This is a genomic window from Microcoleus sp. AS-A8 (assembly GCA_039962225.1).
In the GTDB taxonomy this organism is placed as follows: Bacteria; Cyanobacteriota; Cyanobacteriia; order Cyanobacteriales; family Coleofasciculaceae; genus Allocoleopsis.
In genome coordinates, this window is the sequence record JAMPKV010000019.1 from 1 (window position 1) to 57,671 (window position 57,671).

39 protein-coding genes (1 of these 39 running past the window's edge) are annotated in these 57,671 nt (G+C 47.8%); 18 read left to right on the forward strand and 21 right to left on the reverse strand.

Going from position 1 to position 57,671, the window contains the following annotated elements; all coding sequences use genetic code 11:
• Positions 1-172: 172 nt before the first annotated feature.
• The 3 genes from NDI48_24025 to NDI48_24035 form a co-directional block, all read right to left on the reverse strand.
• On the reverse strand, positions 173-1,204 hold the full coding sequence (locus NDI48_24025) for a J domain-containing protein (GenBank protein ID MEP0834238.1): 1,032 nt from the start codon (positions 1,202-1,204) through the stop codon (positions 173-175).
• A gap of 154 nt (positions 1,205-1,358) precedes the next feature.
• Entirely contained in the window at positions 1,359-3,413 is a 2,055-nt protein-coding gene (gene dnaK / locus NDI48_24030; GenBank protein MEP0834239.1) for a molecular chaperone DnaK, read from the reverse strand.
• 169 nt (positions 3,414-3,582) lie between these two features.
• Positions 3,583-3,813, reverse strand: a complete 231-nt coding sequence (locus NDI48_24035; protein MEP0834240.1) for a hypothetical protein — start codon at positions 3,811-3,813, stop codon at positions 3,583-3,585.
• A 485-nt stretch (positions 3,814-4,298) separates the two neighbouring features.
• Between NDI48_24035 and fghA the strand changes: the two genes are divergently transcribed.
• On the forward strand, positions 4,299-5,147 hold the full coding sequence (gene fghA, locus NDI48_24040; protein MEP0834241.1) for an S-formylglutathione hydrolase: 849 nt from the start codon (positions 4,299-4,301) through the stop codon (positions 5,145-5,147).
• A 285-nt stretch (positions 5,148-5,432) separates the two neighbouring features.
• Positions 5,433-6,290, forward strand: a complete 858-nt coding sequence (locus NDI48_24045) for a metal-dependent phosphohydrolase (GenBank protein ID MEP0834242.1) — start codon at positions 5,433-5,435, stop codon at positions 6,288-6,290.
• Between the two features lie 251 nt (positions 6,291-6,541).
• Here NDI48_24045 and NDI48_24050 read toward each other — a convergent pair whose 3' ends face one another.
• Entirely contained in the window at positions 6,542-7,036 is a 495-nt protein-coding gene (locus NDI48_24050) for a pentapeptide repeat-containing protein (GenBank protein ID MEP0834243.1), read from the reverse strand.
• Positions 7,037-7,159: 123 nt separating this feature from the next.
• Positions 7,160-8,089, reverse strand: a complete 930-nt coding sequence (glsA, locus tag NDI48_24055; protein ID MEP0834244.1) for a glutaminase A — start codon at positions 8,087-8,089, stop codon at positions 7,160-7,162.
• A gap of 609 nt (positions 8,090-8,698) precedes the next feature.
• On the opposite strand from glsA, the gene NDI48_24060 reads away from it, so the two are divergent.
• Together NDI48_24060 and NDI48_24065 are read left to right on the forward strand one after the other, a co-directional pair.
• Positions 8,699-9,460, forward strand: a complete 762-nt coding sequence (locus NDI48_24060; protein ID MEP0834245.1) for a C1 family peptidase — start codon at positions 8,699-8,701, stop codon at positions 9,458-9,460.
• Between the two features lie 698 nt (positions 9,461-10,158).
• Positions 10,159-11,211 (forward strand): tellurite resistance TerB family protein, encoded by a 1,053-nt coding sequence (locus NDI48_24065; protein MEP0834246.1) that lies wholly within the window; start codon positions 10,159-10,161, stop codon positions 11,209-11,211.
• A 144-nt stretch (positions 11,212-11,355) separates the two neighbouring features.
• Here the strand turns inward: NDI48_24065 and NDI48_24070 are convergent, their stop codons facing one another.
• Complete coding sequence (locus NDI48_24070) at positions 11,356-12,189, reverse strand: zinc-dependent peptidase (GenBank protein ID MEP0834247.1); 834 nt, start codon at positions 12,187-12,189, stop codon at positions 11,356-11,358.
• Positions 12,190-12,320: 131 nt separating this feature from the next.
• The gene (locus NDI48_24075; GenBank protein ID MEP0834248.1) at positions 12,321-14,252 is read right to left on the reverse strand and encodes an ABC-F family ATP-binding cassette domain-containing protein; all 1,932 of its coding nucleotides are present in this window, start codon (positions 14,250-14,252) and stop codon (positions 12,321-12,323) included.
• Between the two features lie 243 nt (positions 14,253-14,495).
• On the opposite strand from NDI48_24075, the gene NDI48_24080 reads away from it, so the two are divergent.
• From NDI48_24080 to NDI48_24100, 5 genes are all read left to right on the forward strand, one after another.
• Positions 14,496-16,703 (forward strand): thioredoxin family protein, encoded by a 2,208-nt coding sequence (locus NDI48_24080; protein ID MEP0834249.1) that lies wholly within the window; start codon positions 14,496-14,498, stop codon positions 16,701-16,703.
• 55 nt (positions 16,704-16,758) lie between these two features.
• Positions 16,759-17,487 carry a thioredoxin family protein gene (locus tag NDI48_24085; GenBank protein ID MEP0834250.1) on the forward strand — a complete coding sequence of 243 codons (729 nt, stop codon included), beginning with the start codon at positions 16,759-16,761 and terminating at the stop codon, positions 17,485-17,487.
• Between the two features lie 196 nt (positions 17,488-17,683).
• On the forward strand, positions 17,684-18,808 hold the full coding sequence (locus NDI48_24090) for a transposase (GenBank protein ID MEP0834251.1): 1,125 nt from the start codon (positions 17,684-17,686) through the stop codon (positions 18,806-18,808).
• A 59-nt stretch (positions 18,809-18,867) separates the two neighbouring features.
• Positions 18,868-20,241 carry a GH1 family beta-glucosidase gene (locus tag NDI48_24095; protein MEP0834252.1) on the forward strand — a complete coding sequence of 458 codons (1,374 nt, stop codon included), beginning with the start codon at positions 18,868-18,870 and terminating at the stop codon, positions 20,239-20,241.
• A 112-nt stretch (positions 20,242-20,353) separates the two neighbouring features.
• Entirely contained in the window at positions 20,354-20,956 is a 603-nt protein-coding gene (locus tag NDI48_24100; protein ID MEP0834253.1) for a hypothetical protein, read from the forward strand.
• 372 nt (positions 20,957-21,328) lie between these two features.
• Here NDI48_24100 and NDI48_24105 read toward each other — a convergent pair whose 3' ends face one another.
• Complete coding sequence (locus NDI48_24105) at positions 21,329-21,826, reverse strand: DUF29 domain-containing protein (GenBank protein MEP0834254.1); 498 nt, start codon at positions 21,824-21,826, stop codon at positions 21,329-21,331.
• 67 nt (positions 21,827-21,893) lie between these two features.
• On the reverse strand, positions 21,894-23,591 hold the full coding sequence (ribBA, locus tag NDI48_24110; protein ID MEP0834255.1) for a bifunctional 3,4-dihydroxy-2-butanone-4-phosphate synthase/GTP cyclohydrolase II: 1,698 nt from the start codon (positions 23,589-23,591) through the stop codon (positions 21,894-21,896).
• Positions 23,592-23,801: 210 nt separating this feature from the next.
• Here ribBA and argC point away from each other — a divergent pair, with 210 nt between their 5' ends.
• Entirely contained in the window at positions 23,802-24,860 is a 1,059-nt protein-coding gene (gene argC, locus NDI48_24115) for an N-acetyl-gamma-glutamyl-phosphate reductase (protein MEP0834256.1), read from the forward strand.
• Positions 24,861-25,089: 229 nt separating this feature from the next.
• Here the strand turns inward: argC and NDI48_24120 are convergent, their stop codons facing one another.
• Both NDI48_24120 and NDI48_24125 read right to left on the reverse strand, forming a co-directional pair.
• On the reverse strand, positions 25,090-28,272 hold the full coding sequence (locus NDI48_24120) for an efflux RND transporter permease subunit (protein ID MEP0834257.1): 3,183 nt from the start codon (positions 28,270-28,272) through the stop codon (positions 25,090-25,092).
• Positions 28,273-28,366: 94 nt separating this feature from the next.
• Positions 28,367-29,923, reverse strand: a complete 1,557-nt coding sequence (locus NDI48_24125; GenBank protein ID MEP0834258.1) for an efflux RND transporter periplasmic adaptor subunit — start codon at positions 29,921-29,923, stop codon at positions 28,367-28,369.
• 332 nt (positions 29,924-30,255) lie between these two features.
• Between NDI48_24125 and NDI48_24130 the strand changes: the two genes are divergently transcribed.
• From NDI48_24130 to psbM, 4 genes are all read left to right on the forward strand, one after another.
• Positions 30,256-30,789 carry a PadR family transcriptional regulator gene (locus NDI48_24130; GenBank protein ID MEP0834259.1) on the forward strand — a complete coding sequence of 178 codons (534 nt, stop codon included), beginning with the start codon at positions 30,256-30,258 and terminating at the stop codon, positions 30,787-30,789.
• A gap of 236 nt (positions 30,790-31,025) precedes the next feature.
• Entirely contained in the window at positions 31,026-32,969 is a 1,944-nt protein-coding gene (locus NDI48_24135) for a TolC family protein (GenBank protein ID MEP0834260.1), read from the forward strand.
• 107 nt (positions 32,970-33,076) lie between these two features.
• Positions 33,077-33,379 (forward strand): (2Fe-2S)-binding protein, encoded by a 303-nt coding sequence (locus NDI48_24140; protein ID MEP0834261.1) that lies wholly within the window; start codon positions 33,077-33,079, stop codon positions 33,377-33,379.
• An 80-nt stretch (positions 33,380-33,459) separates the two neighbouring features.
• Positions 33,460-33,576, forward strand: a complete 117-nt coding sequence (gene psbM, locus NDI48_24145; GenBank protein MEP0834262.1) for a photosystem II reaction center protein PsbM — start codon at positions 33,460-33,462, stop codon at positions 33,574-33,576.
• A gap of 239 nt (positions 33,577-33,815) precedes the next feature.
• On the opposite strand, the gene NDI48_24150 is transcribed toward psbM, so the two are convergent.
• The 7 genes from NDI48_24150 to NDI48_24180 form a co-directional block, all read right to left on the reverse strand.
• The gene (locus tag NDI48_24150; protein ID MEP0834263.1) at positions 33,816-34,661 is read right to left on the reverse strand and encodes a universal stress protein; all 846 of its coding nucleotides are present in this window, start codon (positions 34,659-34,661) and stop codon (positions 33,816-33,818) included.
• A gap of 449 nt (positions 34,662-35,110) precedes the next feature.
• Positions 35,111-35,680 (reverse strand): pentapeptide repeat-containing protein, encoded by a 570-nt coding sequence (locus tag NDI48_24155; GenBank protein ID MEP0834264.1) that lies wholly within the window; start codon positions 35,678-35,680, stop codon positions 35,111-35,113.
• A gap of 126 nt (positions 35,681-35,806) precedes the next feature.
• Positions 35,807-37,009: a transposase gene (locus NDI48_24160; GenBank protein MEP0834265.1), complete on the reverse strand. Its 1,203-nt coding sequence runs from the start codon at positions 37,007-37,009 to the stop codon at positions 35,807-35,809.
• Between the two features lie 106 nt (positions 37,010-37,115).
• Positions 37,116-39,833 (reverse strand): CHAT domain-containing protein, encoded by a 2,718-nt coding sequence (locus NDI48_24165; GenBank protein ID MEP0834266.1) that lies wholly within the window; start codon positions 39,831-39,833, stop codon positions 37,116-37,118.
• A 4-nt stretch (positions 39,834-39,837) separates the two neighbouring features.
• Positions 39,838-45,069 (reverse strand): filamentous hemagglutinin N-terminal domain-containing protein, encoded by a 5,232-nt coding sequence (locus tag NDI48_24170; protein MEP0834267.1) that lies wholly within the window; start codon positions 45,067-45,069, stop codon positions 39,838-39,840.
• Between the two features lie 463 nt (positions 45,070-45,532).
• Positions 45,533-47,518: an adenylate/guanylate cyclase domain-containing protein gene (locus NDI48_24175; GenBank protein ID MEP0834268.1), complete on the reverse strand. Its 1,986-nt coding sequence runs from the start codon at positions 47,516-47,518 to the stop codon at positions 45,533-45,535.
• A 52-nt stretch (positions 47,519-47,570) separates the two neighbouring features.
• Complete coding sequence (locus NDI48_24180) at positions 47,571-47,822, reverse strand: hypothetical protein (GenBank protein ID MEP0834269.1); 252 nt, start codon at positions 47,820-47,822, stop codon at positions 47,571-47,573.
• 329 nt (positions 47,823-48,151) lie between these two features.
• On the opposite strand from NDI48_24180, the gene NDI48_24185 reads away from it, so the two are divergent.
• Complete coding sequence (locus tag NDI48_24185) at positions 48,152-49,645, forward strand: folate/biopterin family MFS transporter (GenBank protein ID MEP0834270.1); 1,494 nt, start codon at positions 48,152-48,154, stop codon at positions 49,643-49,645.
• A 244-nt stretch (positions 49,646-49,889) separates the two neighbouring features.
• Entirely contained in the window at positions 49,890-51,380 is a 1,491-nt protein-coding gene (locus NDI48_24190; protein ID MEP0834271.1) for a carotenoid oxygenase family protein, read from the forward strand.
• A 5-nt stretch (positions 51,381-51,385) separates the two neighbouring features.
• On the opposite strand, the gene NDI48_24195 is transcribed toward NDI48_24190, so the two are convergent.
• Positions 51,386-54,247, reverse strand: coding sequence for an S-layer family protein (locus tag NDI48_24195; GenBank protein ID MEP0834272.1), 2,862 nt, complete (start codon positions 54,245-54,247; stop codon positions 51,386-51,388).
• A 229-nt stretch (positions 54,248-54,476) separates the two neighbouring features.
• Between NDI48_24195 and NDI48_24200 the strand changes: the two genes are divergently transcribed.
• Positions 54,477-55,442 carry a glycosyltransferase gene (locus NDI48_24200; protein ID MEP0834273.1) on the forward strand — a complete coding sequence of 322 codons (966 nt, stop codon included), beginning with the start codon at positions 54,477-54,479 and terminating at the stop codon, positions 55,440-55,442.
• A gap of 365 nt (positions 55,443-55,807) precedes the next feature.
• Positions 55,808-56,353 carry a phycobiliprotein lyase gene (locus NDI48_24205; protein MEP0834274.1) on the forward strand — a complete coding sequence of 182 codons (546 nt, stop codon included), beginning with the start codon at positions 55,808-55,810 and terminating at the stop codon, positions 56,351-56,353.
• Between the two features lie 58 nt (positions 56,354-56,411).
• Here NDI48_24205 and prfA read toward each other — a convergent pair whose 3' ends face one another.
• Both prfA and rpmE read right to left on the reverse strand, forming a co-directional pair.
• Positions 56,412-57,524, reverse strand: coding sequence for a peptide chain release factor 1 (gene prfA / locus NDI48_24210; protein MEP0834275.1), 1,113 nt, complete (start codon positions 57,522-57,524; stop codon positions 56,412-56,414).
• 102 nt (positions 57,525-57,626) lie between these two features.
• Positions 57,627-57,671 carry the 3' portion of a 50S ribosomal protein L31 gene (gene rpmE / locus NDI48_24215; protein MEP0834276.1) on the reverse strand. The gene runs 204 nt beyond the window's last position, so the window shows 45 of its 249 coding nt (coding positions 205-249); the start codon falls outside the window, past its right edge; its stop codon occupies positions 57,627-57,629.

The window sequence follows — 57,671 nt, forward strand, 5'->3', positions numbered from 1 at the left end:
TGGAACCACACCGACTCCATCCCGAACTCGGAGGTGAAACGTTGCAGCGGCCAAGATACTTTGGGGGTCACCCCACGGGACAATAGCTCGATGCCAGGTCATTCATCACACAAAAGCCTCTTTCTCCATAGGGAGAAAGAGGCTTTTGTTTTTTAGGAATTTTTAATCTGAACTAAACTGGTAAATCTAGACGAGGATTAAATCTTTCAATCTGCCGTAGCTTTTCGTAGAGCGCTCTTTCTTGAGGATTGGGATTGATGGGAACAGTAATTTGAATTTCGACTAACTGATCACCTCGAACACCGTCGCTATTAGGATAACCCTTCCCAGCTAAGCGTAATCTTTGTCCAGCTCGAACACCGTTAGGAACCGTCATTTTCACTCTGCCATCAAGGGTAGGCACTTCTACCGCCCCACCCAGTACGGCTTCACTGGGTGTAACAGGTAATTGACAAAGAATATCTGAGCCTTCGACTTTAAAGAAAGGATGGGGGGCTACTGTAATTTTCAAGTAGAGGTCGCCACCAGCCATTCCCTGGCCTTTAAGTCTCACACGCTGACCTGTAACCATACCCGTAGGCATATCGATTTCCAAGGAACGCCCATCTTCCAGACGAATTCGCTCTCGGCCCCCTTCATAAGCCTTTTCTAAAGGTAGTGTCAGGTGAGCTTCGACATCTTTGCGATTGGGGCGAGTACTAACGGTATAAGTGGTTTTTGTCGTTCCTGGGCGAAAGGCGCTAGATGAGTTGTTAATTCGGACACTGGAACGCTCCTGTGCTGTTGCACTAGCTTTGCTTGCCTGACGGCGACTTAGAAGTTGATCGACAAAACTGTTAAAGTCTGGAAACTGGCTATAATCGACTTCCTGGGAACCATTTCGACCCGTAGCGTTGCGATTTGGCCTCGTTCCATTAGAAGTATCCCCTGCGGTTCTAAAACTTGATGCGGTGGCAGCTTTCCGATTAAATCCTTTTTTCTTCCAGAAACGGCCAAGTTGGTCGTACTGCGCTCGCTTGTCCGAATTGTAGAGAACTTCATAAGCTTCGCTGATATCCTTAAACTTTTCTTCCGCTGATTTGTCTCCCGGATTCCGATCAGGGTGATATTGCAGAGCGAGTCGTCGAAAAGCCTTCTTGATCTCCTCGCTGGATGCCTCTGGGGACACTCCCAAAATCTCGTAGTAATTCCGAAAGTTCTGCATAGAAAATAGAAATTAGCGAGTCGCTATTGGCTTGAATAGTTAAGCTTGGGCTGAGTTGGAAAGGCGATTTTTACTCCAGGTGGAAATCAAGGGTATACCTGTTCCTTTACAGAAAAACTGGGCTGTTGAGAGAGCCAACAGCTAATTGCTCACCTTAAAACCAATCATCATCGTCATCATCCCAATCATTCTGTAAAGGAGCAGGCCGCGATTCCCGTCGAGGTATGTTCGGTGAACTCCGTTCGGTAACGCTTTCACGCTCCCGACCATATCGACCTCCCCCAACCTCATAGGAGTCACGTCGGGTACTGCGTTCCCAATACCGATCCTTATCACTTTCTCCGGAGAAGGCGCGACGAATTCCGCCAAAAAAGTCATCCTCATCCTCATCTGAATATTGCAGTTGCACTTCTCGCTTCAGCTCATATAGTGCATCCTGAAGATCGGAATAGGCTCGGTCTATGGCACGCTCGTCATGACGTGTGATCGCCTGACGCATTTCTTGAACCAAGGCTTCAATGCGACGCCGATGTATACCAGCAAACTGGTTGCCAAAATCGAGGGTCACCTCTTTGAGTTGCCGTTCCGCCTCATTCGCCAAGCTTTCTGCCCGATTGCGCTTTTCCACCCGCTCCCGCCGTTCTCGGTCAGTTTGGGCAAATTGCTCGGCCTCACGAATCATCTGAGTGACTTCTGACTCACTCAGAGTAGAAGCGCCTTGAATAGTCACGCTTTGTTCTCGACCTGTGGTTTTGTCTAACGCTGTGACCTGCAAAATTCCATTCGCATCAATATCGAAAGACACTTGGATTTGAGGAACGCCTCGCGGAGCGGGGGGAATCCCTGTTAACTTAAACCGACCCAGCGACTTATTATCCGCCGCCATTTCCCGTTCGCCTTGGAGGACGTGAATTTCCACCAACGTTTGATTGTTGTCCGCCGTGGAGAAGATATCCGATTTCCGGGTGGGGATAGTAGTGTTGCGGGGAATCAGCTTTTTCATGACACCCCCAATGGTTTCTAACCCCATCGATAAAGGGGTCACATCTAATAAGAGGATATCCTTGACTTCATTGGTGAGAATTCCCGCCTGAATCGCGGCTCCCACGGCTACCACTTCGTCGGGGTTAACGTTCTGATTCGGTTCTTGATCAATAAAACTCCGCACGAGTTGTTGCACCAGTGGGATACGTGTCGAGCCACCCACCAAAACCACTTCATCAATTTGGCTGGGACTTAAGGCCGCGTCTTGTAGAGCGCGTTTCAAGGGGCGGCGTAATCGACCGATCAAATCTGCACATAGAGTCTCAAACTGTGCACGGGTGAGCCGGGTCTCCAAATGCTTCGGCCCATCTTCTGTCGCCGTGATAAACGGTAAATTGATATCTGTAACACTCACCCCTGAAAGCTCAATTTTGGCTTTTTCCGCTGCCTCACTTAAGCGTTGCAGGGCTTGGCGATCGCGTCTTAAATCCACCCCTTCGGTTTCCAAAAACTGCTCCGCCAACCAGTCAACAATTTTGCGATCAAAATCATTCCCACCCAGTTGAGTATCACCACTGGTGGCCTTGACTTCAAACACTCCATCCCCTACATCTAGGATGGAGACATCAAACGTACCCCCTCCCAAGTCAAACACCAGGATAGTCTGGCTCTGTTTGCGATCCATCCCATAGGCCAAAGAGGCTGCCGTTGGCTCATTGAGAATACGCAAAACTTCTAAACCCGCAATTCGTCCCGCATCTCGCGTCGCTTGCCGCTGAGAATCATTGAAGTAAGCGGGAACTGTAATCACTGCACCCGTCACCGGCTGTCCCAGATAGCGACCGGCCTCGTCTGCCAACTTCTGTAGCACCATTGCCGAAATTTCTTCGGGGGCAAATTCCTTCTTCAAACGGGGGCACCTGATTTTTATGCTGCCAGTTTCATCGCGGCGAATCGTGTAGGAAACGCGTCTGGACTCTGGACTGACTTCGTCATATTTGCGTCCAATGAACCGCTTGACGGCATAAAACGTATTCTGGGGATTGAGCACGGTTTGGCGACGTGCCATTTGTCCGACCAAACGCTCCCCATCCTTACTGAAGCCAACGACCGAAGGTGTTGTCCGCATCCCTTCTGCATTGGCAATTACAACCGGCTTGCCACCCTCCATGACCGCTACCACGGAGTTTGTTGTACCCAGGTCAATGCCGACTACCTTGCCCATGCGTGCTTTTATCTCCTCTCGGTTTCGGTGCCAAATCGCTCAACGACTTTACTTATCCTATATACTGCTGACAAGAGAGTCTCCTGGATAGATATTGGTATATAAGGATTGCATCACACAAGACTCTTCATTTTCAGCTACGTTTAAGCTGTGTCCTGAAGTGCTGAAACTATTCTATCGTGCTGAAGTTGCGTGTCTGGTAAGGGCGATTGCCAAATGGACAGCTACTGACCTCAACAAACCGTTGTTCATCTGTATCATCGCCTAGTTTAAGGCTTCTGAAATATTCTCCGATCGCTTGTGGAGCTTTTTGAGTAACCCTACTTGCCATTGCCCAAGCCGGAGAGCCGACGGGGACACCACCAACGGCGATCGCGCAACAGCCAGCGATAACATCCAATCGCTGTCGTTCATGAATTCACAAAACTTCCTCTTTATCAACTCCGACCACTTGACCGACGCTATAGAACTCGGACACTTTAGCAGAGCTTTGATCAGGGGTAATAGCCTATATAACTTTCTTACTTAATTGTGTTACGCGCTCATTTATGTATTACGCTGTATAACGTTAGTGTTGCGACTGTGTCCAATAGGTTTGATCACCTCAGGCAATTATGAACTGGTACCTCCTCGTTGCCTGAGGTTTTCTCTTTGAAGCCTGGAATCGCTTCGGATGGATTCTAGACCCCAACTTTAACCTCACCTGAATAGCTTGGAACGAAAATGGAAATCAACAGATTCTAGTCGTATTCGCCAAGAACCTATTCGTCAGTTTTGTATTAAATTTAACAATGCTAGTACGCTAATTACGATAAATGCTACTGGGAAGATAAAAAGCTATATCACCCAATCGGCTTTCACCGTTAATCTCTAGAAACCAAATATATGACCCCAGCCCCTTATCTAATTTCCAAAAATAAATGCTTCGGCGGCACAGTGAACTTTTACCAACACCAATCTCAGACTTGTAATGGCGAAATGCGATTTGCCATTTACCAACCCCCTCAAGCCAAATCGGAACGGGTGCCAGTTCTCTATTTCCTCTCTGGCTTAACCTGCACCGAAGAAAACTTTATGGTCAAAGCGGGTGCACAACAATTAGCGGCTGAATATGGATTGATGCTGGTTGCACCCGATACCAGCCCGCGTAATACAGGAATAGCCGGTGAAGAAGATGACTGGGATTTTGGCACGGGTGCGGGTTTTTATGTGGATGCGACGGTGGAACCTTGGGCGTCGCACTACCGAATGTATAGCTATGTCGTCCACGAGTTACCGGATTTGATTGCTGAACATTTCCCGGTGCAACCCGATAAACAGGGCATCTGTGGGCATTCCATGGGGGGACATGGAGCACTCATTTGTGCCCTGAGAAACCCTGAACAGTACAAGTCGGTTTCGGCCTTGGCTCCCATCGCAGCACCCATGCGCTGTCCGTGGGGACAAAAAGCCTTTACAAATTACTTGGGTTCCGATAGAGAAAGCTGGCGTCTCTACGATGCCAGTGAACTGGTACTCATCGCTGGCTATAACCGTCCCATTCTGATTGATCAAGGTACCGCAGACCCCTTTTTAGAAGAGCAGTTACTGCCTGAGGTGTTTAAACAGGCTTGTGAATCGGTCGGTCAACCGCTAACGTTGCGCTTTCAGGAAGGCTATAACCACAGTTACTACTTCATCGCCACCTTTATTCAAGACCATATCCGTTACCATGCGGCGGCTTTGTGTAGCTGAACCCCCCAGCGTGTGACTCTCCTCACAACCCTAACCCCAAACAATCACGTTTGTTAAAAAGACTTCATCACAACCGATCCTATGATTTTCCTTGATATTAGAAACAGCTACTACAATTCTCATGCCTATGCAGTATCCGACGATTCTGCAAGAATCTCCCAAGGAGGGTATTAAAGCGTTATCCCTTCGCTTCCTTGTGAGAGGTAGCTTGGACTTCTTGTCATGTCAACCGATGCTGCCTCATTCCCTTAAATTCCCTATTGATTCACGTTGAGAGACTTCTCTATGTTTGACCCTACCCAATTACTCATTGACCACTTTGTGCAACAGATTCGAGAAGGGTACCACCGCACCTACGGAGGCTGGAAATCTGACTATGCGGACATTATTGGCTGGGCGGGTGGTATGGCGTTGGAAAATATCGCCAACAGTGACGCGCTTTATCACAATGTCGAGCATACCATTCTAGTCACCTTGGTGGGACAAGAAATCCTGCGAGGCAAGCACATCCGGGAGGGTGGAATTTCCTGTGAAGACTGGATGCACGGTATCATCTCCTTGCTTTGTCATGACATCGGTTATGTCAAAGGGGTTTGCCGTCTAGACCGACCCACTGAAGGCTTATACGCTACAGGTGTAGGCGATGACATGGTGGCTTTACCCCCAGGTGCGAGTGATGCCTCCTTGACTCCCCACCACGTAGACCGAGGCAAACTGTTTATTGAAGAGCGCTTTGGCGGTCATATCCTGATTGATGCTGATGTGATTAAGCGCAACATTGAACTAACTCGTTTCCCAGTTCCTACCGATGAAGACCATCAAGACAGAATTAACTGTCCGGGTTTGGTGAGAGCGGCTGATTTAATTGGTCAGCTTTCTGACCCAAGATACTTGAAAAAAATTAGCGCATTGTACTACGAGTTTGAAGAAACTGGGGTCAACACAGCCTTAGGTTATCGTCATCCTGGAGACTTACGCCAGAACTATTCCAAGTTTTACTGGAATGGGGTCTATCCCTATATCAAAGATGCGTTGCGCTACTTAGAGCTGACGCTTGAGGGGAAACAAATTATGGCGAACCTTTACGCCAATGTGTTCGTGGTTGAGCATGAACAAACTGCTGCTGTTGTGACGGCAGCTTAAAGGGTAAAGTTGTGGCATTTGATACATCGCTCCTCTGCCTTTTATGGGTGACACTTAGTGATGAGGCAAAGGGCACCGTTTTACCCAACGGATTCTGCTTCACACGATAGGCGATCGCTATTCATTCTGCAAAGGGATCTATCTCTGTTGAGGCTTAATTCAAGTTGGATAAATTGGAATCTAAAAACCTGAAATTCCTCTAAACTTAAAGGAATTCCAGGTTTTTCTATATTCATCCATAAAGCCCAGAGTTAACTCTTCCCTGGAGAGTCAACTATTGCACCACGAGCTTTGAGGTCTTGGTGTTGCTGATGGGTTAATCCAATTCCACTGCCCAAGTGGCACCCCTCGACTAAAGCCTCTGACCATACCGTTTCATTCAGGGTTGCACCTCTCAAATCGGCTTCTCTCAAATCGGCTCCAGTAAAATTGGCAAAGATTAAGTCTGCCTCTAACAATCGACTTCTTCGCAAATTTGCGCCAGTCAAATCTCCGCGAATAAAATTGACCCCATCCAATACTAAATCTGATAAATCAGCTCCTCGGAGATTAGGAAATTTTACTTGACTTGGAGCATAAAAAAACCGCATAATACAGGTTATATTGGCCTGATTCAACGTAATTTTTGCTAAGAAATCGTATCTTGCTAGCCCAAGCTTATTCAGGATTAATAGACGTTGCTGACTATTTTGCTCTAGAAAATGAATGGATTTTAAATTGATGTCTTGAGTGGGCGAATCTAGCATTCAAGCAAAATGTATAGGTGACCAGGTTTTGAAGATTATTATTCTATTTTGATAACGATGATAGTTTCTATCTAGATGGGTGTAGCATTTAGGAAAAAAGTGATGGCTCGCCAATCATTCCTATTAACCAAACACGCTTATATTTAGAGCTTGTACGAGTTGCTGCAATAAAAACAAACCTGCCTTTGAGTTACCTGCCTCATCTAACGGTGGACTGTAACACGCGATCGCACCTTGAGATGGCACCACTGCTAATACTGCACCGCTTACTCCTGACTTGGTCGGTACTCCCGCCTGCACAGCGAAGCGGCTGGACACTTCATACAAACCACAGGTTGTGATTAAGGCATTAACGATTCGGCGATTTTCTGGTAAAATATTTTTACAATTCTGTACCAGAATTATACCCAAACGAGTTAAATCGGCAACCGTTCCAGACAAACAGCAGACGTAATTGTAGCTATCCAAAGCCGTTTCCACGTTGTCCAGATAACCTGACTCAGCCAGCAGGTTAGCCAGGTTTCGATTCCGTTCATTCGACCGGGAACGCACCGAATTCAGCATGGCTTGATCTAAAAACAGATGGCTATGCGAGTGCTGATTGAGCCACTGACGGAGGGTTTCGCAACGAGAGGGAGCATCTTGACCAGGTAGCAAATCCGCCAGTGCGATCGCACCACTATTAATCATCGGGTTACGAGGCCAACCCTTGTCTGCTTGTAATTGTATTAGAGAATTATAAGGCTCGTGAGAAGACTCGATACCGACGCGAGAAAATACCGTCCGTTTTCCCAACTGCTCTAGCAAAAATAGCAGCACAAATGGTTTGACCACACTCATCAGGGGAAACGATAGGGTAACATCACCTGCCGAAACAATTTGACCTTCGATACTCCGCGTCTGTATCGCCAACCCGCTGGAATTAGCCTGAGCCAGCAACGGGATATAGTCGGGTAGTTGTCCTCCTTGGCTGTGAGTTTGTGCTTGAATGGCCCAAGCATCCAGTTGAACCTGAGTGAGGGCGGCTAATCCTATGGCAGATATTCTGGACACGCTACTCCTGATTTAGACATGAGTTTTCGTCTACACAATCCTGTTACCAATTTATATTTGATGGGTCGGAATTATCAGTAAAGTATCTTATTTTTTATGAAATACGGAACACTTTGTCTAGCAATCTGGCTGTTAGTACGGGAAAACTGTATGAGCAATATGCCCTCCTGGATAGAACTCTGGAAGGAGAGTGTAAAATGATATTATCTGCGAAATATGAGATTCGTGAAACAGTTTTTGCTACAGATTTGAATTGGCGATCGCTGATAATACCCTAACTCGAATGGGAACTTTTCCAGGTTAAAGCCATCTCAACCATCAGGATGAAGCTGCCAAAAGGTAACCCTTCAGTTCATTCCCCAAAGGCGATGAGCTACGTGTTAGCAAAAATCTGAGGATAAATCCGGAAACTGACAACTTCAGCAAGTAGCTAAATGTATTCCCCCAACCCTGAGTAGCATCACGTTTACTCCCCCATAGGATATTTGGATGCTCCCCTTAGCCAGATGTTGGGAAATCTAAGTCAACAGCAGAGAAATTACAGCAAACAACAGCGAATTCTCTCTAACTAGCGTTACTTAAAAGAGTTCAAAACAAGAGCATCACCTTATGACTAATCGAATTCAAGGGTACGGCTGGATTCCTGATACACCTGATGCAAGAGACATCAAATATTCAGCTCCTCAACCCCTTCTTAAGAGTTTACCGTCCAAAGTAGACTTACGGGCACAGTTACCCCCTGTGTATGCTCAAGGACTGATAGGAAGCTGTACCGCGCAAACGGTTTGTGCTGCTTTTCATTTTTGTCAAAAGAAACAAAAGCTCTATAATTTTGCACCAAGTCGATTGTTTACTTACTACACCACGAGAGAAATTGAGGGAACTGTCTATGAGGATAGTGGTGCCATGTTAAGAAATACGATCAAATCCATTAATAAATTTGGAGCTTGTCCTGAATCAATCTGGCCTTATGAAATTAGCAAGTTCACCGTAAAACCTACTGCTACTTGTTACGACACGGCGAGTAGGCATACAGCGGTTTCTTATTCTCAAGTATCCCAGACGCTTCAGCAGATGAAAGGATGTCTAGGTGAAGGGTTTCCTTTTGCGTTTGGAATGCTCGTTTATGCGAGCTTTGAAGGTGAGCAGGTCGCTAAAACTGGAGTCTTACAGATGCCTGCCGCTGGGGAGCAACAAGTGGGAGGTCATGCTGTATTAGTGGTTGGCTATGATGATTCCCAAAAAAGATTCATCATTAGAAACTCGTGGGGAAGTGATTGGGGAATGGGAGGGCACTTTACCCTACCCTATAACTATCTATTGAATCCTGATTTAGCCACTGATTTCTGGACAATCAGGCTCGTGCGCTAGGGAAGATGAAGTTAAGTGTAATCTTGGCTGATGAGGTCGCGGACTAAAATCTCTACACCTGAGCGTTGGTGTGAAGCGACGCTCAGGCGTAGGGAACGCTGATGAGTGATAGCGAGGCTCCTTGAGTGAGCAAGGCAAACCAGGGAGGATTAGGGTTAACGGTAGGCAGCGCTTGTCGTAAACACCAACGCTATCATTAAACGGGGGTTCTTATTTTCCGGTAATCTCTACTCATTTTCTGCTCTCTCGGCACACACATCACGAGTTGATAGTTAATTTTTCCAGGGGGGTCTTGTCAGACTTCTCTTTTGTGCTGTCTATCTGCTATTAAATTACAGTGGTCGCAAATCAACATCGATCAGGGAACACACAAAAGAGTAAGAATCAGGAGCAAAGCCTAAAATGTGAGTCTAATCATCACAAAACCGAGTAGTATGTTGGCGTAGCCTGGGTGTAGGGTGTTGGCGTGATAACCGCAGCTTTAGTGAAGATATGGAGAGAATGTAAAATCCAGCTTTTCACTATCTTCTTAGCTCGTAGAGGATGATTCACAGGATTGGAGGAATGTTCTAGTAAAAACACAGCAGTACGTTAAGCGTACCTCACCTAAAACTCTTGGGTTCTGAAGTTTAACAGACTGAGGTTTAATTCTATTGACTGAATTTATTAATTTAACCCTTGATACAGGAAGCATAAAAATGAACCAATATGACCGTATCTTTAATTCAGAAGAGACATCAACAGAAGGCTTAAGTCCAGAAGAAGGTGTGGCGGCAATTGCTGTGATTACCGTCATCTCAAATTCTGAAATTTCGCCTATTAGTACAGACTATTTAATCGACTTGCTGTGGGAAACCGAACTCTTTGATGACTACTCAGAGGAGGAGATGACAGAGATGGTCGATACACTCCGAGGACTTGCAGCGCAAGAGGGACTAGGAGCGATGTTTAACGCAGCTTATGATTGCCTACCCGACGAACTTTTGCCCGATGCTTTTGCGGCTGGGGTGATGATGCTTGTTGATGAGTCCGGAAATATTCCTCTGGAGACAAGGGGTTTTCTCAAGGAGTTACAGCAAGCTTTGGAAATTGAGGATGGAGAAGCACAAGCCATTATAGACGAGGTTGTTGCAATTCTGAATGAAACGGAAGAGGAAGAGTATGACGAAGAAGGCTTAGAAGCAGAACATGAACAGGATGAATCCAAATCAGTGATTTATCAGTCACCCGCGGGGAATTTTAGCGTCCCAGTTCCGGTGGACTCCGAAAAAGGAGGAAGCATTGAAGAACAAGAAGGAGTGGTCGGATTTTCTGACGACTTTGGTCGTTTATTGAGAATCGATTATTACCCTATTTCTGCGGAAGAAGCGGATAAGATGGAGTCGCTGGGAGAAGAAGACTATCTCAACTTCTTTCTCGTAGATAGTTATGTGGAACAAGCGATTCTTGGCAATATACCCAATTCTAAGATTGAGTATAGGGAATATATACAAGATGCGATGGAGGGGTCTTATTTTGTCGTTGTCAATATGCCCCACGGTTCAACCCTTTCTGTACAAAAAAATCATGACATGTCGGTTCGATTGGATGCGCTTCGTGGTCTTATAGCCTTCCCTGTGGATGACTTTTTGTATGTGGTAAGCTGCCAGCGAACTTTTCTTGAAGGAGAAAGTCCGGCTCCCATCGAGAAAGAAGTGGAAGGGTTAAAAACCCAACTATTAAATTTCCTCGATACAGTGGAGTTTACTTAAGCTCATGATTACCGTTTGAATTGATGAGAACACTCCGATTTTCGTAGGAGCATGATAGGTTGTGCTCCTACCCTTGGGTATAGGTACTTACAGTATCTCCCCCATTGGGTTGTAAGGATAAACGATTTTTAGCGTTCATCCTTGTTAAACCCGTTCTCTGAGCCACTCCGTTGGCTCTAATTGATAGTAGCGTTTCAGCTCCTGATAAAGTTCAGGGTGTTCTTTTTTCATTTGGAACGGTTTTTCAAAAAAAGTTTCTGTAACCACGGCGAAAAACTCGGCTGGGTTAGTTGCGCCATATTCATCAATAACCGTTTCTACACCTTGTGCAACTTTATGGCACAATTTCTCATATTCTTCTCTAAAAATACGCCCCCAACTGACATAGGCTGCTCGTTTCTCAAGAATCGGTACACCTGATACATCTCCACTCTCTTGGTCGAGTTGATGTGCGAATTCGTGGAGTATAACGTTGCGTCCATCCTTCCAATTGTGCACATCGCGCCTGATATCTTCCCAAGAAAGGACAACGATACCAATCTGCCAGGATTCACCCGATTTAACTTGTATTTCTTCGAGATACTGCGCTCCAAATGCTGTAGTCTGACTGGCGATAAAGGCGCTAGGATAAACTAGAATCAGATGAAGTTTGGAAAAATAAGTTCCTCTTTCGTTAAGTAAAAGTAGCGCCGCTTGGGCGGCAATAGTCAGCTTAATTTCATCCGTTATTTCTAATCCTCCACACCCTTTAAATTGTTTCTCGGCAAGTAAAACATTGATGTGTTCCAGGAGTCGTCGCTGCAAGGATTCGGGAAGACGTTTATAAAGGGGAACATTTTGCTCAATAATTATTAACCAATTTAAAGGTAAAATTCTACGTTTAATACGTCTGCGTCTCAAGTTTGTCAGGGGATTTATCCCCAAAATACAAGCAATAATTAAGAGAAGAAATAATATGAAAATAAAAGTTTTTATCATAGAGCATTCTGTTCTCAGGAGCGATCGCTGATATCTTGCCTCAGGTTGACTGCGGTTGAACAGCGATCGCTTACATCGACTTTAGGCGGTATGCAGTTGTAGGGTGATTCCTGGTTGAAAATCCCTGAAAATTAAGACTCCGATTCTGCCAATTCTAACCAGCGTTCAGTTGCCGTTTCAATAGCCTGATTTAAAGTTTCCAATTGCTGATAAAGTTCCTGAACTTGAGTCACTTTACCTGGGGGAGCATTAAACAACACTTTCTCTGTCTCCGCTTTCTGAGCTTCCAATTGAGCAATTTTGCCCTCAAGCTCCTCAAATTCACGCTTTTCCCAACTAGAAAGGCGACGCGATTTGCTATTACGAGCTGAATTTTTATCCGACTGTTCCGCTTTTGCGACTTCGTCTTTTTTCGCCTCTGGCTTAGCTTGTTGTTGAGAGCTTGTTGCCTCTTCTGCCTGCTTGTAGTCGAGATAAACGGAGTAATTCCCAGGATATTGCCGGATGTTTCCCCCAGGCTCCAAGGCAAAGATTTTCTGTACCGTGCGATCGAGGAAATAGCGATCGTGAGACACTGCAATCACACAACCGTTAAACTCTTCTAAATATTCTTCCAGGATCGACAGCGTCTGTACATCTAAATCATTCGTCGGTTCATCCAAAATCAACACATTCGGAGCACTCATCAGAACGCGCAGCAAGAACAGGCGACGTTTTTCCCCTCCAGAAAGCTTATTGATCGGTGCATATTGCTGGTTTCCAGGGAATAGGAAACGCTCCAACATTTGTGAGGCTGTAATTAGCGTGCCATCTGCGGTTTTAACGTATTCGGCAATTTCTTTAAGGTAGTCAATCACCCGCTGATTTTCGTTAATCGCCTCTAACACAGCCTCAGAATGTTGGTCAAAATAACCGATATGAATGGTTGTGCCAAGCTCAACCTTACCGGAATCGGGTTGCACTCGTCCGGTAATCATATCCATCAGCGTGGATTTGCCTGCGCCATTGCCGCCAATAATTCCCACACGGTCATCAGGGGTGAATTCGTAGCTAAAGTTTTTGATCAGAGTCCGTTCATCATAAGCTTTAGAAACATTTTCTAATTCAATCACTTTCTTGCCAATCCGACGACCGGGGGTAGAAATTTCAACCTTACCCTGAGCTTGTTTAAACTCCTTCCCCTGCATGTCGTGGATGCGGTCAATTCGCGCTTTTTGTTTGGTACTCCGCGCTTTTGGCCCTCGCTTGAGCCATTCCAACTCGCGACGTAAAACGCCTTGGTGTTTACGTTGACTACTAACCGCCGATTCTTCTGCTAATGCTTTTTTCTCTAAGTAGTAAGAATAGTTGCCCGAGTAAGTGTAGAGGTCGCCACGATCAATTTCCAAGATACGATTAGTGACGCGATCCAAAAAATAGCGATCGTGAGTGATTAACAAAAGTGCACCTCGGAAACCAGCCAGGTAACTCTGCAACCACTCCACGGACAGGGCATCCAAATGGTTCGTCGGCTCATCCATCAGTAACACTTCAGGTTCCGACAACAACGCAGCAGCTAAAGCGATGCGCTTGCGATAACCACCGGATAAGTTACCAATCCGAGCCTCGAAGTCTTCAATCCCTAATTTAGTCAGGATAATTTTTGCCTTTGTCTCCAAATCCCAAGCGCCAATCGATTCCATGCGCTGCGTCACCCTAGAGAGACGTGCTAGGAGTTGGCTATCTTCTGGATGGTGAGCTAATTTGTGGGAGAGCTCCTCATACTCGCGGATTAGGGTCATTTGTTCGCCACTGTCGGCAAATACCTGTTCTAAAACGGTGTGATTTTCATCTAATTCGGGCTGCTGAGGCAAGTAGACAATTTTCTCTCCAGGATTGACTATAATTTGACCGCCATCAATGGGTTCAATCCCAGCAATCATCTTGAGCAGGGTCGATTTGCCGGAACCATTGGTGCCGATTAAGCCAACTTTATCGGTGGGGTCTAGACTAAAACTGGCATCTTTGAGGATTTCCTTAATGCCAAAGTCTTTTTTAACGGATTGCAGTGTGAAAATACTCATCCAGTTTGTGTTGAGAATCGCTAATAAAGCAGGTTAGCACTCTCATATCAAGTCCGGTGGATTGCTCAGCTTCTAGGAAGTTGAATCTTTTCTTGAGTTTGTTAAAATTTATTAAAAAAGAAGAGATGACAGCACAGTTCCAAAATTGATGGCACCTTTATAGGGTCTGTCAGACTAGAGAGCTGCCTAGAGTGCCGAAAGATTACACTATTGCGTTACTACAAGCGCATAACACAGAACAAGATGCAGGATAGTAATTTGGTAATTCTGTCTAACAAACAGGAATACAGCCACGGTAATCACATCCTGAGTCGGTTCCTCATCTGGCTCTTAGCTGGGATACTCGCCTGTGGAATCTTCTGTGGGTTGCCCAAACCTGTATGGGCAAAGCCCTTTAAAAGCGATCGCACCGAAGTACAACTCATCAGCGAAGTCAAAACCATCCAACCGAGCACGCCGTTTTGGGTGGGGCTACAATTCAAAACTAGACCCGGCTGGCACACGTACTGGCGCAATCCGGGTGACTCCGGTGCCCCCACTCGGATGGAGTGGACACTCCCCAATGGGTTTAAAGCCGGTGAGTTGGTGTATCCTTACCCCCAACGGATGCCAATCGGCCCACTGATGAATTTCGGATACAAGGGCGAGAATTTACTCCTAACGGAACTGACACCACCCGTCAATTTGCCAACCCAGCAGCCCGTTACGCTGCAAGCCAAAGCCTCTTGGTTAGTGTGTGAGGTGGAGTGTGTACCGGAAGAGGCTGCTTTTGAGCTAACCTTGCCTGTTACCCCGGATGCTCCTACCGTTGATGCCGCTTGGGCAGATGCGTTTGCGAAAACCCGTCAGGCACTGCCTCAGCCCTCTCCCTGGAACGTTAGTTTCCAAGCAGAGCAAAATAATCTGGTACTTCGGGTGAACGCACCAGCACTCAAGGCCGGACAGATTGAGCAGGTTTCGTTCTTCCCCTATCAAGATGGTGTCATTACCAACGCGGCAGAACAAACTGTTGCCTTTGATGACCAAGGATTAACCCTACGGGTTGCCCAAGGGAATCAGGCCGTCACAGATCAGGTCGAGGGTGTGTTGGTTGTGCAGGAAAAGCTTGATGCTCAAACCACGACTCAGGCGTTTGCGATTGCAGCCAAACCCGGAACAACGTCAGCCCCAACGTCTCCTGCCAATGCTCGCTCAACTATAAACCTCTGGAATACCCTACTGCTAGCGTTGGTGGGAGGCATTGTCCTCAATCTAATGCCCTGCGTGTTCCCAGTGCTGTCGCTCAAAGCGTTGGGGATTGCTCAAAAGGCGCAGCAGAGTACCCAACAAGCTCGAATGCACGGGTTGGCGTTTACGGCAGGAGTGCTAGCGAGTTTTGCGGCTGTGGTTGGCGTCCTATTGGTTCTGCGGGGGTTGGGACAGCAGATTGGCTGGGGTTTTCAGCTTCAATCGCCGGCGTTCGTCCTCGTCATGGCCTATGTGCTGTTTGCGGTGGGACTGAACCTGTCTGGAGTGTTCGTAGTGGGAGCCTCCATTATGGGGCTGGGGCAGGGCTTAGCCTCTAAATCAGGTTATGTGGGTGAGTTTTTCACGGGGGTGCTAGCAACGGTGATGGCGACTCCCTGCACAGCTCCATTTATGGCAACAGCAGTGAGCGCGGCGCTAACTCAGCCTGCACCTGTTGCGATCGCAATTTTTCTTACCCTCGGTTTGGGACTAGCACTCCCCTACCTAGTCATCAGCTTCACTCCTGCTGTGCGGCGCTACCTACCCAAACCGGGAGCCTGGATGGAAACATTCCAACAACTGCTGGCATTTCCCATTTATGGAGCAGTGGCGTGGTTGTTGTGGGTGCTGACGCTTCAAACCGGGACAGATGGTTTAAGTTTGGCACTGGCGGGTTTGCTGGCGATCGCCTTTGCCGCATGGCTTTATCATAAAACCCAAACATCTCGACAGTTCTGGCGGCGGATATGCTGGGTTGGTTCGCTCTCAACCCTCGTCCTGGCACTCACCCTTACCCCTCTCGTTGAAAACTCTCCAGCCCCAAATTCTCAGGTAACAAATTCTGGGACAACCAACCCATCTCAGTCAGGTTTGGCATGGCAACCTTACACGACTGAACAATTGGAGAGATTGCGTCAGTCAAATCAGCCCGTGTTTGTCAACTTCTCGGCGGCTTGGTGTGTTACCTGCTTGATGAATGAACGAGTGGCACTGAATCAACCTGAGGTGATATCTGCCTTCCAACAAAAAGGTGTGGCATTAGTCAAAGCCGATTGGACAAACCGCGACACGGTTATCACTGAAGCCTTGAGCCAGTTTGGACGCAGTGGTGTACCGCTCTACGTCCTCTATCCCCGTGGGTTAGGCCAAGGAGAACCCATGATTCTGCCTCAAGTTCTGGCTCCCGCCACCCTGCAAGACGCCTTGAAACAGGTGTCCTCTTAGTTCACTCACGATGATTGTCAATTCGCAAAAAGACGTAAGAATTAGGGTATTCAAGATGAGACATTCCATACTTCAGAACAGTTTCCTGGTTGGTGCGATCGCTACGATGGTCGCCCTTACGACGGCTTGCAGCAACCCCAATCCAACAACTTCCAACTCCGGAACCACCAACCCAACTGAATCGACGACTCAGCCAGCCAACAACCAACCAGCCACCTCAACGCAAGCCAGTGCAACTGTAGCGCGTGTTGGCGAACCAGCACCTGACTTTACAGGCGTCGATAGTAACGGTAAGACGCATCGCCTCAGCGACTTCAAGGGCAAAACGGTTGTCCTAGAGTGGACGAACCACGAATGCCCCTTTGTCCGCAAGCATTACGAATCGGGCAATATGCAAAAGTTGCAGAAAGCTGCCACCGGTGACGGCGTTGTCTGGCTATCCGTTGTTTCCTCGGCACCAGGAAAACAGGGTAACGTGGATGGTCAAAAGGCCAATGATCTAACCAAGAGCCGCAATGCTGCTCCCACAGCCGTTTTGCTCGACTCCGATGGAACAATCGGTCGTACTTACAGTGCCCGCACAACACCCCATATGTTTGTTATTACGCCAGAGGGCAAGCTAGCCTATGCAGGTGCCATTGACAGCATCTCTTCAAATAACAAAGCAGATATCTCCAAAGCACAGAACTATGTAACGGATGCTTTGAAGGCGGTGAAGAATGGTCAACCAGTGAGCCAACCGACGACGCAGCCCTATGGTTGCTCGGTGAAATATAAAGCCTGACAAAAATCTTACCCTTTCTGCCTCTTGCCCCCTCTCCCCTCTACAATTTCATAAAGACCTCCGGGAAACCGCATCCCAAGAGTGGGTGCGGAGGGATAGGAGCGTCGATTGAGTGGGGTTCGATACCCCCGAAATCAACACACAATCCTTGCATCTCACAGATAACCCGTCTGATATATGAAGATATAATGTGTGTATGCAAAGAACAATTCGCATCCAACTTCAACCTGACATTGAAACGGCTAAGGTGCTGTCTCAAACGATTGAGCAATACACTTGGTCGTTCAATGCCGTGTGCAAGCATGGATGGGAAAACGACTTGGCAAATGGCGTAGAACTGCACAAAGCGACCTACTACGACCATCGCGCTATTACTAGCTTGCCTTCTCAATTGGTTTGTGCTGCAAGAGTCAAAGCAACTGAGGCTTTGAAATCGGCTAAGAGCCTGAAAAAGAAGGGTAAAACGGTTAGTTGTCCAACCTCGAAACGTTGCCCAATTCGGTACGATGGGCGGTCTTACACTGTTTGGTTTGACCGTTCGGAGGTGTCGATTCTCAGCGTCAATGGACGGGTCAAACTGCCCTTTGAAATTGCTGAATACTATCGGCAATACCTGAACTGGAAAAACACCAGCGCAGAATTGTTGCAAGACCGCAAAGGACGATGGTGGCTGCACGTTGTCATGGAGGTTAAGTCTCCTGAATTGAGGGCAACCGATGAAGTAGTTGGCGTTGATTTGGGTATCGCTTCCCCTGCGGTTGATAGCAGAGGAAGTAAGTACGGTTCTGGCTATTGGAAGGAGATAGAAGACAGAACATTTGAGTTGCGTCGAAGGCTGCAATCTAAAGGCACGAAATCTGCCAAGCGACATCTCAAGAAGTTGTCGGGCAGACAGAGACGTTTCAGAAAAGACTGTGACCATGTACTGAGTAAGCGACTGGTTCGGTCTGTTCAGTCCGGTGCAACATTGGTTTTTGAAGACCTCACCAACATTCGTGGTAGAGCCAAAATGAGGAAGGCTCAACGTCGCAGATTGCATGGATGGAGCTTTGCTCAGTTCCAAGCATTCGTCACCTACAAAGCTGAAGTCAGAGGCATCAATGTCGGGTTTGTTGACCCGCGCTACACCAGTCAAAAATGCTCTCAGTGTGGACATATTGAGCGAGGGAATCGCCCGTCTCAGGCTGAATTTCGGTGTAAGAAATGTGGGTACGAGTGCCATGCGGATCACAACGCTGCGGTGAATATTCGTGAGGATTTTCTAAAACTCAGGGCATCAGTCAATGTGCCTATTGTGGTCTGCCCAGAATTGGGAATTTGAATTACAAGCCCCATCCCCTTGTGGGTGGGGTTGTTGACGAGCTAACCCAAAACTGACTTATGACTAGTTACCAATTTCCAGAGGGTTTTTTGTGGGGTGCGGCAACGGCATCCTATCAAATTGAAGGGGCGGCACAGGTTGGGGGGCGCAAATCAAGTGTTTGGGATACCTTCAGCGCTACCCCCGGACGGGTTCTTCATGGTGATACGGGTGCTGTGGCTTGCGATCACTATTCTCGCTATGAAGAGGATGTGCAGTTGATGGCACGGCTGGGTATTAAGCATTATCGCTTTAGTATTGCTTGGCCTCGGATTATTCCCGATGGGCGGGGGGCTGTTAATGAAGAGGGGGTAGATTTCTATAAGCGCCTGGTGGACTGCTTATTGGCTCATGGAATTACCCCCCATGCGACTCTCTTTCACTGGGACTCTCCCCAAGCGTTGGAAGATTTATATGGTTCCTGGCAGAGTCGGGAGATGGCGTTTGACTATGCGGACTATGTGACGGCGGTGGTGAGTCGGTTGGGCGATCGCATCCAGCACTGGATGACCATCAACGAAATCATGTGCTTTACTCACTTGGGTTATGCTGTGGACAAGGAACCCCCTCATGCTCCCGGAACACAGGTTAATTCGCTCAAACAGGTGTGGCAAACGTCTCACCACGCCTTACTGGCTCATGGTTTAGGGTGTAAAGCGATTCGCGCCGTCTCACCGGTGCCTTGTTCGGTGGCGCTGGTTGATAATATTTCTGTAACCGTTCCCATCAACGAGTCACCCCGTCATATTGAAGCGGCAAAACAGGCATTCCATACCTGTGGACAAAATGGCGGCATCATTTTTCCCGCCCTCACTGGCGCTTATAGTCCGGCTTTAATCGAACAGTTGGGAAGCCATGCGCCGGATATCCGCGAGGGGGATTTGGAAACCATTCATCAGCCCTTAGATAGCTTAGGTCTAAATATCTACACGGGCACTTATGTCCGGGCGGCTGACAACGAAGTGGGTTACGAGTTCCTCGACTTACCTCAGGGCTATCCCCGAATGCACATGCCTTGGCTGAATATCCTGCCAGAGTCGATTTATTGGGGCATTCGTCATATTCGCGAGACACTGGGGCGTGAGGATTTACCCATCTTGATTACTGAAAGCGGCTGTGCTTCACAAGATGAGTTAAATGTCAAGGGAGAAGTGATTGATACGGATCGAATTATGTATCTGCGGCAGCACTTAAAGGCAGCGCATCGAGCGGTGAGTGAGGGGTATCCGCTTAAGGGTTACTTTGTTTGGAGTTTGCTGGATAACTTTGAGTGGGCGTGGGGGTACGATCGCCGCTTTGGGATTACTTATATTGATTACGAAACCCAACAACGGATTCCCAAGGCGAGTTTTGATTGGTATCGGGAGTGTATTCGTAGCGATCGGGTGGTTTGATTCTTAATTTTCTAGTAAGGAGATGAATAGGTGGCACTGGTGGCAGATGAAGATGTTCATTTGCGATCGGGTTGCTTATAAAAAAAATTTAATTATGATTTTTTAAAAAATTATGTCTTACAGCGATTTCATTTCATTCGATCAACTCATTCCTTTGGGAATTAGTCAGATCATAACGGTTGAGAAATTGGTTGATTTTGAGCCAATTGCTCCCAGCGCCTTTTTAACTGAAGCCTTAAAACGATTTGTACCGCTTGCTACTGCCATCAATACTGAAAAAGCTCGTTCTGAATATTTAATTGCACCCATTTTAAGCGAAATTCTCACCCTTAATCCTCAGGCTTCATTATTTTCGGGTAAAAGTTTTACGGCTGACCCCAGTATGGGTTTGAATGGGTTTGTTGATTTTTTACTTACGGCTAACCCTGATAAACTAACAATTAAAGCTCCTATTGTTACGGTGATTGAAGCAAAAAACGAAAATATTAATGATGGTTTGGCTCAATGTATTGCCACTATGTATGCAGCTTTTTTAGTCAACCGACGCGACCCTAAAATTGGTGCTAAAACGGTTTACGGAACGGTTACTACAGGCCAAGTTTGGCGTTTTCTGGCACTGAAACCCAATCTGGAAGTTTCGATCGATCTCAAAGATCGGTATCTTACTCCGATCGATGAACTTCTCGGTCTATTAAATGCTTTTGTAACAGCTTAAAGTGCGATTGCATCTTGTTCGCTAGCAGGTAGAGTTTTCAAGCGGGCAATTGCTTGTTAGCCCAACAAGAAGATACAGTTACTTTGAGCCAGACTTTAAAGGAAATATCTCATCCTCCCACAGAATTATTAAAAGCCATACAATCCTTAAAAAGACGTTGTTTATTAGAAGATAGGCCAAACTTTGTTGGCGCGACGCATGGGGAAAGTTATCGATCTGTTTTACTGAAAATTAATCCAATTTTCAGAAATTATCTCCTTTCTCTCCCCTTGTTACCAACTTGAATCTGAAAGTGCTTTTCGTCTCGTGCATTCTGGAAACGTTGACTATCCTTTTGCATCAGTCACTGCACGAACAGCATTTTTTCATCGATTACTCCATCACCCAATTACTTGGCTCACCCGGGTAGAATTTATCCTCCAAAATCTGCTCCAATGTATAGGGGCAATCATCAGGAAACGTGCGATCGGGTAGATCGGTTTCTCCCGCAGCCAAGGCAACCGCTTTACGATACGCTTTCTGGAGTCCTTCTAGAAGATAAGGCTGGAGGCTGGGATTTTCTTCCAATAACTCCAAGGTATCCATGCGCTGAACGCGAATAGTATTCAGCCAACTGCGGCTGCGTTTAGTCGGTTGGTATTCCCACTTGAGCAGATGTCCCATCAAAATGCTGAGGCGATTTCGCAGTTCTGCCCGTTGCTGTTTGCCCAACGATTCAATTTCCTCAATCAGATTTGGCAGGTCAAGTTTACTCCAGTGATGATTCCGCAGGAGTTCAGCCTGTCCCTGTGTCCAGGCATAGAAGTCAGTTTCATAGAGCGTGCTGACCGTTGATTCCGACTGAGATAAGTTTGGGTCGAACTGAACCATAGGCACTATCAATCAGTGACTCACATTCTAGAGCCTATCTGCTTTCCTTGAAGTAGAAACGAAAAACTCAACCCATCTCTTCATTTGCTTCAAGATGCCGCTCAAAGCTATAGATTTTTTGAGTGGTCAAATTATCACAAATAGCAGAAGGTGGCTGGGTGAGTGAGAATGTCTGTCGGTCTAGCTGAACTTGCAAGCCAATCATCGGATCGACACCCGAAGATACCAAAAATTCCAGTCGTTCCACTTGATGCCATCCACTTAACTCATCCAGAATTTTTGCGATCGCTTGTATGTAGGGATGATTGGAGTCTTTGTACCAATCGGGTGCCGCGAGGCTGGATTGATCAAAGCCGATGTTGACAATTAAGGAGGGTGTGCCGAATAAGGCGATCGCAACGGGTCGTGCCTCCTCCTGTAATAATAAGTCCTGGCTATGCACCAAATACCGTAGTTTCTCTAAGCGTTCGTAGCGCTTTTTCACCGATTGGGGGGCATCCTGCCATTGAACGGCAACCGTAACCAAATAGGTCTGCAACAGCATATGACCCAGTTTTTGAGCCTTGGTTGCCAGATAGGTGGAGTTATAGTCGTTCGCTTCAATCAGCAGTGGCACCCGGTCTACCACCTCAATCCCATAACCTCTCAATCCAGCAATCTTACGGGGATTGTTGGTAATCAAGCGAATTTTTTTCACCCCTAGGTCATTAAGCATTTGTGCGCCCATGCCATAATCCCTTAGGTCGGCGGGGAATCCTAGGCGTTCGTTGGCTTCAACCGTATCCAGCCCCAAGTCTTGTAAGGAATATGCCTTTAATTTATTAACCAGGCCAATCCCTCGCCCTTCTTGGCGCAAATACACGACCACACCCTGTCCGGAGTTCTCAATCATTTTCAGCGCGGCTTCTAGCTGCATCCGGCAGTCACAGCGTAATGAACCCAATCCATCACCGGTTAAGCATTCCGAGTGCATCCGTACCATGACCGGATTATCTTGAAACTCGGCCGGGTTGCCTTTAACAATTGCCACATGTTCGGAACTGTCTAGGGTATTGCGGTAGGCATAAATCTGGAAATTGCCAAAAATACTGGGTAATCTCGCGATCGTCTCTCGATGGACGAAGCGATCGTACTTGAGGCGGTAGCTGATTAAATCCGCAATGCTGATAATTTTGAGTTGGTGCTGTGCCGCGTAATCAATCAACTCCCGTAGGCGTGCCATTGAGCCATTGGGATTTTGGATTTCACAAATCACACCCGCTGGGTATAAACCCGCCAGCCGGGGGAGATCGACTGCTGCTTCCGTATGACCAGCCCGTTTAAGCACTCCTCCCTCCCTAGCACGGATGGGAAAAATGTGCCCCGGACGGCGCAAATCCTCGGCGTTCGTCGAGGGGTTGATGGCGACTTGGATGGTGCGTGCTCGGTCTTCAGCCGAGATACCGGTGGTGACGCCCAGATGGGGGGAGGCGTCGATGCTGACCGTGAAGGCGGTCTGGTTGCTGTCAGTGTTTTTGCTGACCATTAACGGCAAATCCAAGGCATCGAGGCGATCGCCCGTTAAGGCCAGACAAATTAACCCTCGTGCTTCTACCGCCATGAAATTAATCATGTCAGGCGTTGCAAATTGGGCGGCGCAAATTAAGTCGCCTTCGTTTTCCCGGTTTTCGTCATCCACTACGACCACAGCGCGGCCGGCCTTGAGGTCTGCCAGGGCATCGTCAATCGAGTCAAATTTAAATAAATCGGTTTCAGGCGATTCCACGTCCAGTTTGTGAGCGATAACCCGTAAAGTTTTCTAAAGATTGTTTCTACTTAATTGTATCCCGTTTGTTTTAGGACGGGAGTTGTGGAGGTTGTTAGAAAAATTCTTATAAATACGCCCTAATTTCTACCACCAAAGTTCACTTTTGATACTAAAATGCAGCAAATGTTAATCCATTTTTCATTTCAGCTCTCTTAGGAAAGAAATATCATGGGTGATTTAGGACGCCTGCCCGTAGGCATTATTGGGGCTTCAGGCTATGGCGGCGTGCAACTTGTACGGCTCTTGATGGATCACCCAGGAGTCGAGGTGGTTTATTTGGGGGGAGATAGCAGCGCGGGCAAGTCCTATTCTGAACTCTACCCTCATTTAGGCCATTGCGTTGACCTGACGATCGAAGCAATTGATTTAGATCTAGTGGCATCGCGCTGTCAAGCTGTTTTTCTATCATTGCCCAATGGCTTGGCTCATCAGATGGCACCCACGCTGTTGGCCAAGGGATGCAAAGTTCTAGACCTATCGGCAGACTATCGCTTTAGGAACCTAGAAACTTACAAAATTTGGTACGGTGGGGAGCGGCAAGACCAGGAAACCGCAGCTTTAGCTGTTTATGGTTTACCCGAATTATATCGCGATCGCATTGCCGACGCTCAGCTCGTTGGATGTCCAGGTTGCTATGTGACAACAAGTTTATTAGCCTTAGCCCCTTTATTAAAACAAGGCTTAATTGTGCCTGAAACAGCCATTATCGATGCCAAATCGGGGACATCGGGGGCTGGACGCACAGCCAAAACCAATCTCTTACTCTCCGAAGCCGATAACTCCCTAGCCCCCTACGGGGTAGCGCGTCATCGCCATATCCCAGAAATCGAGCAAATATGCAGCGATTTAGCAGGTCATGAGGTCATGGTACAGTTTACGCCCCACCTGATTCCGATGGTGCGGGGACTCCTGGCAACCGTTTATGCGACCCTACGCGATCCTGGATTGGTGCGAGAAGATTTGATCACCATTTATACGGCCTTCTACCGCGCATCTCCATTTATCCGAATCTTGCCGGCGGGCACTTACCCCCAAACCAAATGGGCTTGTGGCACTAATCTGTGTTATGTCGGTGTGGAAGTCGATCCTCGGACTGACCGAGCAATCATTATGTCCGTAACGGATAACTTGATTAAAGGTCAAGCCGGACAAGCGATACAGTGTCTAAATCTGATGATGGGTTGGGAAGAAACTCTTGGCTTGCCTCAACTTGGTTTTTATCCTTGAGCTTCTCCCCCAGCTTCCCCATCTTCTACCCTGCAACTTGAATGCCGATTAGCTTATTACCACCCTCGCCATCGTTGGCGTCACTGGATGAGTGGGAGTGGCATTCCTTTGCTCAAAGCCTCTATGGTTTCTCGGTAAAGAGGGGGCAGGCGCTCAAACACCAGCCGCCCATTCGGCGGCTTTAAAACTTCAGGGGTTAGGTACCATCTATTCCTCGGATTGATCCGATTCAATGGCTACTCGAAGACGTGGTGACCTCAACACGGGGAGTGGGTTTCTTCGTCTCCTTAGGCTTACCACGACCCTTCAAGCGATCGCTCATCAGATTAATCACGATATACAGGACTGGCACGATAAACAAACTTAAGAGCGTGGAAACAATCATCCCTCCCGTAAGCGCCGTACCCAGAGAGCGTCGCGATGCTGCTCCTGCTCCTTCAGGATTGACCAAGGGGGTAATACCCAGAACAAAAGCCAAGGAAGTCATTAAAATGGGTCGCAAACGCTCTTGAGAGGCTTCAACCGCCGCCTTGGTAATGGTCATACCCCTTTCTCGCAGTTGGTTAGCAAATTCCACAATCAGAATCGCGTTCTTACTCGCTAAACCAATCAGCATCACCAGACCGATTTGACAGTAGACATCATTAGCTAAACCCCGCAGCGACTGAGCTGAAAGGGCACCGAAGATTGCCAAAGGGACTGACAGAAGAATAATTAAGGGGTCAATGTAGCTCTCATACTGAGCTGCCAGCACCAAGAACACAAACACAATTCCCAGACCAAAAATGATCGGTGCTTGACCGCCAGCGGCTAGCTCTTCTGCTGAAGTACCTGACCATTCGTAGCCTAAACCAGCAGGCAAAACTTTCTTAGCTACGTCCTCCATTGCTTTGATTGCCTGCCCGGAGCTAAAGCCAGGAGCGGCTGAACCCGTAATTTCAATGGCGCGGAATAAGTTGTAGTGATTAATCGTTTGTGCCCCTGTGGTTGGTGTGATCTTCACCAGATTGCTCAGGGGAATCATCTGATCTTGTTGAGAACGAACGTAAAGTTGACCAATATCGCTAGGATTGGAGCGAAACTGCTTATCTGCCTGAACGTACACCCGATAAGTTCGTTGTTGCAAATTGAAGTCGTTCACATATTGCGAACCTAACAACGTCTGCAACGTACTGAAGATATCGTCTATAGAGACGCCGAGCGCCTTAGCTTTGTCACGGTCTACTTCGATGAGTAACTGAGGTGTGTTTGCGGCAAAAGTACTAAACACACGTTGCAAGCCGATACCCGGTTGATTGGCTTGCCCAATCATCCCACCCATAGCTTCAAGTAGAGGAGCTAAACTTTCGTTGCCCTTTCGGTCTTGCAGCTCAAATTGGAAACCACCAAAACTGCCTAAACCCTGAATCGCAGGAGGATTAACGGGCAATATTCTTGCTTCTGGCATTCCGCCTAAAGCTCCCGCCAGCTTACCAATAATCGCCTTTACTGACTGTTCTTCGCTGTGACGCTCCTCCCAAGGCTTGAGGGTTGTAAAAATCAAACCCTGGTTGGCACTATTTCCACTAAAACTAAAGCCGCCCACTACAAAAGTTCCTACCACTTCCGGAACTTTCAGGATTTCTTGTTCCACCCTGTTCATGACATCGGCGGTATAGTTGAGCGAAACTCCTTCTGGCCCTTGCACAATTGTGATGAAATAGCCTTGGTCTTCTTCAGGGAGAAATGCCTGGGGAACGCTCAAATAAAGCCAGCCTGTCAGCCCTAAGGACAGAATAAACAGCCCAACCACGATTCCTTTCATGCGTGACAGGGTGTTTAGCGATCGCTTATACCCGTTGCGCGTCCAGTCAATGGCTCCATTAATCCGATCGAAAATCCAGCCAACCCAGCCGCTTGGTTTTTGATCCTGACGCAGCAGAAGGGCACAGAGGGCAGGTGTGAGGGTAACGGCATTAAAGGTAGAAAGCGCAACTGAGAAAGCGATTGTCAGCGCAAATTGTTGATATAGCTTTCCGGTAGTTCCTGGGAAGAAGGCGACTGGGATAAACACAGCCATGAGTACGAGTGAAGTCGCAATCACTGCCCCCAACAGTTCTTCCATACTCTCAGAGGCCGCTTGACGGGGATTCATGCCCTTATCTTGAATCAAGCGAGCGATATTCTCGACCACGATGATCGCGTCATCGACCACCAACCCAGTTGCTAAAGTCAGACCAAACAGGGACAAGCTGTTGATTGAAAACCCGAAAACCTTGATAAAGGCAAAAGTACCAATCAAGGAAATCGGGATAGTGATCGCTGGAATCAGGGTGGTTCGCCAGTCCTGCAAGAAAATGAAAATCACCAAGATAACCAGCACAACCGCTTCAAACAGCGTCTTGACCACTTCGTTAAGGGACTGTTGCACATACAGCGTAGTGTCCAGCGCTACCTGATATTTCAGTCCAGGCGGAAAAGTCGGAGCAAGTCGCTTCATTTCGGCTTTGACTTCCCTGGCAACATCCAAGGCATTGCTACCGGGAAGTTGATAAACCCCCAAACCGACCGCATCGTTACCCCTAAATCGCAGGAACGAGCTATAGTTTTCTGCCCCAAGTTCAGCTCGACCTACATCTTTCAGCTTGACGAGACCGCCATTAGTATCTGTTTTAAGGACAATGTCCTCAAATTCCGAGGCGTCAGCGAGTCGGCTGATGGCACGCAGGTCAATTTGATACATTTGCCCGTCTGGGGCTGGCTGCTGACCGATTCCCCCAGCGCCTACCTGTAAGTTCTGTTCTCTGAGAGCATTAACTACATCCTTAGACGCGAGTCCTCGACTGGCGAGTCGATTGGGGTCGAGCCACAGGCGCATCGAATATTTACGCTCACCAAAAATACGCACATCACCCACACCCTTCAATCGTTTCAGGGCATCTGTCAGGTAGAGGTCAGCGTAGTTGCTTAAAAATACGTTGTCGTATTCCTTATTTTGTGCATACAGACCGATTGCTAAGAGCAGGCTGGTTGACTGCTTTGTAACCCTGACTCCTGTTTGCTGCACCGCTTGTGGTAGCTGCGGTTGGGCGACGGAGACGCGGTTTTGCACATCGACAGCAGCGATATCTTTGTTCCGCGACGCATCAAATGTGACTGTAATTGTACTGGTGCCATCATTACTGCTACTCGAAGTCATGTACTTCATGCCCTCGACCCCGTTGATTTGCCTTTCTAAAAGGGTCGTAACCGCGTTTTCCACGGTTTCAGCATTGGCTCCACCATAGTTAGCAGAAACGTTAATTTGCGTCGGGCTAATATCCGGGTACTGGGCGACTGCTAGTGTGGGAATACTGATAGCTCCCACGAGAAGGATAAGCAAGGAGCAGACTGTCGCGAAGACAGGTCGCTTGATAAAGAAGTCAGCAAACATAGGTTTTTTAGGGCGTCGGGCGTCGGAGTTAGGGCGTCGGGCGTCGAGGGTAAGACTTATCTAATGTCTAGTCCCCAGTCTCTAGTCCGTAGTGCTACGACTGAGGGATAATGGGAGCGCCATCCGACAGATTTTGGGTGCCTGAAACGATAATTTTTTCTCCAGGCTGCAATCCTTCGATAACTGGGTAATTATTCCCCTGCATTTTGGCTCTGTCCAACTTCACGGGCTTTTGGCGAGCGATGAGTTTAGATTGCCCCTGCGTTTGAGCAACATAGACAAAATCTTTTCCTGCCAAGGGAACCACGGCTGTCGTTGGAATTAAAATTCTAGGACGGGTATTCCAGATCACTTTGGCTGTGACAGATTCTCCATCGCGCAGTTGTCCTTGTGAGTTGTCAAAGCTAGCCTTTGCCAGGATGAGTTGAGAATTGCTACTGACTTGAGGAGAAATGAAACTGATTCTACCTGTACCGATTACATTCCCTTTGCCATCTGTTCCCTCTACTCTCTGATCCAAGCGCAAGTCGGGTCCCCGCACGATGGGGATAGACAACTCTACGTCTAAGGTTTGGTTTTGGGTGACAGTGGTGAGCGTATCCCCTTTGCTCAGAAAGTCTCCTATCTTGACTGGGATATTTCCGACAATGCCACTGATGGGGGCGACAATCTTCGTATCTTGCAGCTTGACTTCCGTTGAGCGGACTTGAGCGGCTGCCTCAGAAACTTGCGATCGCGCCTGAGCAATCTCTTCTTTGCGGGGGCCATTCTTCAGTTGTTGTAAGGATTGCCGCTCTTGTTCAGCGGCTGCTGTTAGTTGATCAATATCAGAACTCCTACCCTTTCGCAGTGCCTCTAGCCGTCGTTCGGCTTCTTGCTGCTGGGCTGTGGCACTGCGCTCCTCTTTGATGTAGCCTTCTAACACATCTTGAGAAATAGCGCCTTGTTGTCTTAAGGTCTGATATCGACTCACCCGTGATTTTGCCAGATCAGCCCCGGCTTTCGCGGCTTCCACTTGAGCTTGAGCCTGAGCAATTTCCTCAGGACTCGCCCCAGCTTTGGCGTTGGCGAGGCGAGCTTCGGCTTGATTTAACCGGGCTTCGGCAAGCGCAATTTCTTCGGGACGACTACCAGCTTCTAGTTCAGCAAGACGAGCTTGAGCGCGATCAAGATTTGCTTTGGCTTGCATCCTAGCCGCATCGGCGTCATCACTGCTTAAGCGAATGAGTACTTGCCCTTGCTGCACCTTTTCGCCATCCCGAACCAAAATTTCACTGATTCGCCCCTCCGTCTCAGGCTTGATGTCCACGCCACGAGGCGCTTTTAGGCGACTGGGAAATTCATCAGTTTCTGGGACGCTTACTGTCTCTACCGTTGCTAGCTTAACGGGAATTCCTTGAGGTTGACCCGCTCCTGCTGCTGGAGCCTCTGGTGCCTTCTTGGCATGGCTCGTTTGCCACCAATGCCAACCCAAACCGCCTCCCAAAAGTAGAACGATAGCCCCCACGACCATTGGCCAACGCTTTTTTGAACGTGGGTGAACCCGCTCCTTCCACAAAGACTCGTCTTCATCAGCCTCATTAGCGTCAGTCATCACAGTCTGTTCAATCTGTGCTGGAACTGAATACTTACGGGATTCAGGTTCACTCATCTTCGTTTTCTCTCCTTATGACTCATTCGGCCGATGCGGCCTTAAGTATTGGGTTTCACCAGTTGCCGTTTCACTGAGATTCCTTGAGGTGTCCCAGGGGTTGGAGATGGTCTACCACGACTTGATGCCATTGGGAGTCAGCCGAGTAGATGCATTTTCCATGAGTGACTGGCCAGAAAGCGGTACACTGACTGGAGTCATTGACATGGCTGGACTGGTATGATATATAGCGACTTTTTAGAGATTCTCAGAAGGGCGATGTAAACTAGACACGCATATTTCTGCTTAGTATATCAGTCTGGTATAGATAAGAGAGAAAATATATTAAAGAAATGCTCGAACTCGCAACGTTAGGTCTTCTCCAGAGCGAACCCTTGCACGGATACCGATTAAAGCAGCAGCTAGAACTCTTTATGAGCAGTAGCATTAGCGTAAATTATGGAGCGATTTATCCCTTACTCAAGCGTCTAGAGGAACGAGGGGAAATTACGACCTTGGCGATTGACCAAACAGACGCAGGCCCCAATCGGAAAACTTACTGTATCACGGCTTCTGGGCGTCAGCGCTGGCATGAAAAAATGATGGAACATCCCCATGAAAGCTGGGTCAATAGCCGCTCTCGCTTTTTCATCAAGTTTTTCTTCTTCGGCAACCTGGAACGGGTAGAACGGATTAAGCTACTAGAGCATCGTTTGCACGTTTGTCAGTTGCGTCTAGAAAGTCTTGAGCTTGAGCAGCTATCAGTCACCGACCCCTACCAAAAAAGTCTTTTGTACCATTGCTTCGGCGTACATCGAGCGGAGATTGAATGGCTGCGTGAACAACTCACTCAAGAGCAAAAACAATTCGCCCAGAGTCAGCCTTAGGTAAAAATTTAGACAATTTTCTTTTACAGTTCATCAATAGTGAACCAAAAAATTAAATAATTTAGCAGTATCGTGGCGTGTCTACTGATTGTGAGACAATCTCGCAATTCCTTTACTCAAAGTCAGCCCATCTCTTCGTTTGCCTAACCTTCAGACAAGCGATTATTGTGCGAAGGACTGGTAAATTGCTCAAGAAAAGCAGTTTGTTGAAGACTAAAGGTCAGATTTCAAAACATATGCCAACTTTTCCTCATTTCGTGGCTGTCGGTTTAGGAGCTGCAATCGCTCTAAGCGTAGTAGAGCCTGGTGCTTCCCAAGAGTTACTATTACTCCAAGGTCTAGGCCGTAAACTAGCTGAGAAGGGAGACTCAGAGCCGGCAGCAGCCTTGGCACACGAGCATCTTCTCACCTCTGTTTTGGCAGGGAAAGAAGACGCAGGCAAGGAAGAGGACGCAAAGGAGTCCAACGCTTTACCTGGAGTACCCCCTTCTACGACTTCTGTCACCTTGGCATTGCAGGCTGAGACACCGAAACGGGTTGTTAATCCTGTGCGTAAGGTGAATAGGGGGAAACCCACAGACAGAGAGAGCCAGAACTCTAATCAGAACAGGCGTGGTGAAACAGGTTCCTTCCAGCCTGTTCGTGGGCTAGACGCCGCGATGCTAACGCTAACGCCTGAGCCACCGGCTGGGAGCGGGAGGGTGGGTAATGCACAGAGCCGTCCTAGAGAAATTTCCGTGTCCGAGCGTTCTGTGTCACAGCAGCCAGCCCCAGAGCAGAGATCTGAGGGAGGGGCTTTGGCTCAGTCGCCTCGTTCCAATCAGAGCACCCCAGCGCCAGAGTCTCTCAACCCCAGCCCCGACCCCTTACTGTTTCCCACTCAAAGCCAGGAAGTTCAGATTACAAACGCCCAGCCTATTACCTTACAACAGGCACTGGAACTGGCGCAGCGGAATAATCGGACTCTTGAGGCTGCCAAGCTAACCTTAGAACGGAATCAGTCTGCTTTACAAGAAGCTCTCGCGGCTGAGTTTCCGACATTGGGAGTCACTGCAACGTTCTCTCGTGACGAGTCTGCGGGGCAGAGACTGCGGAATTCGGCATCAGCCGACAATCCCTTGTTCACTCCTAGTCGTATAATCAGCCAAACTTTCAATGGAGCGCTGCAAGCCAATTATGACTTGTTCACCGCTGGGCTTCGTCCGGCACAAATTCGGCAAGCCGAGCAACAGGTACGATTGCAACAGCTAGAGGTGGAGCGCATTGCCGAACAATTGCGACTGGATGTCACCAATTCCTACTATGCGGTGCAAGAAGCCGACGCTCAAGTAGACATTTTCCAAGACGCCGTGCGGGCTGCCTCCCAGAGTTTACGAGATGCTCAGTTGTTGGAACAAGCTGGGTTGGGGACTCAATTTGATGTATTGCAGGCCGAGGTGGATTTGGCAAGTTCCCAACAAGATTTGACTCGTGCCCTGAGTCAGCAACGAGTCAGCCGACGCCAAATTGCTCAGTTGTTAAGTGTGCCACAGACGGCTGATTTGGCCGCCGCCGACCCGATTGCAGTGGCTGGACAATGGCCTTTATCTCTGGAGCAGAGTATTGTTTTGGCTTATAAAAACAGAGCCGAGTTGGAACAGCAGCTCGTTCAACGTGATATCGGTGAGCAGCAACGGCGCATTGCTCTGGCTTCCATCAGACCTCAAGCCGGTTTGTCGGCTAGTTACAATGTGCTGGGGATTTTGAGCGATGACCAAGGTCCGGCAGGCGGCCTCTCTCTGGGGGCAACGCTACGGTGGAATTTTTTCGATGGTGGTGCGGCTCGCTCCAGAGCGGAACAGGCTGGAAGGAATATTGCGATCGCGGAAACTCGTTTTGCTGACCAGCGTAACCAAGTACGCCTTGAGGTAGAACAAGCCTTTTTCAACTTGAATGCTAACGCCCAAAATATTGAAACGGCGACGATTGCCCTGCAACGAGCCGAAGAAAGCTTGCGGTTGGCACGGTTACGATTTCAGGCGGGGGTTGGCACCCAAACAGATGTCCTCAATCAGCAAACCGCTCTCACTCGTGCTCGATTCAATCAGCTCAGCGCCATTCTGGAGTATAATCGGGCGTTAGCCGCTCTGCAACGGGCAACCAGTAATCTGCCAAATAGCAATTTGTCTAACTTACCCTAGCCGTAAGTCCGACCACTCCCGCAGAAAAGCCTACAACTTTTCTGAAATCTCAGATTTTATTAATATTTCTTAATAAGATAGGGGTAAGGCGAGAGTCAGGAGGATTGATGGGTAATATCAAATTTGTCAAAGAAGGACAGGAAGTAATTGCGGCGGATGGAGCTAATTTAAGAGAGAAAGCAATACAGAACGGCATTGACCTCTACTCCTTCATGGGAAAGATGATGAATTGTGGGGGTTACGGTCAATGTGGCACTTGTATTGTTGAGGTGACCGAAGGTCTAGAGAATCTTTCCCCTCGAACTGACGTAGAAAAGCGCAAGCTTAAAAAAAAGCCTGACACTTATCGGTTAGCCTGTCAAGCCTTGGTCAATGGAGCGGTATGCGTGAAAACCAAACCCTCAAACTGAATCGATAACTTGCAGAAGAGGGTTGGTGATATCCTAAAGAAAGCGGGTTAAAACAATAGCAAATTAGAGGCACTGGTTCAATGCAAGTTAATGAATTAGGGTTTATCGCCAGCATTCTATTTGTGCTGGTTCCTACGGTTTTCCTGTTGGTTCTGTACATCCAAACAGCTAGCCGCGAAGGCAATAACAATTCATAGAATCTGTAGTCAACAAAATCCCCTGCCTCTGCTTTAAGTAAGGCGGGGGTTTTCTTTCTGCGGTCATGTTTTGGGCAAAAGTGCTATTTTGTCCTGAATAGGCTGAGAGACACGAAAGTCAGGAGCCAAGAGAAAAAGTCCTACCCCTTGAGTCCCGACTCGGCTGTAACAAAAGGCAACTAGGTTTTATTCACCCTTGAAGCCAGGAATACTGATTCTCAAAAAGACAAACTTAGAGTTCAACCAACAGTACGCGATAATAACACCGGACAGTTAGCATAAACTCGGACATAGTCAGATAACGAACCCCCTAGTAATCGATCTAAATCGGGTAAAGTTTTAGCAATAGAGGGACGGCGATCGGGAGAACCAAGAATTAACAAGTCAATATTCTTTTCATCGGCTAATCGGCAAATCTCTTCCCCTGCCTTACCACTCGTGTTAATACAACGGTAAGCTACACCCCGCCGTTTCGCCTCTGCTACTGCTGATGCTAGAACTGGGTCGTTTTCTGCTTGAGAAACGCTTTCACCGGCTTTACGCTTATCAGGGTTGATATGGACTAAAAATAGTTCACTACCGTTAATATTTTGTAAGAATGATAGAGCTAATTTCAAGCTTTGTTGGGCTGAATCGGATTTATCCATCGCCACCATGATGCGCCTAATTTGCTTGACGTAGGCGTCGTCTTTGACCAGCAACATGGGACGGGGAGACAATTGGAAAACGTATTGACTGACTGAGTTTTCCAATATCGCTTCTAAGCGCTTCAGCCCTCGCGAACCCATAATAATTAGGTCAGAGTCTTCTTCCTCGGCAACTTGAAGAACTACGTCTTTGGGTTCTCCCTGTTTGAGTCGGGCTGAAATTTGGCTAGCGTCTAATTTGATAGACTTGACAGCTTGGGCTAAAATCTTGCCTCCCTCCTCCAACTTAGCGGACATAGCATCGGCTGTGATTTGGGGAGGCACAACGTGCAGAACAGTAACGGCGACCTGTTGCAGAGCGGGGATTTCCAGCAACATGTTAAGCATCTCTTCACACAGTCCCCGACCGGCTACAGCAACTAAAACTTTTTGAATCATGGAAGTGCCTCTTCATCAAGTAATTGTTTCGTTATTAAATAAGGACTGACACAGTTAACCACAGGAGCGCAAGCTCCCATAGCTTCAGTCCCCCGTTGAAATTCGTGAGTCCTGTTAGGGTAAGTGGTGGTCAGCCTTCCAAGAATAAGGATACTTTTGATGTCGCTATCAAAATTTGACAATTTATTACATGAACTACTGTCGGTGCCTTACGAACAGCTTATCGATATGAGAGAAGTTTTTCCGGTATTTGATTGATAAGGATTGCTGATGTTCCCCGGTGCAGCTTGAGACTGGCTAAGATGAACAAACCTTTATGAATTCTTAAGTATATTTACTCATCTATCCTGAGACAGAAGCAAGTCAAATTATATTTGCCGACAATTCAAGCAAGTGCTTGTTGTCCTATCGTTGTCGCCAAGTCATTTGTATGGAAGATGTAAAAGAGCTTAGTTGGGTCTGCCAACACAGAAAACCGTCCGTGAGTCAGACGAGTATTCAACAATTGCCCCTAACTGGCAAAGCTCAAATTTAGTGGGTTCAGACAGTCCAAGGATATCTTGAAAAACAGCCTTTTCCACGATGGCACCCCCCAGAGAAGCTCCCTTCAAGCAGGCTCCCTTGAGGCTGGCACCACTTAGATTAGCTCCCCTCAAGTCGGCATCTTTGAGATTTGTTCCGTTGAGAATGGCATTTTTGAGATTAGCACAAGTGATTTTTCCTCGTGACAAATCAGCACCCGTTAAATCAGCGCCCTCCAGATTAGCCCCCCACAAGTCGGCATCTTGGAGATTAGCAAAAGCCAATTGTGTTTCTTCAAGCGTGGCACAGCACAAATTAGCAGCCTCCAGATGGCCATATGACAGTTGGATTCCAGCCAAATTAGAAAACATTAGCTTCACGCTTTTCAGGTTGGCACGATATAGATGAGTAGCCCTCAAATCGGCTTTACAAAAATTCTTTTCTCCAGCCGCATAACGCTCTAAAAGCTGGCAAGTAACTATAATGTTTTTATCCAAAATACACCCCTCACAAGCCGGCAACTCGTCCCGATCCAGCTCAGAACTCTCTGTTGTTATCTGTCAATTAATTTTTTCATTCATCTATCAGAAGGTTGAGATGAACTACTGCCAGTGCCTTACGGCTCAGGCAGTTTCTGTACTCACGAGGGAATGCCGCAACTTAGACTTACGCCCAAGCTTTGGTCTTACTTCCCCTCCTACAGCAGAGACGGCTGTTCCATCCGCCTTAAGCATTCTGATACCTTCTGCTCTAATATTCGTTGCTGCATTACCATCTCGGTCATGATGGGTGCCACAGTGAGGACAAGTCCACTCTCTAGCATCAAGTGGCAACTCATCAATCTGGTAATAGCAATTAGAGCAGAGCTTTGAACTGGGGAACCATCGGTCAATCTCTACCAGCTTTCCGCCTTTCAACTCTTGCTTATAGGCTAAAAAGTTGGTAAAAATACCCCATCCTGCATCAGATATTGCTTTCGCTAAGCTGTGATTACGAACCATGCCTTTAACATGAAGATTCTCTACTACGACAACTTGGTTTTCATTGACGAGCTTGCGCGTAAGCTTATGTAGAAAATCCTGCCTTGAATAGAAGACCCGTTCGTGTATCTTAGCTACGTTCTTTCTGTACTTGTTGCGTGAATTACTCCCTTTTTGCTTTCTAGATAACTTCTGCTGCTTACGCTTGAGGTTTTTCTCGTGTTTAGCTAAATGTCTGGGATTATCGTATTTGGATACCTTGCTGCCATCACTGACAATTGCAAAATGTGTTAATCCTAAATCTATGCCAACGACCCTGCCATCTGTAGAAGTCTTGGGTAATTCTCCCTCAACTTCCGTGAGGATAGAGGCAAAGTATTTTCCTGATGGAGCAAGACTTACGGTCACCGTCTTAATTTTCCCTTCAACTGGACGATGAATTTTGGCTTTTAGGTTTCCAATCTTTGGCAATTGGATGATATCGCCTTTTACCTTTACTCCTTGAGGGAATTGAATTGACTGCTTGCCGTGCTTTGACTTGAATCGGGGAAACATGGCTCTACCTTCAAAGAAGTTTCTGTAAGCCGTTGTTAGGTTGAGTGTCACCGCCTGTAAAACTTGGCTATAGCATTCACCTAACCACAGGGTTTCCTCCTCTTTCTTGAGCTGAGGTAAAAGTGCATTGAGTGCTGACTGGCTTAATCCCTTACCTGTTTCTTTGTAAGTTTCAATGGATTTATTCAGTGCAAAATTCCACCACCAACGTGCACAACCAAAAGATTTCGCTAATAGTACAACCTGTTGGCTTGTTGGATATAACGGAACCTTGACGACTTTATGCAGCACTTTCCCCAACCTCCTCTTACTATTATATAGCTTTTCACTAAGATGAGAGATGAGAAGAGACTTGGAAAACTCCGTGCCTGCGTTTTCCTCCGCCACCCGCACTGAGTTAAAGCCAATTTCCCACTAATACATAAGGTGCCCAGTAATAGGGGTGCTGCCAGTTGGGGTCTTGCAGGATGGATTGTTGGGCGCGACGGATGGCTTCCGCTTTGGTCACGGAGGGCTTGGCTAACTCCTGATAGAACTGTCTCATCAGTGCAGAGGTTGCGTCATCATTGACCGACCATAAGGTGGCCAGTGTGCTACGTGCTCCCGCTCGCACAGCGACGCCAGCAATTCCTAAAGCGGCTCTGTTGTCCCCTTTGGCCGTTTGGCAGGCACTCAAAACCAGCAATTCAATAGGAATCCCTCGCCGCTGGTCTGTTTTTTGCAAGAAGTTATTTAATTCATTCACATTAATCCGGTCGTCCCAAGTCAGAATAAACGTCTCCTCCGCCTGGGAACTGAACTGACCATGAGTGGCTAAATGTACCACAGGGAAAGGAATTGCCTCGATCGCGTTTTGAATCTTGGTCTTGGTGAACTCCTGATTAAACAGTTTTTCACCCGATACCTCAGACAAAATTTGATTGAGTTCCACTTCCACCGCCGGGAGGGCAGAAAATCCCTGACGAGCCTCCGAGAGTCCAGCCGTCAAAACTTTGAGCTGGCCCCGTGTCAAAGGTTGGGATTCCAGGAGTTCTAATCCTGGAGTCAGAGCAATGGCATATTTTTCCATCAAGTACTGCTTCCCGTCGTGGAGAGTCGCCATGGGAATATTCCGCAGGGAGCCATCTAGCACAAAAACTAGAGTTTTGAGTTGACTTTGCGCTAAATCGGTTTCAAGGGGTCGGATTAACCAGTCATACACCTGCTGAGATGGGGGTAAAAAAGTCCGACCCATCGGGGCTATTAGCTCTTGACGTAGCTTCCTGAGAGTACTTTCAATTTGCTCTTGAGGAAGAGGTGTCGCATAGTGGCGCAAGGGCTGCTGAGGGAGACTCAGGATAATTTCTAAACGATCTGGCAGAATGATTGGGTAAATTACGGCGGCTTTTTGGTCAATAGCGTCAATTTGAACGGGTTTTGTAGTCAAACAGGCGGCACGGAAGAAGTTATCCAGTTCAGCTAATTGTAAAGACTCAATCACCTTGCGAGCTTTCTCTAGGCGCTCTGGACTGGTCTTTTGGCTGTCCCCTTGCAGGAGTAACGAGACAAACTCACGATAGATGGGTTCCACTCCCTCTCGAAAGGAAAACTGCACTTCTGAGTTAATCGCGACGAGGTCATTCCGTAGCGATTGCAGTGTGTTGATGGCTTCCGAGTAAGCGGCGATCGCGCCTTCTTCATTGCCTTGTACTTTGAGCAAGCGTCCGAGTTGCCATTGCCAGCGATAAGAAATCTCTGGCGCATTGATCGATTGAGTGAGGATGAGGGCTTTTTGAGTGAGATTTTGTGCCTCTGACCACTGCTGAGTCTTCTCATAGAGTTCACCGAGACTGCCGAGGGCATAGGCTTGGGCTTGTTGGTCTCCTAACGTCGATGCCTGCTCAATTGCGATCGCTAACATTTGGGCAATCTCTCGGATTTTTGCGCTGTCAAGCGCAAGGGGTGAATCCGGAGTTTTCTCGTCTTGTTTGGGTCTTGTTTGTGCCAGCTTCAAAAGGCTGTGAGCTAGATTAATTCGGGCATACACACTAATGCGGCTCAGGGGTAAGTCCGTTAGTTGTGCTTGAATTTGACGCAATAGCGGTTGGGTGAGGGAGGCTATATCTTGTTTCAGACGCCCTTCTGCAATTAGACTTAATTGATTGACTAAAGATTGAATTTGTGTTAAATGAGAACCTTTAATTGCGGCAGCTTGTTGATAAAACTGGAGTGCGGTTTCAGCTTGCAACTGAGTCCGGGCGGTATTGCCTAAACTGAGGAGGGCGGCGGATCTATCTGGCGGTGAGGGTAATTTTTCGGCGATTTCCAAGCTTTGCTGTAGGACTTTTCGAGATTCATTGAGATCGCCAATTAAGCGTAGGGCGTTGCCCAGGTGACGCAGTCCTGCCACTTTGAGGATAGAGTCCGGTTGCGTTTGTAGGGTTTGATTGACCTGGGTGAGGGTAGAGAGTTCACGACGGTAAAGCCCCAAGACTCGAAGCACTTGCGCTTGGTTAAGTAAGCTGCGGATGACTCCCGCTTCATCACCCACTTGCCGATAGGTATCAGATGCCTGTTGTAAGGTGGTGAGCGCTTGTTGCGCTTGTCCTTGTGCCATTTGCAAACTGCCGTGGGTATTTAACGCTTGGGCAAGGATGCGACGTTTTTCTCGTGTATCGGGTTGTGACTGGAGCAGTTGCAAGGAAGCCGCGATCGCATTTTTCGCTTCAGGTAACTGCCCTAAAGCCTGATAGGCCAAGGCTAAATTACTCAAGACCATCGCTTGGTTGAGGGAGTCTCCCTGGGACTGGAAAGCTGGAACCGCTTGTTGCCAGACTTTGACGGCGGCGGCATATTGTCCGGCTTCGTAGTAGTCCCGACCTTCTTGCAGCCATTGGGGTGCTGCCGCGAGGTCAGATGAGGATGAGGAACTAATCCCTGAAATTGCCACTGGTGATGAAATCCCAGGAGCGAAATGAGCCAAAACAGGGTGGCTGATCAGGCACAGCAGTGTTGTCAGGCAGGCGAGTAACAGATGGGTGAACCAACCCAGACGTGTCCATCGTCCACACCCAAAACGAAACGGGTTTAATTGGGGTTGGTGACCCCTGAAACGTAAAGGCCGTGTTTTTGCCATAGTCTTAACGGGGGCTGGCGGTGGGGGCGTCGCTAGAGTGGGAGAGGGTTTGGCAGGAGGCGGGAGTTCGCCAAGGATGTTGAGGTGTAGCGGTGGGGGCTTGTGCCGTGAGGATTACAGTCCCATCCGGAGCAATGAGCCATCCTTGAGCTTCCACCAGTTGCTGAGGTGGAGAACTGGGTGATGTAGAAGCACGACGCGGCTGTCCTGTGCGGTTCCCAGTACTCACCCCGACTGGAGTGCCTAAATCTTCTAACAAACCTTCTTCGCCCAGTGCCTCATGGGGGTTGGGGGGTAACCCGCCACGACCTGTAATCGTAAAGCTGCTGCTTTGCTCAGTTCCTTCACCAGGCACGCAACGGCGGTCAATCAGTCCTGTCGCATCGACCAAATCCGTGGGCAACTCCGCTAATCCTCGATTGGGGTCAACGCCTGGAGTGATGATTTGCACGGAACCATTAAGACCAAACTCGGAACTGGCGGTGATATCACTTAAGGGAGTCAGGCGAGGGCGAAATTGCAGTCCAAAGATACCCTGAGTGGTGATGTTGATATTGCCGCCTCGACCTGTAAAAGCATTAGCTGTAATGTCGCTATTTTCTTTAGGGATACCTAGGATGAAGCCAGCGGAAATTGTAATATTTCCGCCATCTCCCCCTGAGAGTGCTGTACCTGCGGTGGTGGAGATTTCACTGCCCCGACGCAGCAGCAATATGTCCTGTACGCCTAGAGTAATGTTGCCCCCTGTATTGCTTGCCGTTTTAGCTGAGATAAAGGCTCGATTATCCAGGGTAGTTGAGTGGGATTGAGCTGTGATATTGCCGCCTTGTCCTGCACCTTGGCTACCGACCGCGATACCTGCACCATCCCGCAGGAGGAGGGTTCTGGCGTCCAGCGAAATACTGCCGCCGTTGCCCGTAGAACCGGGGGTGGTGTTGGCAAATATCCCCGTGCCTTCTCCTGTAAGCTTCACGTCATCCTGAAGGGTCAGGTTGATATTCCCGGCATCTTCGCCGCTAGCTGTAGAGGTGAGAAGTTGTCCGCCGTTGGTGGCTTCAAGAGTATTTCCTGTTACTGTGATACTGCCTGCCTTCCCCTCTCCAGAGGTATTGGCGCTGATGCGAGATTGATCGCGTACAGACAGTGATCGCGTTTGGATATCGATATCACCCCCTTCACCCACAGCACCAGCATTCACCGCCGTGGAAATGGCGCTATTGGTCAGGGAAACAGTGTCAGCGTCGCGCACTGAAATATCACCGGCTTGACCTTTTCCAGAAGTCGCCGCTGATACTTGTGCGCCGTTGTCTAAAGACAGTGATCGCGTCTGGAGGTCAATCTTACCCCCCTGACCCACAGCACCCGCGTTGACAGAGGTAGAGATGGAGCTATTGTTGAGGGCGATCGTGTCAGCCTCCTGGACTGAGATATCTCCTGCCCTTCCAGTTCCAGAAGTCGCTGCCGAGACTTGTGCACCATTTGTCAAAGCGAGGGAGTTAGCTTGTACTTGAATATTGCCGCCAGTACCTTGCCCGAAAGTCGCCGCTGTGACGGCTGCGAGATCGCGAACAATCAACTGGTCTGTGGTAATCTTCAAGTCTCCCCCTCGACCTGTCGCTACTGTTGGGTCTAGCTGAAGATCCGAGTCCCTCACTAAGGGATTGTCTGGAATTCCTTCTACCCCAGACGACGTAGACAAGCTACTGGCACGCCCCCTGCCAGAAGTACCACTCAGTTCTACCCACTCGGATGCTTTCACCGTCAATGTTCCAGCATTCCCGTTGTTAAATGTAGAAGCGCCTACCCGGCCTCCATCGCGGATCACTAATTGTCTGGTATTCACGGTTAAGTCGCCAGCTTGTCCCGTTCCTCCCGTATCGGTGGACAGGGCACTTGGAAAATCATCGACGGATGTTCCCAAAACTTCCACCACATCAGAGGCGTTGACGGTTAAATCCCCGCCACGACCTGGGCCAAGGGTTGAAGCTAACACCAATCCTCCGTCTCGGAGAGTCAATCGACTGGTATTAATGACCAAGTTTCCTGCCTCTTGGGAACCTTTCGCGGCAGTAATCAAGGAGCTGAAGAGATCACCATTGGTTGAGGTACCACTGAGTTCTACAGATTCCAAGGCGTTGACGGTTAAGTTTCCACCGCGACCTTGGCTAGTCGATTCAGTACCAACGGAAGCGATGGCTCCATCCCGGACAATCAATCGCTGTGTGTCAATAGTCAAGTTTCCAGCATTGCCACCAGCGAAGCTTTCGCTAAACAAGCCACTGGAATAACCATCGGATGAAGTACCAATGAGTTGCACGGAGTCTGAAGCCTTTACGAGCAAGTTCCCCGCATTGCCTGCACCACGAGTAGACGCATAGATTCCCGCCCCGTCCCTAACAATCAACTGTCTTGTATCAATCTTTAGATCTCCGGCATTTCCAGTCCCTGCTTGATTGGTAGTGAATAAGCCGCTTTCCGTTCCACTCAGTTCCACCAAGTCGGAAGCAGTAACAGTCAAATTTCCTCCTTGACCCGCACCTGCCGTGACCGCCCCTAGTTTGGCTCCATTCTCAACCGTCAACTGACCCGTGGAAATCGTTAAATTTCCGGCTTGCCCCGAACCGAAGGTGCTGGAACTCAGCAGAGCTTTATCCCGTAGATTGAGGGAGCTAGCCGTAATATTGATGTCGCCCCCCTTCCCTGTTCCGTAAGTCTCACTGGAAATGTAGTGATTGGAGACAGAAATCTTTCCATGACTTGTAAGGGTAATCGCACCGCCAGCCCCAAAAAAGCCCCCAGAGGAGTCAATGTCGCCTGGAGTAATATCTCCCTGAGCAGTCAGGGTAATCTGTCCGCCATCTTTACCGGAGTAATCTGCAAAAGAAGTGATGGAGCCTGCACTGGTGTTAATTGACCCATCGCGACTAATGAGGTTAATTTGTCCACCATTAGCAAAGGTTGAAGATGAGTCAATCTGGCTAGTCGTAATGTTGCCGTTGGCGTTGAGGGTAATTCTTCCCCCATTGCCGAAAGAGCTGGCGTCTAGTTTGCCCGCCTGGGTATTGATCGCAGCGCCGCTGGTGAACTCAATAGTGCCCCCGGTGGTAATAGTTGAACCCGTCACAATGTCGCGCTCAGCAGAAAGCATAACATCGCCAGGAATTCCAGAAATAGTTCCAGAGAGGATAGAACCTCCTGAAGTATCGATTCTCCCTGCCTTGCTGTCGAGCCTAACCTTTCCTGCAACGGCAGAATTAGAGAACGACCAGACCTGACCTGTCGTGATGTCACCAAAAGCAGAAACCTCGATCGCTGCTCCGTTGCCATCGCCCGAACTGGTATTTAAAAAACCAGCTCTCGTGTTTATTCCTCCTAATGTGCTAGTCAAGGAAATTCTATTTCCATTACCTGTAAGAGATGTAGCAGTAATATCTGCTGTAACAATATCGCCATAAGCATTAAAAATAACTGTCCCTGCGCTTCCCGAACCCGTATTGGAGATTAAAGGGCCTCTCGAAGTATTAATGCTGCCTAGACTACTAGAGAGGAAAATACTACCTCCATTCGCGGTTGCGTTTGTTCCAGCACCCGTTCCAAACGAACCCATCCCAGCAGTAGTAATATTGCCATAAGCGGTAAATGCGATCGCCCCCCCAGTTCTGTTGGGCGCGGAAGAATAGGAGAGTATATTCACAGGACTTGGCGTCGATCCTGTGGTGAAAAATGCTGCCCCCTGCGACGTATCAATCATTCCTGCTGTACTGTTAAGGGAAATACTTCCTCCGTTACCAACCGAAGAAGAGGAGTTAATATTTCCTGTCATAATGTTGCCTACAGCAGACAAAATGATCGAACCACCGTCACTGGTAACAGATGAGGTGTTAAGGTTTCCGACCTGAATACTTCCGCCAGGGAGGGACGACGAGCCAGAGATTGTAAAGTTGGTTCCCCCTACACCGAGTTGAGGAACATTGGGTGAAGTCACTGATGCTAAGCCAGCCCGTAGAATCAGAGCACGAGTGGTGGTTAATGTTGTGAAATCTGGGTCGGTAGTGGGAATATTACCACTAGTGTCTGGACTGTTAATAGTGATGTCTCCCCCACGGATATTACCCATGGCTTCTACCTTGAGTGCGGCACCTGTGTAATTGCCAAAAGTGACATCTTGGTTTGACCTGATAATAGGGTCATAGAGACTGATAAAATTTCCGGTACTGCCTGATAAATTGAGAATTTGGAAACTCCCAGTACTGGAAAAATGGGCATCTCCTGAGATATTCCCATCACTGACTAAGGTAAGGTTTCCGCCACTCTGGAATGGTGTTTGAAGATGATTCAATGCCAGAATATCAATACTTTTATTGCCTTGTATGTAGAGGTTGCCCCCTGCCATTGCTACAAAAGGATTGGCTACACTATCGCGCACCCGCACAGTATCCTGCGCCAGTAGCCTTAAGTCCCCTGTTGTCCGTAGCTGACTCTCCTCTAAGATGAGATTGTCATTAGCAAAGAGTATTGCCGTCTGCGCTGTCACATCCCTGACCTGGGTATCCCCGGCTACAGCTTCTACAGTCAATTGCCCTGTGGGTGCTGCCAGTTGTCCCGTACTGGTAACCGAACCTCCCAATAAAGCTAAATTCTGCCCAACCAACAGATTTCCCCTATTAGTAATGGTTCCCGGTTGATTCGAGCCATACTGCAAACCCAAAGGAACGTTAATCGTTAGTAATGGGGGTGCTTCTGGGTTCTTGGCACTGAAGCTAAATCCATTGTCAAACACTACACCGTTCGCCGTACTCGCCACAAACGAACCTGCAATATCTAGCTTTGCATTTTGTCCAAAGATAATGCCATTGGGATTGAGCAAAAATAGAGAAGCTCCCCCATCCACCCCCAAAGTTCCGAGAATGTTCGAGAGAGTATTGCCCGTTACGCGCGTCAGAATGTTTTCAATCCCGGATGGATTGGAAAAATAAACTCGCAATCCCTCCCCAACATTGAAGTCTGAAAAGCTATGGAATAGGTTAACTCCCCGCACTGCCCCACCCTCAATCCGGTCAACCGGAACCCCCTGGACATTAGCGTTAGGTAAAATTACTGAACTTTCAGTACCTAGCGTGGTATCAGGAGTTATCTGAGCTGAGGTGCGATTACTGAACCCTGTCATGGATTCACCCATCGTTAACCCTACCGCTAAACTCAACCACCAGCCCCGACCTTTCCAGCTTTTAGCCATCACCACTTTCCCCTCTCGCCCCATGTCACTAGAGTGTCAAATCCGTCACTCCCACGCCTGAGTTCACGCTAGCATCCGTAAATTTCTAGGTGACTTCCCAGAAATAAATTGTCACAGGAGTCTGGATGACTGAAACGCAGCTAGAGTTTTAGATTTGATTAATTTAGAAATACCTCAAATTAACAATTTTATTCCTAATATTCCGCACTATGAAAACTTCTCCCAACTGTTAATAAAATGTGCCAAATTTCATTCAAACGAATGACTCCCTTTTTCTCTTCCCTCAGCGCCCTCTGTGCCTCTGTGGTTCTTTAAAATCTGCGTTATGGAGCAAATCATTATTAACCGTAAATACTTCTCCACAAAAATAATTGCACAAAAAAACATTCATTTTAATAAGAAAATGGTGAGAACTTATTGTCGTGTTGCACGGGTAAGATGCAGCCAAAAATATAAAACGGTGTCAAGATTGGCTTTCATGAACCGTAACCGACGAAGATTTTTTCCGCTTCAATCCCACGACTCGATAAACGTCAACCATTTGCTGTTTACCTTTGAGAGCTAACAATCCCCAGGACTCCACCTCAAACATCTCTCGCAGATAAACTAAGGTTTCGTAGCCAATCAGGATGCGACAGTTGGTGGGTTGGCGATGTTTTTCACAGCTTTCCAGACGGGAGGCAATATTAACGCTGTCGCCGATGATGCCGTATTCCAAACGGTCTTTACCACCCAAACTCCCGGCAACAACCGGCCCAGAGAAAATCCCAATCCGCATTTGAATAATCGGTAAGCCCTGACGCTGCCAGTTTTGGTTCATCTCTTCAAGGCGATGGTTAATGGCGAGGGCACAAGCGACGGCGGATCTAGCGTCTTCTTCCACCTCTCTAGTATCTAGGCGACAGGTGGGCACTCCAAATACTGCCATCACCCCATCACCCGTAAACTTGTTGATGATACCCTGACGCTGGATGACTTCTTGGGTAATAACAGCCAGAAATTCATTTAACCACTCCAGCAACTCTTCAGGGGTCATGGTTTCTGAGATCGTGCTGAAGTCTTTGATGTCAGCAAACATCAGGGTTGCCGTCAGGCGAATACCCGGTAACTTGCCTGACTTGAGAAGGCGATCGCGTCCTTGCCAAAGCGTTTGTGCAATCTGCGGTGACGTGTTTTGCCCCAACAGCTTCATCACAATCTTTTGCTTTTGCTGAGCTTGATAGGCTCGATAGCTAACCACAGTACCGGCTGTTAGGACAAATCCTAATGCAGGAGCGGCTAACGGCACCCATCCAGCGTTCGTGAATAGATAAAAACAGGTGAATGTGCAAGCCGCCAAACCGAGAGCAGAGCAGATACTCAAGCGTAGAGGATGATAAGTCACCCGCCCCAAGAGTCCCCCCAATACACTCCAACCCACAATCCAGAGTATCTCTGTCCCTTCTGACCAGAACCAAAACAAAGGCCGAGCTCCCGTCGCTGCATCAATCAGTTGACTAACCATTTGGCTATGTACTAAAGCCCCAGGCATATTGTGATTTTCTTGGAGGGCGGGGCTATAAGGAGTGGGGAACCTATCTTTGAGGCTGGGAGCTGTTGAGCCAATGATTACAATTTTGCCTTTCACCCAACTCGGATCGAGCGACCCAGACAAAACTTCGTTCAAAGAGACTTGCTGGACTATATTGTTCGCTGAACGGTAGTTCAGTAAGATTTGATAGCCATCGGCTTCAATGGTTTGGTATCCACCCGAATTTTTTTCTAATCGCCCAAATACGGCCTTTCCCAACTGAGGCAAACCCGGATGGCTTGAGCTATCTTGCAGCGAAATTCCTTGCTGTTCGAGATAGGCCAGAGCCAGACGTAGGGAAAAAGAAAATAGGGCACCATTTTCGTTTTCTGCAAATAATATATTGCGGCGAACAACTTTATCGGGGTCAATCGGCAAGTCATTAAACCCAACTTGCTCCGGTGGAACTTCGGGTGGTGCTGTTGTGCCCGTGACGTTGTCAATGTTTTGAATCGCTATTACATTGGGTTGCTTGAGTTGGGCAACCAGTTCATCGTGACCCGGTTCGATGGGAATATCGCGATACAAATCTAGACCAATGACAGTTGGTTGCATCGCTTGCAGTTTCTGCAACAATTGTGCAACCACTTGGTCGGAAAACGGCCACTTTTTCTGATCTCGGATATCTTTCTCTGTAATTGTGATTAGGAGAATGCGGGGGTCGGGTACTGCTTGTTTTGACCGCAGACGTACAAAATGGTCAAAGGCAATGAGTTCTAGGGGCTGTAATCCACCCAAATGCCTTACTCCCAGTAAGGCGGCTATGATGACCATCATGGAGAAGGACGCTACCATGCCCCGACGCATTAGGGTTACAGCGCCCATACTGACCCAATCGGGTTTGGAGATACCAACCGTTCGAGCAATGCGGAAGATCATAGATGAGATGATAGATGTCCTAAATTCCCAGCAGCCCATTCATAGCCCTGACCTAATGCCACTGCAACCCGCCATCAACAGCGCCATCAGCAGCGACGGAGTATGAATGCCCTTGAGAATAGAGGTTTTTCTGCTCAAGCTTGATGTACCCGTTAACCTCCAGATCAATCTGGCATTTTTTCAGTGGGATAAAACTCCCAGACTCCGTCAGGTTTAGAGCATGAGGGTTTAATAAAAGGCGTTGATCGTGATCGATGTGTGATTGGCTACAGTCCAAGAACAAGCTAAACGGCAAAATCGTCAAATCTAGACCACATTATTACATTTTTAGGATAGGGGGTGTTACCCCATTGAGTGAAGAGTGGCAACCTAATCAGGATTGACTTTTATTAACTTTCGCAACAGCCCTCACCTTTAGTGTACCCAGACAAAAATAACTGACCCATCCCCCCTCCTCACTCTCCCACTCCTCTACTGAATGAGGCGTCCCCAAATGCCTGGTGAGAGAGTCATCAAGCTTGCTGAAGATTCTGGCAAAAGGCTGAATGTTACAAAAATCTGACTTTATAGTGATCGCAATGGCTGGGAGAGTATATATAAGATAGAAAAGGAGACAATTCTTAAAAAATATTCATGATTGCTTCCCAGTCCGGCTTGGACACCTTAAAGGAATCTTTGAAAGAAAAAGTATTCTTTGGCAACGAACCCACATCTGAGTTGATTGCCATCTTAATCGTCTATTTTGTCCAGGGTATCCTGGGCTTAGCGCGTCTGGCGGTTAGCTTTTTCCTCAAAGACCAACTGGCATTAAGTCCCGCTCAGGTGGCAGCACTGATGGGTATTGCCGCTTTACCCTGGGTGATTAAGCCGTTGTTTGGCTTTCTCTCAGACGGATTACCCCTGTTTGGCTACCGCAGACGCCCCTACCTGATTTTATCGGGATTGATGGGCACAGCGGCTTGGCTCAGTCTCGCTACTTTAGTGAATACGGCTTGGGCGGCGACGGGTGCCATTCTCCTGAGTTCTCTATCGGTCGCCATTAGTGATGTGATTGTAGACTCACTGGTTGTCGAACGGGCGCGGAAAGAATCTCTCAGTGACTCCGGTTCCCTCCAATCTCTCACTTGGGGCGCATCAGCCGTAGGTGGATTGATAACGGCTTACCTGAGTGGATGGCTGTTGCAGCATTTCAGCAATCAAACCGTCTTCGCGATTACCGCCACTTTTCCCTTACTGGTTTCAGCCGTAGCCTGGTTCATTGCGGAAGAATCCGTCAGTTCTCGTCCTGACCCCTCTAAAGTTTGGAACCAAATCAAGCAACTACGGGGTGCGGTGACGCAAAAAGCTATTTGGTTGCCTACAGCTTTCATCTTCATCTGGCAAGCCACACCCAGCGCGGATTCCGCATTTTTCTATTTCACGACCAATGAGTTAGGGTTTCAACCCGAATTTTTAGGGCGTGTGCGCTTGGTTACGAGTGTTGCCTCCCTGATTGGCATCTGGTTATTCCAACGCTTTCTCAAGAACCTCCCCTTCCGCAGCCTCATGGGGTGGACGACGGTAATCTCGTCTGTTTTAGGGATGAGTGCCCTACTTTTGGTTACCCATACCAATCGTACTCTAGGTATTGACGATCACTGGTTCAGCTTGGGAGACAGCCTCATCCTCACGGTGATGGGACAGATTGCCTTTATGCCCATTTTGGTACTGTCGGCACGACTTTGCCCAGAGGGTGTGGAAGCGACTTTATTTGCGCTTTTAATGTCGGTATTTAACTTGGCAGGACTTTTGTCCCATGAACTAGGAGCATTACTCACCCATTGGTTGGGAGTTACCGAGAGTAACTTTGACAAGCTTTGGCTATTAATTGTGATTACAAATGTCTCCAGTTTATTGCCCCTGCCCTTTTTAGGTTGGCTACCGGCTGCTGACCCACAAGCTGAAATTAAAGCCGCCGAAATTCATAAGTCATTGCCACGAGCAGAGCTGTTTGAACATCATTCTCCGGGTTCTATGTCGGAACAACCCTTCCTACCGGATCTGCTACCCGAATTCATCCGTAATCCCTTAGAGAAACGGCTGAGTAAGAGCATGGCTTCTCAGCCCGTTGAAGACCCTGCTGAATAGTTTGTTGAGCTTTGGATAAAAATTTCTGTACACCGTAGAGATGTATAGCCAGTCTAAATTATTCGTGAAAACTACAAAGGAGAGTAATAGGTAATAGGTAATGGGTAATTATAACGTTTTACCCATTACCGATAACCCATTACCCAGATCGATAAATAAGTTTCACAATTCATTTAGACTAACTATAGATGGCTACATCTCTACATCCCAAATCAAGATTTTTTAAGTTTTTTACATAAGAAATATGCAAACTGTACCGACTCAAGAACATTTTTCAGTTCCCGTTTCTGCTCTGCCCTATGAGCGGAATGATTGGAAAAACGGTTATCAATCCCAGCCCAATGAATATGACTATTGGATTGATGACATCGAAGGCGAGATTTCGGCAGCGCTGCAAGGGACTTTGTTTCGCAATGGCCCTGGCTTGCTTGATATCAATGGGCAACGGCTGCATCATCCCTTTGATGGAGATGGAATGATTAGTGCGATCGCATTTAATAATGGTCGTGCTCACTTCCGCAATCGTTTTGTTCGGACTGAGGGTTTTATTGCAGAACAAGAGGCAGGAAAAATCCTCTATCGCGGTGTTTTTGGTACTCAAAAGCCTGGGGGTTGGTTGGCTAATGCCTTTGATTTTAAACTCAAAAATATTGCCAATACCAATGTTATTTACTGGGGCGGAAAGCTGCTAGCACTATGGGAAGCGGCTGAACCTTACGGCTTAGACCCGAAGACGCTCAATACGATAGGGATAGACTACCTGGATGGTCTTTTGAAAGAAGGTGAATCGTTTGCGGCTCACCCTCGGATTGACCCCAGTTGTAACTACAATGCGGGTGAACCGGTTCTAGTTAATTTCGCCATCAAAGCCGGTCTTTCTAGCACCATTATCATTTACGAGTTCGACCAATCCGGTAAACTTTTGCGGCGTCAATCGAGAAGTATTCCCGGCTTTGCTTTCATTCATGACTTTGTAATTACACCCAACTACTGCATCTTCTTTCAAAATGCGGTTAGCTTCAATCCGATTCCCTTCGCCGTCGGATTGCGGGGTGCGGGTGAGTGCGTGAAGTTTGAGCCAGATAAGCCTACCCGAATTGTGGTGATTCCTCGTGATGGCAAAGCACCGATGCAACTTTTGGAAACGAAAGCGGGTTTTGTCTTCCACCACGCTAATGCGTTTGAGCAAGATGGCAAGATTTACATTGACTCGATTTGCTATGACAAATTGCCTGAGGTTGAACCCGAAAGTGATTTTCGGAACGTGGATTTTGAGGCACTGACACCGGGGCAATTCTGGCGGTTTACACTCAACTTAAATGAGCAAACCGTGGAACGTCAGCAATTGGAAGAACGCTGCTGTGAGTTTCCCTCCCTGCATCCCAAGAATGTAGGACGCCCCTATCGCTATCTGTTCACTGGTGCTGCTCATAATCCGACAGGAAATGCACCCCTACAGGCGATTCTCAAACTGGATGTAACCACAGGGGAACAACAGCTTTGGAGTGCGGCACCGAAAGGATATGTGAGTGAGCCAATTTTTGTGCCTCGTCCTGATAGTAATCAGGAAGATGAGGGTTGGGTGCTTACGGTAGTTTATGACTCGACGCGCCATCGGTCTGATGTTGTAATTTTAGACGGTCGCGATCTAAATCGGGGGCCAGTGGCGCGATTGCACTTGAAGCATCACATTCCTTACGGGCTGCACGGTAGCTGGACACCAAACGTGTTTTAGGCCGACTATTGACTCTGAACAGCAGGCTCATCGCACTCTGCTTCAGGAAACCACTCCCCCTGTGGAGTGCCTGTCAGCGCCGAAGCGGTGAGGACAACCTCTCCTTTGTGATTGAGCATCCAGCCCTGAGCTTCTACCAGTGGCTTGGGGGTGGAACTCTTAGGCGTTATGGGAACTGGAGCCGTTTTAGTTTCAACGTCAGAGTCCAGCGTCACCCAATTGGTGATGATTGACTCACTCTGTAGAGGGTCGTTAGGACTGAGTGGTAAGCCACCTCGTCCTGTAATTGTAAAGCTATTGCGTTCTTGGGTTGACCTAACAGGAGTACATCGGCGGTCAATTTGATCTGAGGCATCAACCACGCTGGTAGGCAACTGCGCTAATCCTCGACTGGGGTCAACATCGGTGAGCAAATCCAGTTGAAATTCGCCATCTAAGCCAAACTCAGAACTAGCGGTGATGTCGCTTAACGGCGTTAGGCGTGGGCGAAACTGGAGTCCGTAAATACCTTGAGTGGTGATGTTGATATTACCGCCTTGCCCCTTAAAGGCATTGGCTGTGATGTCGCTATTTTCTTTAGGGACGCCAACGATGAATTGAGCATCAATGGTGATGTTGCCTCCATCTCCGCCTTGCTGTGCGGTGCCTGCGGTAGTGGAGATTTTGCTGGTATTACGCAACAGTAGTAAGTCTCGGAGTTGGAGGGTAATATTGCCGCCGTTACCCAATAAGGTTTCAGCCGTCAGTCTTCCTTGATTGTCCATCAAGAGGCTGTGAGCTTGTACCGTAAGGTTTCCAGCTTCTCCTGTCCCCTCACTGCTCACCCTGACTTCCCCATCTCGGACAATCAATTCCTCCGTTGTAATCATCAAGTTGCCAGCATCTCCAGAACCTCGTGTTTCTGTAGTCAAACCACTAGCCAAGGCATCAGTTCCACTGACTTCTACAGACTTAGAGGCAGTTACAGTTAAACTTCCTCCCCGTCCCTCACCACGAGTCTCAGTTGATACTCCTGCTCCATCTCGAACAGCCAATCTTCCTGTATTAATTGTCAACTCTCCAGCTGCTCCTGTACCAAAAGTACTAGTAAACAAACCACTGGTAAACTGAAAATTAGAGGTTGTTCCAATCAGTTCTACCGAGTCAGAGGCAACTACAGTTAATTGCCCTCCTTGTCCCTCGCCATGAGTCTCAGTTGATACTGCTGCTCCATCTCGAACCGTCAACTTCTGGGTATCAATGGTCAAATCTCCAGAGGATCCGGTACCAAAAGTACCCGAAAACAAGCCACTAACCGTTTGTTGACCTGGTGCTGCTCCAGTCAGTTCTACAGAATCAGAGGCCATTACCGTTAAATTTCCTGCCTTACCTTCGCCCAAAGTACGAGTGGCTACCACGGCCCCTGCCTGGACAGTTAACCTCTCCGTATTAATAGTCAAGTCTCCCGCCGCCCCGGTACCAAAAGTATCGCTAAACAAGCCACTGCTAAATTGACCACTACTATTTACTAATATTCCCGATAGTTCTACGAAATCAGAGGCGGTTACGGTCAATGTTCCCCCCTGTCCCTGGCTACCCGGTCTAGTAGCAGTAGATATTGCCGCTCCATCTCGAACAATCAGCCGCCTGGTTTCAATTTTCAAGTCGCCAGCCTTTCCGGTACCCAGCGTGTCAGTAAACAAGCCGGTGCTGGGACCATCTGCTGATACTCCAATCAGTTCTATCGATTCCGAGGCCGTCACGCTTAAAGTTCCTCCCTGACCGACATTCAAAGTAGAGGTCGATATCTGTGAGCCATCGCGAAGAATAAATTGTCCCGTGGTAATCTTCAAGTCGCCAGCCTTTCCGGTTCCCAAAGAGCCAGTAAATAAGCTGCTAGTACCAGTCAGTTCCACAGACTCTGTGGCAGTCACAGCCATCGTTCCTCCTGGTATCGAGCCGAAGGTAATTGCTCCTATGACTGAACCATCACTGAGCGTCACGCGCCTACCCTGTACTTGGACAGTACCACCACCGCCGCCACTAGCATTGACTGTAGCCCTATTGGTGAGCGATACATCCGCTCGCACAACAGCATCAGGAAAACTCAAGCTCAGTTTATTGCCATCCACATTCAGCCCTACGGTTCCCGCTTCTGCTACTCCTCCTAACTCGATTTGACCTCCTGGAGAGTTCAATCTCCCTCCTTCCAAATTCACATTGCCGCCTATCAATACTAAACTGCGACCATTGGCAACCTGAAGGCCATTGGTAGGATCGCCCAACACTGTGCGATCGGCAATGGAACGATTAACAACAGCCTGATTAGAAGAAGCATTAAAAAAGAAAGCAGAAGGGTTGACTGAGAGTAAATTGCTCGATGTTGGTTCCGAAGCACTGAATAGTCCTGTATCTCCAAGCCGAGCAGCATTTGCTGTGGTAGCCACAAACGAACCCCCAACATCTAGGCTGGCATTTTGCCCAAAAATAATCCCATTAGGATTAATCAAGAACAAATTGGGACTAGAGGCACCAAACGTTCCAAGCGTTCCCAAAATCTGGGAGGGATTACTACCTGTAACGCGAGCCAGAATGTTCTGAATATTAGCTGGACTAAAGAAATATGCGCCGCGCTCGGCAGCAACATTAAATTCGAGAAAACTGTGAAATAGATTCGTACCCCGAATGGCTCCTCCGTCGATGCGGTCAATAGGCAAGCCCTGTGCATCAAGGGGTGTGGATACGGAACTTTCAGCGCCTAAAGTGGTATCGGGGGCAATCTGAGCAAGGGCATAATTTCCGGAGAAGACGCTAACGAAGCATCCACTAAGGGTTATTGCCCCACCTAATCTTAAATAACAAGTAAGCTTGAACAGTTGTCTTGTCATGCATTTATTTGCCCAAATGTCAATTTTTTGGAGAAACATAAAGCTGAGAAGAGAGATTTGAAGTGCGGCTGAACTTAACAAGTTATATAAGCGATAAGTCGATTTTTTTTGTGATCCTCTACTCTTTTGACGAAAATTTACAAATTTTTAGCAGAATACGCTGAGACGATAAGGGAAACCATTGGTCTGTCTTAACATTGAATCACTGGTTAGTTCTGGGGAAAAAGCAATGAAGTTCAGCATTGTCATCACAACTTATAATCGCCTCAATTTGTTAAAACGAGCTATTGACAGCGCTTTAGCTCAAACTCTACCTTGTGAAGTTGTTATCGTTGACGATTGTTCGTCAGATAGCACCCAAGCCTATGTCCAAGAACGATGTGAAGCGCTTGCCAGTATGGGTGAGAAGCGTCTGATTTATCACCGCAATTTAGAAAATATCGGTCACTCCAAGTCGGTAAATGCGGGTGTTGATCTAGCAACGGGAGATTGGATTAAGTTACTAGATGATGATGACTATTTAGCACCTAACTGTATTGAGGAAATGACAAATGCGATCGCACTTCATTCTCAAGCTGTAATTTGTTCGTGTCAAGCCATCCAGGTTGATGATCAAGAAATTGAAATTAGCAGAACCCGGAAAACAGGGCCAGGAAAAGTATTTTATATTCCCCAAGAAGACATTCATTATGGAATGCTCATGGAACAGGTTCCTTTCGGTACTCCTGTGCAAGTCGCTTTCTCCCGTGATGCCTTTCTCAAAACAGGCGGTTGGGACTCGACGTTAGATACTAACTTTGATGATATTGATTCTTGGATTAAAATTTCTCAATTTGGAGATGCCATTTTTATTAATGAATGTTTGGGTTGTCGGACTGTTTGGCAAGGAGCATTGAATCAAAAATTTTCTTTGCAAAATCGTCTTGATACTAATATCTTGATTAAAAAGAGAATTTATTCACAGGTTAATCCAAAATATTGTTCTGAGCTTCCACAGTTTCAAGATATTCGAGATTACCTAAAATTACATTGGAGTTTGGTCGGCCTCAAGCAAGGAAAGCTATTTAACGCGGTTCAAATCTCTTTTCCTGCCCTTTTTTCTCCAGGTGCTTGGCACCTATTAAGAGAAGCTAGACGCTCACGCCCTAGTATAAATTCGTCAGACTTCATTCCAAAAATTAGTATTAGTAAGTGATTAAGAATTAATGAGAAATTAAGAATAATCCTAATTAAGGTTATTTGTAAATTTGAATACAGTTGTTAGCTGGGCATTTTTTGTAAAAAAATCATCAGTTAGCATCAAAACTCATCTTGTTAACGTAACCCCAAACCCAACACTATTGAAGGTTTGTGGAAAATCTAAGCAGGAGAAGCCAAGCCGGAACAGTCCAATTTGGGACGTTGCAGCTAGATCAATCCGGAAATTCATCCGCATGGCTGAGTTCAATTACTGGTTAAATGGTTAAACTAGTAATGTGTTAAGAATAGTTGCAATTACTGGCATAATGCAAAATTTGTGCAGCCATGCTTGTAATAACCTTCGCATGAGGAATAACATCGGTGACATCTCGCCTAAGAAATACCCAGAGAATAGAAGAATCCTTAATTGCAGCTTTTTTCCGCCAATCAGTCGGGTACTGGCGCTCTGAACGCCGCTACTACACGCTGCCCGATGGGGATACCAAGGAAATAGTCAGCCTGATTACTGTTCGGTTTCTGGAGCAAGGCTGTGATGAACTGCTTGAGCTACAGCGGCAGCACGAGCTACCCGATGGAATTTCACTTACCTGCGGTAGTCATGTGAGCTGGAAAAGTAGCGATTCAGTCACGGGGCGTAAGCAGTCTGAAGATTCGACAGTATTTGGGGTGTTAGGAGATATCCTGTATCGCGATCGCGGTTTTGCCACATCTAAACCCATCACAGCGCAGTATTACTTCTCCAATCCCCAAACCTTGTGCTTGCGAACCGAATACCAAGGCTCTGTGTTTGAGGAAGAACTTAAACTAATTGGCGAAAACTATCGCACACGGCAAACCATCATCTCTCGTGCTGGCGAACAGAAGATGATTGGTCAGTATTTGGAAAAGCGCATCAAGGCTGAATAAGCAAAAACAAACCCCGGTATCTCTACCGGGGCTTTTGTGGAAATGACACGCTTAAATCTTATTTATGCGATTGGGAGCTGGACGTGGACGCTGCTAACTCCTCTAAGCGTTCCTGCTGATCTTGGCTAATGCAAGATTGAATGAGTGTTTCCAAGTCGCCCTCAAGAACTGGGTTGAGTGAGTAGTTTTGACCCAGACGGTGATCGGTGACGCGATTGTCTTTGTAATTGTAAGTCCGGATTTTCTCAGAGCGAGAACCGGTACCCACTTGCAACAGTCGCATCGATCTCACCGCTTGTTGTTGCTCTTGGAGCTTAATCTCGTAAAGCTTGGCGCGGAGAATCTGCATCGCCCGCTCTCGGTTTTGTAGTTGAGAGCGCTCTTCCGTACAGAACACTCGAATCCCTGTGGGCTTGTGGATCAGGTCAACGGCTGTTTCCACTTTGTTGACGTTCTGTCCGCCAGCACCGCCGGAACGAGCCGTTTTCATTTCTATATCTTTCGGGTCAATCTGGACTTCCACTTCATCCACTTCCGGCATCACTGCCACCGTTGCTGTAGAAGTATGAACGCGGCCCCCGGCTTCCGTCACAGGCACTCGTTGCACCCGATGGACGCCTGCTTCAAACTTCAGCTTACTGTAAACTTGGTCGCCCTGAATTTCCAGAATCGCCTCTTTAAAGCCGCCCATATCCGCCAAGGACTCTGAGAGCAACTTGACTCGCCACTTTTGAGTTTCGGCGTAACGCGAGTACATCCGCACCAAGTCACCTGCCCAAATGCTCGCCTCATCGCCGCCTGTTCCGGCTCGTATTTCCAACATGATGTTTTTATCATCATTGGGGTCACGGGGCAATAGTAAAAGTTTCAGACGGACTTCCAACTCGTTGAGCTTGGTTTCGAGTTCCTCAACTTCCAAGGCGGCCATCTGGTGTAATTCTGGGTCGCTACTGGATTCTTTGAGGACACTGCGTGCTCCAGCTAGGTCTTGCTGAGTGGTCTTCCATGTATCGTAGGTATCGACCACTTCCTCTAGGGAGGCACGGGCTTTCGTGACCCGTTGCATCTCCGTCGGGTCAGTCGCGATATCTGGATCAGCCAGACGTCGTGTTAACTCATGAAAGGTTTGCTCTACAGATTGTAGTTTCTCCAGCAGGTAGGTTTCGGCCATGACTTGTGCGATCGCTCCATCAAAATAGCGGATTGGCTTACAAATAAAAAAAATCGACCCAGCTCTCAAGAGTGACTGGGTGATGACAGCAAGCCAAGGAAGCTATTTCTCTTTAGAACCCGATTGGTTCGCTGGAGCCGTATCATC

Bases quoted from the DNA above. Each gene is read 5' to 3' on its own strand.
- NDI48_24050 (MEP0834243.1), bottom strand. From the start codon at position 7,036: ATGCTAGATTCGCCCACTCAAGACATCAATTTAAAATCCATTCATTTT.
- NDI48_24175 (MEP0834268.1), bottom strand. From the start codon at position 47,518: ATGATCTTCCGCATTGCTCGAACGGTTGGTATCTCCAAACCCGATTGG.
- NDI48_24085 (MEP0834250.1), top strand. From the start codon at position 16,759: ATGAGACATTCCATACTTCAGAACAGTTTCCTGGTTGGTGCGATCGCT.
- NDI48_24100 (MEP0834253.1), top strand. From the start codon at position 20,354: ATGTCTTACAGCGATTTCATTTCATTCGATCAACTCATTCCTTTGGGA.
- NDI48_24045 (MEP0834242.1), top strand. From the start codon at position 5,433: ATGTTTGACCCTACCCAATTACTCATTGACCACTTTGTGCAACAGATT.
- NDI48_24120 (MEP0834257.1), bottom strand. From the start codon at position 28,272: ATGTTTGCTGACTTCTTTATCAAGCGACCTGTCTTCGCGACAGTCTGC.
- NDI48_24105 (MEP0834254.1), bottom strand. From the start codon at position 21,826: ATGGTTCAGTTCGACCCAAACTTATCTCAGTCGGAATCAACGGTCAGC.
- NDI48_24150 (MEP0834263.1), bottom strand. From the start codon at position 34,661: ATGATTCAAAAAGTTTTAGTTGCTGTAGCCGGTCGGGGACTGTGTGAA.
- fghA (MEP0834241.1), top strand. From the start codon at position 4,299: ATGACCCCAGCCCCTTATCTAATTTCCAAAAATAAATGCTTCGGCGGC.
- NDI48_24190 (MEP0834271.1), top strand. From the start codon at position 49,890: ATGCAAACTGTACCGACTCAAGAACATTTTTCAGTTCCCGTTTCTGCT.
- NDI48_24195 (MEP0834272.1), bottom strand. From the start codon at position 54,247: ATGACAAGACAACTGTTCAAGCTTACTTGTTATTTAAGATTAGGTGGG.
- NDI48_24135 (MEP0834260.1), top strand. From the start codon at position 31,026: ATGCCAACTTTTCCTCATTTCGTGGCTGTCGGTTTAGGAGCTGCAATC.
- NDI48_24125 (MEP0834258.1), bottom strand. From the start codon at position 29,923: ATGAGTGAACCTGAATCCCGTAAGTATTCAGTTCCAGCACAGATTGAA.
- NDI48_24200 (MEP0834273.1), top strand. From the start codon at position 54,477: ATGAAGTTCAGCATTGTCATCACAACTTATAATCGCCTCAATTTGTTA.
- argC (MEP0834256.1), top strand. From the start codon at position 23,802: ATGGGTGATTTAGGACGCCTGCCCGTAGGCATTATTGGGGCTTCAGGC.
- NDI48_24095 (MEP0834252.1), top strand. From the start codon at position 18,868: ATGACTAGTTACCAATTTCCAGAGGGTTTTTTGTGGGGTGCGGCAACG.
- NDI48_24080 (MEP0834249.1), top strand. From the start codon at position 14,496: ATGCAGGATAGTAATTTGGTAATTCTGTCTAACAAACAGGAATACAGC.
- NDI48_24065 (MEP0834246.1), top strand. From the start codon at position 10,159: ATGAACCAATATGACCGTATCTTTAATTCAGAAGAGACATCAACAGAA.
- NDI48_24185 (MEP0834270.1), top strand. From the start codon at position 48,152: ATGATTGCTTCCCAGTCCGGCTTGGACACCTTAAAGGAATCTTTGAAA.
- NDI48_24075 (MEP0834248.1), bottom strand. From the start codon at position 14,252: ATGAGTATTTTCACACTGCAATCCGTTAAAAAAGACTTTGGCATTAAG.
- NDI48_24140 (MEP0834261.1), top strand. From the start codon at position 33,077: ATGGGTAATATCAAATTTGTCAAAGAAGGACAGGAAGTAATTGCGGCG.
- dnaK (MEP0834239.1), bottom strand. From the start codon at position 3,413: ATGGGCAAGGTAGTCGGCATTGACCTGGGTACAACAAACTCCGTGGTA.
- NDI48_24060 (MEP0834245.1), top strand. From the start codon at position 8,699: ATGACTAATCGAATTCAAGGGTACGGCTGGATTCCTGATACACCTGAT.
- NDI48_24130 (MEP0834259.1), top strand. From the start codon at position 30,256: ATGCTCGAACTCGCAACGTTAGGTCTTCTCCAGAGCGAACCCTTGCAC.
- NDI48_24025 (MEP0834238.1), bottom strand. From the start codon at position 1,204: ATGCAGAACTTTCGGAATTACTACGAGATTTTGGGAGTGTCCCCAGAG.
- NDI48_24170 (MEP0834267.1), bottom strand. From the start codon at position 45,069: ATGGCTAAAAGCTGGAAAGGTCGGGGCTGGTGGTTGAGTTTAGCGGTA.
- psbM (MEP0834262.1), top strand. From the start codon at position 33,460: ATGCAAGTTAATGAATTAGGGTTTATCGCCAGCATTCTATTTGTGCTG.
- NDI48_24070 (MEP0834247.1), bottom strand. From the start codon at position 12,189: ATGATAAAAACTTTTATTTTCATATTATTTCTTCTCTTAATTATTGCT.
- NDI48_24090 (MEP0834251.1), top strand. From the start codon at position 17,684: ATGCAAAGAACAATTCGCATCCAACTTCAACCTGACATTGAAACGGCT.
- NDI48_24165 (MEP0834266.1), bottom strand. From the start codon at position 39,833: ATGGCAAAAACACGGCCTTTACGTTTCAGGGGTCACCAACCCCAATTA.
- prfA (MEP0834275.1), bottom strand. From the start codon at position 57,524: ATGGCCGAAACCTACCTGCTGGAGAAACTACAATCTGTAGAGCAAACC.